The sequence below is a fragment of the Kitasatospora sp. NPDC088548 genome (assembly GCF_044753005.1).
Classification (GTDB): domain Bacteria; phylum Actinomycetota; class Actinomycetes; order Streptomycetales; family Streptomycetaceae; genus Kitasatospora.
This window is the reverse complement of sequence record NZ_JBIVMI010000022.1, coordinates 1-56555: the sequence shown is the minus strand read 5'-3', so window position 1 is coordinate 56555 and position 56555 is coordinate 1. Positions and strand designations below refer to the sequence as shown.

Genomic DNA, 56555 nt, shown 5'->3' with positions numbered 1-56555 from the left:
TCGGCACCGCGAGTGATCAGCTTCAGCCAGGGCTGGTGCTCCTCCGGGATGAACGGCAGCCCGGGCGGGGCGCTGCTGGTCGCCCCGGCCGCGAAGTACTGCTTGACCAGACGGTCCTCCAGCGACTGGTAGGACATCACGGCGATCCGCCCGCCCAGCGCCAGCACGTCCAGCGCCCCCGGGATCGCGCGGTCCAGCACCTCCAGCTCGCCGTTGACCTCGATCCGCAGCGCCTGGAAGGTGCGCTTGGCCGGGTTCCCGCCGGTGCGCCGGGTGGCGGCCGGGATGGCGTTGCGTACCAGATCGACCAGACGCGCGCTGGTGGTGAACGGTTCCTTCTCGCGCTCCCGCACGATCACCGAGGCGATCTTGCCCGCGAACCGCTCCTCACCGTAGACCTTGAGGATCCGGGCCAGCTGCCCGTGACTGTAAGTGTTCAGCACCTCGGCCGCGCTCAGGCCGCGGGTCTGGTCCATCCGCATGTCCAGCGGGGCGTCCTGGGCGTACGCGAAGCCGCGCTCCGCCTCGTCCAGCTGCATCGAGGAGACGCCGAGGTCGAACAGGATGCCCTGCACCTCGGCGATGCCGAGCCGCTCCAGCACCTCGGGGATCTCGTCGTAGACGGCGTGCACCAGGGTGGCCCGGTCGCCGAACGGGGCGAGGCGCTCGCCGGAGAGCTTCAGCGCGGCCGGGTCACGGTCCACCGCGACCAGCCGGACGTCCGGGAACTGGGTCAGCAGGGCCTCGCTGTGCCCGCCGAGGCCGAGGGTGGCGTCCACCACCACGGCGCCCGGCCGCGAGATCGCCGGGGCCAGCGCGTCCATGCACCGCTGCAGCATCACAGGGACGTGCTTGGGGGCCGGATCGTTGGTGCTCATGCGCGGTGGCGCCCTTCCTCGGTGCGAAGCAGCCCGATGTCCGGGAGCTCCGACCATTTTGGCCCACCGCGCACCGGAGCCGACGCATGGGGCCGTGACGCGGCCCGTGGTCCCCGCCCGCTCAAGGGGAAGGTCGTGACCGCCCGGCGCCGGGGAAGGTGCGCCAGGTGGCACGGAGCGGGTGGAGGCCACGGGCCGCGTCGACCGCGGCACCGGCCGGAAAGGCCCGGTTGACGGGGTCCGGCGGGTGTGCTCCACTGCGCGGCAACTCTATCGCGCGCACCCGGTCAGTCAATGGCCCGCTCCGGCGCACCACCCGGGCGGCGGTACGGATCGCCGCAGGTCGCGAGCGCCGGGGCGGACCGCCGTCGGCGCAGCCCCGGAGGCGCGCGGGACTGCCCCGCACACCGGCCCGCCGGGCCTCCGGGAATCCGGACGAATGGGGTCAGAACGCCCTGACCAGCACCTCCGGGACCTGCCGCGTTGTGGATATGCGCTCGGTCACAGCCGCCCGCTCTGTAGCCCCCCACCCCACCACGAGCGCGGAAATCGCACTAACGTCTCCAGCATGACAGTGACCCCCGACCGGCCCACGCCGACCGCCGCTGCCGGCTCCGCCAAGCCGACCATCATCGACCGCTTCGTGGCGGCGAACCGCGAGTACGCGGTGACCTTCCGCGACGGGGGCATGGACGCCCGTCCGGTCCAGAAGATCGCCGTGGTGGCGTGCATGGACGCCCGGCTCGACCTGTTCGCGGCGCTCGGCCTCGAACTCGGCGACGCCCACGTCATCCGCAACGCCGGCGGCGTCGTCACCGACGACACCATCCGCTCGCTCACCATCAGTCAGCGCGCCCTGGGCACCCGCTCGATCGCGCTGATCCACCACACCGGCTGCGGCCTGCTGGGCCTCACCGAGGACTTCCGCCGCGAGCTGGCGCAGGAGGTCGGCCAGCGCCCGCAGTGGGCGGTGGAGGCCTTCACCGACCTCGACAGCGACGTCCGGCAGTCCATGCAGCGGGTCCGCACCTCGCCGTTCCTGCTCCACACGGACGACGTGCGCGGCTTCGTCTTCGACGTCCACACCGGGCTGCTCCGCGAGATCGGCTGACCCCTCCCGTCCCACCGGCCACGTCCAGGCCCGGCCAGCGTCGCCCGGGCCCCGCCGGGCGTCCGCCCGTACCGTCTCGGAGCGCTTCCGCTCCGCCCCTGACCGCTTCCCCGGTGCTTCCGGGCCGGATGGTGACTTCTGGCCACCGCCCGGGGGAGAATGCGCCTGCCGGTCTGACCCCGAACCACCTGGGGCGGCCAGGCCGCAGGCCGTACCCCGGCACCGGCTCCCTGTTCGGAACCGCTCCCGGAGGGGCCGCGTCAAGCATGGGGTGGGGGCCGGTCTCGGGGTGAGGCGGGCACAGCGTGCCAGGGAGCGAACGGGTGACGAGCTACAACGATCAGGCCGGTCTCGAAGGTCGTGCGGGAGGCGGCCGGCGGACCGGGGAAGCCCACCCGGCCGGTCTGCCCGAGCTCGGCGCGGTCGTCGACCGGGTGCGCGCCAACATCGAGAGCGTGATCGAGGGCAAGCCGGAGGCCGTCCGGATCGCGCTGACCGTCCTGCTCGCCGAGGGCCACCTGCTGCTGGAGGACGTCCCCGGCGTCGGCAAGACCATGCTCGCCAAGGCGCTGGCCCGGTCCGTCGACTGCACCGTGCGGCGCATCCAGTTCACTCCGGACCTGCTGCCCTCCGACGTCACCGGCACCAACATCTACGACCAGCACCAGCGCGACTTCGAGTTCCGCCCGGGCGCGATCTTCGCCCAGATCGTGGTCGGCGACGAGATCAACCGGGCCTCGCCGAAGACCCAGTCCGCGCTGCTGGAGTCGATGGAGGAGCGACAGGTCACCATCGACGGCACCAGCTACGAACTGCCCTCGCCGTTCATGGTGGTGGCCACGCAGAACCCGGTCGAGATGGAGGGCACCTACCCCCTCCCGGAGGCCCAGCGGGACCGCTTCATGGCCCGGATCTCGATCGGCTACCCGAGCACCGAGGCCGAGCTCGCGATGCTCGACGTGCACGCCGGTGCCAGCCCGCTGGAGGACCTCCAGCCGGTGGCGCACGCCGCCGACATCCTCAAGCTGATCGAGCTGGTGCGCACCGTGCACATCGCCGAGCCGGTCCGCCGCTACGCCGTCGACCTGGTCGCCGCCACCCGCAGCAGCCACGAGCTGCGGCTCGGCGCCTCGCCGCGCGCCACCCTGCACCTGGTGCGGGCCGCCCGCGCCGCCGCCGCCCTGGACGGACGCGACTACGTCACCCCGGACGACATCCAGCGGCTCGCCGTCCCGGTGCTCGCCCACCGTCTGATGCCGACCGCGGAGACCCAGCTCAGCCGCCGTACCGCCGAGCAGATCGTGGTCGACCTGGTCGCCCGGCTGCCGCTGCCGCGCCCGCAGGGCAGCCCGGCCGTCCGGAGGGGCTGAGGTGGGGCCGTCCGACGCACCGTCAGGCCTGCGCGCCGGCCTGCGCGGCCTCACCACCCGGGGCCGCTCCTTCCTCGCCGCCGGGCTGACCGCGGTGGTCTGCGCCTACCTCCTCGACCAGGACGCGCTGCTGCGCGTGGGCGTGCTGCTCGCCGCGCTGCCGCTGGCGGCCGCGCTGCTGCTGGCCAGCACCCGCTACCGGGTGGCCAGCGGCCGCCGGCTCAGCCCGCGCCGCGCCACCGCGGGCCAGGAGGCCCGGGTCCATCTGCGGGTCGACAACGTCTCCCGGGTGCCCACCGGCCTGCTGCTGCTGGAGGACAAGGTCCCGTACGTACTCGGGCCGCGCCCGCGCTTCGTCCTGGACCGGGTCGAGCCGCGCGGCAACCGCGAGGTCTCCTACCGGGTCCGCTCCGACCTGCGCGGCCGCTACCCGCTCGGCCCGCTCCAGCTGCGCCTCTCCGACCCGTTCGGGATGTGCGAGCTGAACCGTTCCTTCACCGCCTCCGACACCCTGACCGTCGTCCCGCAGGCGCAGCCCCTGCCGCACGTGCGGCTGAGCGGCGAGTGGGCCGGCCAGGGCGAGAGCCACACCCGCACCCTCGCGCTGGCCGGGGACGACGACGTGATCCTGCGCGAGTACCGGCCCGGTGACGACCTGCGCCGGGTGCACTGGAAGTCCACCGCCCGGTACGGCGAACTGATGGTGCGGCGCGAGGAGCAGCCGCAGAAGGCCCGGGCCAGCGTCCTGCTGGACACCCGGGAGGTCGGCCACCGGGGCAACGGCCCCGCGTCCTCCTTCGAGTGGGCGGTCGGCTGCGCCGCCTCGGTCGCCGTCCACCTGCTGGAACGCGGCTACCAGACCCGGCTGCTCACCGACACCGGCCACTGCGTGCCCGGCCCGGCCGCCGGCGGCGGCAACACCGCGGCCGACGCCTCCGGTCTGATCCTGGACGCGCTCGCGGTGGTCGACCTCTCCGACGGCGGCGGGCTCTCCCGCGCCGAGGAACCGCTGCGGGCCTCCGGCGAGGGCCTGCTGGTCGCCGTCCTCGGCGAGCTGGACGAGGCCCAGACCGCCCGGCTGGCCCGGCTGCGCGGCCGGACCGGCGGCGCCGTGGTCTTCCTGCTCGACACCGACACCTGGGCCGGCCTGCGGCTGCTCGCCCCCGAGACCGGCGGTGACGAGTTCCGCGCCCGCGTCCAGCAGCTGCGCGAGGCCGGCTGGACGGTGCTGCCGGTCCGCGCCGGGGACTCCGCCCCCGACCTCTGGCAGGCCGCCGACCGGGCCAAGGCGTCCTCCCCCTACCGAGAAGAGGCCGGCGCGTGACCACCCGGGCCAAACTGACCGTGTACTCGGCGCTGGCCACCGCACTGGCCGCGCTCTGCCTGACCCCGCTGCTCACCACCAAGAGCTGGATCATCAACGCCTTCGTGGTGATCGCGGCGGTCGCGGCGTCCGGCGCAGGCCTGCGCCGGACGCCCTTCTACCGCTGGACGGTGCCGCTCGGGCAGCTCCTCGTCCTGTTCGTCCTGCTGCTGGTCGGCTTCGCCGGCTCCACCGCCGTGTGGGGCGGCGTCGTGCCCGGGCCGCGGTCGGTGCACACCCTCGGCCAGGTCCTCGGCACCGGGCTGGACGACATCCAGGAGTACGCCATCCCGGCGCCGCCCAACCCGGGCCTGCGACTCATCCTGGTCGCCTCCGTCGGGCTGATCGCCGTCGTGGTGGACACCGTCGCGGTGACCTACCGGCGCTCGGCGCTGGCCGGGCTGCCCCTGCTGGCCCTGTACTCGGTCGGCAACGGCCTGGCCGGCAGCGGCGGCAGCTGGATCTGGTTCGCACTGGCGGCCGGCGGCTACCTGGTGCTGCTCTTCGCCGAGGGCCAGGACCGGGTCTCCCGCTGGGGCCGGGTCTTCCGCGGCAGCTCGCGCGGCACCGGGGGCACCGGCGCGCTCAGCCAGGGCGGCCAGCGGGTCGGTGTACTGGCCCTCGCGCTGGCCCTGCTGCTGCCGGTCTTCCTGCCGCGCTGGGACGCCGGCCTGATCCACGGCACGTCCGGCCCGGGCTCGGGCAAGGGCTCCGGCTCCGGGGGCGCGGCCAGCCTGGACCCGCTGGTCACGCTGGAGGCCGCGTTCAACAGCCCCAGCGACGAGGTGCTGCTCAACTACCGCATGGACGGCGACCAGGCCCAGTCCACCTACCTGCGCACCGGCTCGCTGGACACCTTCGACGGCGCCTCGTGGAAGCTCGTGAGCACCGGGCTGGGCGACCTCAAGAACCTCCCCCGCCCCGCAGGGCTCACCGACGCCGACCTCCCCACGATCGACGGCGACTTCGAGGTCACCGACCGGCTGGAGTCGGCCTGGCTGCCGGTGCCCTACCCGGCCAGGAGCATCACCGTCCCCAACCCCGACAGCTGGCAGGTGGACGCCCTCACCGACACCGTGCAGCCCACCAAGGACAAGGCGATCAAGGGCCTGAAGTACCAGGTCAGCGCCCTGGACGTACGGCCGACCGCCACGGAGCTGCGCACCGCGCCCGCCGCCCCGGCCCAGATCGTCGAGCACTACACCGAGCTGCCCAGGGAACTGCCCCCGGTCGTCGCGGAGAAGGCGCTGGCCGTCACCGCGAAGGCGCGCACCCCGTACGACAAGGCACTGGCCCTGCAGTCGTGGTTCACCGGTCCCGAGTTCACCTACGACACCAAGATCCAGCCGGGCACCGGAAGCTCCGCGATCGAGACCTTCCTGCGGGACCGCAGGGGCTTCTGCGTCCACTTCGCCTCCACCATGGCGGCGATGGCCCGCACACTGAAGATCCCCGCCCGGGTCGCGGTCGGCTTCACCCCCGGCGACGCCAAGGGCGGCAACCAGTTCTCGGTGACCGGGCAGAAGTACCACGCCTGGCCCGAGCTGTACTTCGAGGGCTTCGGCTGGACGCGCTTCGAGCCCACCAAGAGCCGCGGCGTGCAGCCCAGCTACGCCGACCCGGTCTCCGCCCCCGCCACCGCTCCGACCCAGCAGCCGACCGCCGCCGCGCAGAGCACGGCCCCGGTGGCCGCGCCCTCCGTCGGCAGCGACTGCGACCCCAGGCTTCGTCGGCTGGGCGAGTGCGAGGACCGGAAGAAGACCGCCGCCGGCGCCCACGAGGAGTCCTGGCTGCTGTCCTGGCAGGTGCTGGGCACCCTCGCCGGGGTCCTGGTACTGATCGCGCTGCTGCTCACCCCGATGTTCTGGCGGACGATGCTGCGCCGGCGCCGGATCGGTCCGGGCGGGCGCCGCCGGCCGGGCGGCAGCGGGCCCGCGGAGCTGACCGACGAACAGGTGCTGGCCGCCTGGGACGAGTTGGTCGACTCGGCCTGGGACCTCGGCATCCCGCCGGACGAGTCGCGCACCCCGAGGTCCGCCGCCCGCCGGATCTCCGAGACCGCCGAGCTGGACGAGGCCTCGGCGGCGGCCGCCGGGCGGGTGGCGCTGGCCGCCGAGCGGGTGCTCTACGCCCGCGACGCCCGGATCGCCGCGCCGCTGGCGGCGGACGTCCGGACCGCCCGGGACGGCCTGTGGGCCGGAGCCGGCCGGACCGGCCGGACCAGGGCGGTGCTGTTGCCGCCGTCCTCGGCCCAGTTGTCGTGGCGGATCTCCGACGCCGTGCTGGCCGCCCGGCTCGCCGTCCGTGGCCGGGTCTCCCGGGTGACCGGGGCGGTCACCGGGCCGGTACGCCGGGCCTGGGGCGGGCTGCGGCGCCGGAAGGGCGGCGGGGAGTCCGGGGAGTCCTGAGGGACGCCCCCCGGGACGGAACGCAGAGGGCGGGCAGTCGGTCCGACTGCCCGCCCTCTGCGGCTGTTCCAGGTGTGGCCGTTCAACCGTGGACCCCGACGGCTCCGGCCCTTCGGCTCAGAGCCCGCTCTGCTCGTCCCGGCGGCGCTGCCAGCGCTGCTCGACCCGGTCCATCATCCCGGCCTTGCGGCGCGGCGCGGCGGCCGGCCGGGGGCCGGAGCCCTGGCTCGCCGGACCACGGCGCCAGCCCGTCACGGCGAAGACCGCGCACCCCAGCATCACCAGGAACCCGACGATGCTGACCCAGATCTGGTCGGGGACGACCATTCCGCCCATCAGCAGGCCGATGCCCACCACGAATCCCCCGACGGCCAGGTAGACCCGCCGACGGGTGTAGGTGCGCAGCCCGGTTCCCTCAAGCGCCGACGCGAATTTGGGATCTTCGGCATACAGCGCTCGCTCCATCTGGTCGAGCAGTCGCTGCTCGTGCTCCGAGAGCGGCACGGAGTCCTCCTACTCGTCGGTCGCGGGTGCGACCGGTCCGCCGCCCCGGTCGGGGAGGCAAGTCCAATCAGCCATCAGGGCACGCGGTCGGACGCCTGTGCGGGGGGACCCGACCCGTGTCGTCCATATGCCCCATGCGTCCGGCTGTCATGCTTTCCGGCTTTACCCAGATCATACGGTCCACGGACCTGTTACGGGGTGGTCGGCTTCGCGTGGGCCGGGCCACCCCGACCGGTCCCGGCCGCACTGTGCCCAACGCCGCACACCCCGGACAAGTGCCCGATCCGATGGAATCGGCCGAGACCTGGGGACCTTCGGAGACGACCGGCAGGAGACCGGTGGGCGAACCGCCGCCGGACACCCGGCGGACGGTGTGCGAAACCTCTGCGGAGCGGGTGTGTGGGGCGGGTGTGCGAAACGTCTCCGCCGGGGGTCAGGCCAGCGTCGCCAGGACGTGCAGCTGGGTCGCCACGGCGTGGAAGGCGGGCTGCCCGGCGGCGGCCTCCTCCAGCTTCAGCAGCGCCTCCAGCGCGCCCGGCTCGGTGTCCACCAGCACACCGGGCACCAGGTCGGCGAAGACCCGGACACCGTGCACCGACTCCACCCGCAGACCGGCGCCGTCGGCCAGCCGGCCCAGCTCCTCGCCGGTGAAGCGGCGCGGCATCGGGTCGTTCTCGCCCCAGCGGCCGTCCGCGGCGCCCAGCACCGTCCGGGCCTCGGTGAAGTGGCCGGCGAGCGCGCGGGCCAGCACCGCGCCGTTGCGGTTGGCGGCCAGCAGGCTGACCAGGCCACCCCGGCGCAGGGTGCCGGCCAGGCTGCCGAGCGCCTCGGCCGGGTCGTCCACGACCTCCAGCACGCCGTGGCAGAGCACCGCGTCGACCGTCCCCGGCGCGACCAGCTCGGGGAGCGTCTGGGTGTCGCCCTGGACGGCGCGGACCAGGTCGGTGACACCGGCCTCGGCGGCCCGCCGCTCCAGCGCGAACAGGGCGTCGGGGCTCGGGTCGACCACGGTGACCCGGTGGCCGAGCCGGGCGACCGGCACGGCGAAGTTGCCGGTGCCGCCGCCGGTGTCGACCACGTCGAGCACGGGCTGGTCCAGCTCGGCCGCCCGCTTCTCCAGGGCGGTGCGGACCACCTCCCACACCACGGCGGTACGCAGGGCGCTGCGGGGACGCGTCGGGTACAAGGCGGGGCTCCTCGGCACATGCAGATCGATCAGGATGCCTCCACCTTAGTCCGGGCCGACGGGCCGGGCCGCGCCGCCGGCCGTCGGCCGCGGACCGGGCCGCGCCGCCGGTCACCGGCGGCGGGCCGGGCGGTCACCGTCGCCGTCGTCGGCACCGCCGTCAGCACCGCCGTTGTCGCTGCCGCCGCCGTCGTCGTCCAGCGGCAGCCTCGGGGCGGGCGGCGCGGGGCGCAGGCCGAGCAGGCGCTCGACCAGGCGCAGGAAGAGGGCCGAGTTGCGGATCAGGTCGTCGGCGTCGCGGGCGGAGGCGGCGCCCCTGATCCCGGCCTCGGCGGCGGCCCGGCGGCGGGCGCCGGCCGCGAAGTAGACCGCCCACTCGGCGAGCTCCGGCGCCACCTCGGGCAGCACCTCCCAGGCGCTGCGGATGGCCTTGCGCCGCCGGGGGCTCTTCTCCGGCCGCCCGCGCACCGCGAGCACGGCCGCGACGGTGCGCAGCGCGGCGAGATGCGCGGCGGCGTACCGCTCCAGCGGGTCCTCCAGGGCGCGGGCGCGGTCGAGCGTGCGGTGGGCGTCGGCGAGCAGGTCCAGCGCGGCCGGCGGGGCGGCGGCCCGGCGCGGCACGGGGTGGACGTCCCCGCGGCCCGGACGGGCGGCGGGCTGGGGGGAGGCCGGTGGGTGGGAGGCGGGGTGGAGGCGGGCGGTGACGGGCTCAGGGTGGCTGATGGTCATGGTCTCCCCCGGTCCGAGGCAGCGCGCGAGCCGGGTGGCCCGTGCTCCTCCATCGTGAACCGGACCACTGACAACGCGGTCGCGAGCGATGGCGCGGCCACTCGCCGTGCGGGCGCACAGGTGTGCGCGCGGGCGTACGTCCGGGCGTGCGGGTGGGCGTGATTCGGGTGGGCGTGCGTATTTGCGTATGAACGGGCCCGGTTCCGGATAGCCGCCCTCGGGCGTGCGGGCGTGCGGGCGTGCGGGCGTGCGTGTGGGCGGCGGGCATCGGCCGGTCCTCCCGGCCCCGCACCACCGCCCCGCACCGGCCGAAGCGCCGTCCCCCCACGGACGGCGTTCCGGCTCTCCCCCGTCGCCGCCCCCCCGGCCGTGCTCCGCCGCCCCGTGTCGGCGGTGCGCGGCCTCCGGCCGGCTCCCGTACGGACCCGCCGGTGCCGTCCCGCCGGCCTCTCACTGCCGGTGGACGGCACCTGTCCGCCTCCCGGTCCGGCGCGCCCGACGCGCTCTCCGTCCCGGTGCCCCTACTGTCCCGTCCCCGCAGGTCGGAGGCCATCCGCTCAGATACTCAACCGCTTTTCTGAGTATCCGTACTCAGTCCCTTCCGGGCCAGGAACCGGCCGCCCCCGGCCGGCGTCCCGGGTACGGTACGGCGAGACCGGGTGGACCCGGCAGGCGCTCCGAGGAGGGAGACCGATGACGATCGTGCCGCTGATCTTCACCAGCGGGCTGGCCAGTGGGATCAACGCGTACGCGGTGGTGCTGCTGCTCGGGCTGCTGGGCCGGTTCGCCGGGACCGACTCGGTACCGTCGGCGCTGGAGCGCACCGATGTGCTGATCGCCGCCGCCGCGCTGTTCCTGCTGGAGGCGGTGGCCGACAAGATCCCCTACGTGGACAGCGTCTGGGACGCCGTCCACACCGTGATCCGCCCGGTCGCGGGCGCCACCGTCGGCGCGCTCCTCGCGAGCGCCGACCCGGGCTCGCTCGGCGAGGTCGCGGCGGGCGCCATGGGCGGCACCACCGCACTGGTCAGCCATCTGGTGAAGGCCTCGCTGCGGATGGCGGTCAACACCTCGCCCGAACCGGCCAGCAACATCATGGTCAGCCTGGCCGAGGACGTCTCGGTCGCCGGGCTGGTCACCCTGGCGATCTTCCACCCGTGGCTGGCCGCGTCGGTCGCCGCCGTGCTGCTGGCCGTCGGCCTGCTGCTGGTCTGGTTCGCGATCAGCCGGATCCGCCGCTTCCGGGCCCGCCGCCGCGAGCGCAGGGCCGCCCGCGCGGCCGGCCCGCGACCGGCGGAGGCCGCGGCCGGTGAGGCGGGGGAAGGATCGTGGGCGGCGCGGTCATAGGATCGGGTGCCATGGCACGGATCGTCATCATCGGCGCAGGAATGAGCGGGCTCGCGGCGGCTTCCCGGCTGGCGACCCTCGGACATCGGGTGACGGTCTGCGAGGCCGGGGGCACGTACGGGGGCATGGTCGGCCGGTACGAGCGGGCCGGCTTCGCCTTCGACACCGGCCCCGGTCTGCTCACCCTCCCGGCCGTCTACCGCGACCTCGCGCTGAAGACCGGCAAGGAGCCGCTGGAGCAGCTGGTCGAGCTGGTCCCGGTGGACCCGGAGAGCCTGCACCTCTTCCCGGACGGCACCGTCCTCACCCTGCCCAACGCCTCCCGGGCCGGTTACATCCAGGCCCTGGACGCCGCGTTCGGCCCTGGCTCGGGCGCCCGCTGGAGCGAGGTGATGAACCACGGCCGCACCGTCTGGGAGACCACCCGCCGCCCGCTGCTGGAGGAGCCCCTCCCGGCCGACCCTGCCCCGCTGCACGGCGACCCCTACCCCACCCCGCCCCGCCAGGGCCTGGCCCGGCTGCGCCGGCCCCGCCCGTGGACCCTCGCCGACGTCGCCGCCCGCGAACTCGGCGGCCACCCCGGCCCGACCGCCCTGCTGCACGAGCACGCGCTGCGCTTCGGCCTCGACCCGCGCACCGCCCCGGCGAGCGCCACCGTGCTGCCGTACATGGAGCAGTCCTTCGGCGTCTGGTACGTGCGCGGTGGCATCCGCGCGCTGGCCGAGGCGGTGTACCGGCGGTGCGAGCAGCGCGGGGTGACGTTCCGCTTCGACACGCCGGTGACCAAGGTGGCGACCCGGGACGGCCGGGTCTGCGGCGTCCAGACCAAGGGCGACCGGCTCGACGCGGATCTGGTGGTCTCCTCGATGGACGCCAGGGTGCTGCACACCGGCTGGACGGGCCCGGCCGAGTCGTCCGACGACTGGCCCGCCGCCGCCCAGCGGCTGCACGGCGTGCCCGGGCGGGTCAGCGTGCTGCTCGCGCTGCGCGGCGCCCGTCCGGCCGGCACCGCGCACCGCACGGTGGTGCACGCGGCGGACCCGGCCGCCGAACTCGCCGGGATCTTCACCCCCGGAGCCCCGCTCGCGGACCGGCCGACCGTCCAGGTGCTGCGGCCCGACGACCCGTCGCTCCACCCCGAGGGCCACGAGAGCGTGGTGCTCACCGCGACCACGCCCTCACTGGACTTCGACTGGGGCGCGCCCGGCGCGGCCGACCGCTTCGCCGACCGGATGCTCGCCCACGTCGACGCGGCCGGCCTGGGCCTCGGCGAGCGGGTGCTGTGGCGGGTGGTGCGCACGCCCGAGGAGACCGAGCGGGAGACCGCCTCCTTCTTCGGCTCGGTGCCCCCGCCCGCCCTGGCCGGCGCCGACGGCGCGCTGCTCCAGGCGCCGAACGAGGACTTCCCCGGTCTCTACCTGGTGGGCGGCGCCGCCCACCCCGGCGGCGGGCTGGCCAGGGTGGGCATGTCCGCCTGCATCGTGGCCAACCTGGTCGGTCCCGCCTAGGGCCTGCCCGCCCAGGGCCACGCCCGGCGGCCGTCAGCCCTGCTGCCAGGTGTTCTGCTGCTGGTAGCCGTAGTCGTAGGACGGCTGCTGGGGGATGACCGGCTGCTGCTGCGGGTGCTGCTCGGGCTGCCACTGCTGCTGGGCGTTCGGGTCCCAGGCGGGCTGCTGCTGGTAGCCCGCGTACTGCTCCTGCTGCTGATAGCCCGCGTACGGGTCCGGCTGCTGCTGGTAGCCGCCGTAGCCCTGGTCGTAGGTGAACGCCGGCTGCTGCTGGGTCTGCCACTGCTGCTGGTCGTAGCCCGGCGGCTGCGGCTGCTGCTGGACGTCGTAGCCGGACTGGTAGGCCCCGGCGTACGGGTCCGGCTGGACGGCCTGCTGCTGCTCGTGCTGCTGCTCGTAGTAGGCGGGGGCGTAGACGCCGTCCGCGGCGAGCTCCTGCATCTCGAAGGCGGCGGTCTGCTCGACGGCCGGGACGGCCTCGGCCGCCACCGGGGCGGGCCCGGGGGGCTCCTCGACCGCGCCGACCTCGCCGATCCTGGCCGCCGCCGCGGTGGCCGCGGCCACCGCGCCGCCGCCGGTCAGCGCCCCGAGCAGCGGGACCTTGGCCAGCGGTCCGGGCAGGCCGCCGTCGGCCTTGCGCAGCGACCAGCCGGACGTGTAGCCGCGCTTGACCGAGAGGGTGACGAAGGTCTGGCCGACCGCGAACAGCGCGGCGCCCGCACCGATCACCACGACCGAGCCGATCGCCATCCCGGCGGCCACCCCGAGGAAGCCGCCCAGGGCCAGACCGCGCCAGTGGATCGGGGCCCGGTTCTGCAGCAGCAGCTCGGCCACCAGCCAGAGCGCCACCACCGCCAACGCGGCGTACAGCAGCAGGTATCCGACACCCATCCGCCCGCTACCTCCAGTCGCGTGCCCGCGCGCGCCGCGCGTGTGCGGCGACTGTACCGGTTCAACGGCCCGGGTACCGCATCGCGTTCCCGGCCGCCCCCGGCACTTCTCCGGCCGGGGCGGCCGGGCCGCTCAGCGCTGGTGCAGACCGAGGTTCTGGTAGATCTCCAGCGTCGCGGTCGAGTGGTTGAGCGTGATGAAGTGCAGGCCGGGGGCGCCCTCGGCGAGCAGCCGCTCGGACATCGCGGTGGCGTGGTCCATGCCGACCTCGCGCAGCGCCACCGGGTCGTCGATCACGGCCCGCAGCCGCTCCTCCAGGTCGGCCGGGAAGGCCGAGCCGCTCAGCTGGGGGAAGCGGTCCAGCTGCTTGGCGTTGGTGACCGGCATGATCTCCGGGATGATCGGCGCCTCGCAGCCGGCCGCCGTGACCCTGTCGCGCAGCCGCAGGTAGTCGTCGACCTCGAAGAACATCTGGGTGATCGCGTAGTCGGCGCCCGCGCGGATCTTCCCGACGAAGTGCCGGATGTCCTCGTCCCAGTCGGTCGAGCGCGGGTGCATGTTCGGGGAGGCGGCGACGCCGACGCAGAAGTCGCCGATCCCCTTGATCAGCTCCACCAGCTCGTACGCGTAGGTGACCCCCTGCGGGTGGCTCACCCACTCGCCCGTCGGGTCGCCGGGCGGGTCGCCGCGCACCGCGAGGACGTTGCGTACGCCCTGGTCGGCGTAGTGGCCGATGATGTTGCGCAGCTCGGCGATCGAGTGGTCGACCGCGGTCAGGTGGGCGACCGGCGTCAGCGTGGTCTCGGTGGCGATCCGGCCGACCATGTTGACCGTGCGCTCGCGCGAGGAGCCGCCGGCCCCGTAGGTCATGCAGACGAAGTTCGGGTCGAGCGGTTCGAGCCGCCGGATGGCGTCCCAGAGCCGCTGTTCACCGACCTCGGTGCGCGGCGGCATGAACTCGAAGGAGAAGGACCGCTTGCCAGCCGCCAGGAGCTCGCGAACCGTCTGCGCGCGGTCTGTTCTGGTGGAAGCGACGCCGAGTGCCATGCTGGCAGGTTAACCGTCGGGCAAAGGACCCGGACAACCGAGGTCCACGGATTGAGACAATCGGTGGACGGCATTCCGGATCCCGGCCGGCCGTCGTCCGTACAGGCGTTCCCAGCCGCCCGGCTAGGCTTGCCGCACCCCAGCGAACCTCCGGAGCCTCATCGTGACCTCGCCCACCAGCCGCCCGGCCAGCCCCATTGACGTGGAGGACGTGCGCGAGCGGGTGAACGCCGCGCTCGCCGGGTTCATGGACGGCCAGTCGGCGCTGCTGGGGAAGATCTCCCCGCGGCTGGCACCCGCCGCCGACGCCCTGCGCGACTTCCTGCTCGACGGCGGCAAGCGGCTGCGCCCGGCGTTCTGCTACTGGGGCTGGCGCGGCGCCGGCGGCCCGGCCGGGGGCGACGGCATCGCGCACGCGGCGGCCGCCCTGGAGCTGCTCCAGGCCAGCGCGCTGGTCCACGACGACCTGATGGACCGCAGCGACACCCGGCGCGGCCTGCCCTCCGTCCACCGCCGCTTCGAGGCCCTGCACCGCGAGAGCGGCTGGCGCGGCGACCGCGAGCAGTACGGCGCCTCCGCGGCGGTGCTGCTCGGCGACCTGCTGCTGATCTGGTGCGACGAGCTGTTCCTGCGCTCGGGCCTGGAACCGGCCGCGGTGCTGTCCGCCAAGCCGGTGTTCGACCTGATGCGGACCGAGGTCATGGTCGGCCAGTACCTGGACGTCCTGGAGCCGGTCGCCGGCGACTCCGCCGACGCGGGCGCGCTGGAGCGGGCCCAGACCGTCCTGCACTACAAGTCGGCCAAATACACCATCGAGCGCCCGCTCCAGATCGGCGCGCTGCTCGCCGGCGCCGGGCCCGGGCTGGTCGAGGCGTACGGGGCGTTCGGCCTGCCGCTGGGCGAGGCGTTCCAGCTCCGGGACGACCTGCTGGGCGTCTTCGGCGACCCGGCCGTCACCGGCAAGCCGGCCGGGGACGACCTGCGCGAGGGCAAGCGCACCCTGCTGGTGGCGCACGCCATGCGCGGGCTGTCCGCGGCCGACGCCCGCCACCTGGACGAGCGGCTCGGGGCACCGGACCTGGCGACCGAGGAGGTCACCCGGCTGCGCGCGCTGGTGGAGCGCAGCGGCGCGCCCGGGCTGGTGGAGCGGCGGATCGAGGAGCTGATGCGCCAGGCGCTCGGCGCGCTGGAGGCGGCGCCGCTGGCGGACGAGCAGGCCCGCGAGGTGCTGCTGGCGCTGGCCGAGGCCGCCACCGTCCGCAAGTACTGACCGGTACCGGGGGTACGGCGGGCGGGTACGGGCGGACGGCGGCGGGCCCGGCGGGGTCAGGCCCGCAGCCGCCGGGACAGCTCGGCGGCGGCCGCCCGCGGGTCGTCCGCGCCGGTGATGGCGCGCACCACCACGATCCGGCGGGCGCCGGCCGCCAGCACCTGGTCCAGGTTGCCGAGGTCGATGCCGCCGATGGCGAACCACGGCCGGTCGGTGTCCCGCGCGGCCGCGTACGAGACCAGGCCGAGGCCCGGCGCGTGGCGGCCGGGCTTGGTCGGGGTCGGCCAGACCGGCCCGGTGCAGAAGTAGTCCACGCCGGGCTCGGCGATCGCCGCGTCCACCTCGGACTCGGCGTGGCAGGACCGTCCGATGATCACGTCCTCGCCGAGGATCGCCCGGGCGGCCGGCACCGGCAGGTCGTCCTGCCCGAGGTGCAGCACGTCGGGGCGGGCGGCGTGCGCGACGTCGGCGCGGTCGTTGACGGCCAGCAGCCTGCCGTGGCGGCGGCAGGCGTCGGCGAAGACCTCCAGGGCCGCCAGCTCCTGCCTGGCCTCCAGGCCCTTGTCCCGCAGCTGGACGATGTCCACCCCGCCGGCCAGCGCCTCGTCCAGGAACTCGGCGAGGTCGCCCTGCTCGCGGCGGGCGTCGGTGCACAGGTAGAGCCGGGCGTCGGCGAGCCGCCGGCGCGGGGTGTCCGCCGCCATCAGATCAGCATCGCCTGGGCGCGGCGCTTCACCTCGGTGCCGCGGTTCTCACACAGCGCCTGGATGGGGCTGCCGGGCAGCGACGGGTCCTCGGTGAAGAGCCACTCCAGGATCTCCATGTCGTTGTACCCGCAGTCGCGCAGGACGGTCAGGGTGCCCGACAGGTGCTTGACCAGGCCCTGGCCGTCGATGAACGCGGCAGGCACCTGCAGCGACTTGTTCGGGCCGCGCCGGACCGCGATCAGCCCGCCGCTGCGGACCAGGTCGCGGACCTCGGTGACCCGCACGCCCCACTGCTCCGAGATGTCGGGCAGGTACATCCACTCGGAAACGAGGGTTTCAATCTTGCTTTCGATCTCACTCACGCCACCAGACTGCCACCTCCACGGCCCGCCGCGCACCACTCACCACCCGCCGCACACCCGTCACAGGTCCGTCGAGCACCGGGGCGGCCGCCTGCGGGCCCCGCCGCGCTACCCGGCGAGCGCCGACTTCAGCGGCACCGCGGGGTCCGCCGCCAGGGCCGGGTCCAGCGCCGTACCGCGCTCGATCAGCCGGCGGCCCTGGGCGAGGTCGCGCGGACGGTCCACCGCGAGCAGGGCGCGCGGCACACCGTCGCGCAGCCAGAGCACCGACCAGGACGGCTCCCCGGGTGAACCGCGCCACAGCGGCTCGTCACCGGCCCCGTGCCGCCCGGCGTACTGGACCATGCGGCCGAACTGCTCCGACCAGAAGTACGGCACCGGATCGTAGGGCGCCTGCGCGCCGAGAACGGCGGCGGCCGCCGCCGCGCCGGACTGCAGCGCGTGGTCCCAGTGCTGGACGGCCAGCCGGACGCCGGAGCGCGCCGACGGATAGCTGACGCAGTCCCCCGCGGCGAAGACGCCGGGCAGGCTGGTGCGCAGCCGCTCGTCCACCAGGACGGCACCGGCCGCGTCCAGTTCGACGCCGGAGCCGGCCAGCCAGCCGGTGGCCGGCCGGGCGCCGATCCCGACCAGCACCTCGTCGGCCGGCAGGTGCGAGCCGTCCGCCAGCAGCACCGCGCCGGGCTCCACCGCCGCGACCCCGACGCCGCAGCGCAGGTCCACCCCGGCCTCGGCGTACCAGGCGGCCATCGCCCGGCCGATCCCGGCGGGCAGCGCGCCGGGGACGGGCGCCGGGCCCATCTCGACGACCGTGACCTCGCACCCCGCCGCCCGGGCGGCGGTGGACACCTCGGCGCCGATCCAGCCCGCGCCGACCAGCACCAGGCGCAGGCCCGGCCGGAGCAGGGCACGCAGCGCCAGCGCGTCGTCCAGGGTGTGCAGCAGGTGCGCGCGCTCGGCGCCGGGCAGGGCCCGCGGGGCGGCACCGGTGGCGATCACCAGCGTGCCGTACGGCAGATCGCCGGCGTCGGTGTGCAGCACCCCGGGGGTGAGGCCGGTGGCGCGGCGGCCGGTGAGCAGTTCGACGCCCAGGTCCGCGAAGTCGAGGTCGAGGGTGGTGGCATCGGCCTTGCCGAGCAGCACCTCCTTGGAGAGCGGCGGCCGGTCGTACGGCGCGTGGGGCTCCTCGCCGACCAGCACGATCCGCCCCCGCCAGCCGCCCTGCCGCAGCCCCGCGGCGCACTGCGCCCCGGCCAGCCCGGCCCCGACCACGACCACCTGATCCGTCCCGCTCAGCTCTGCCACGCCGTCACTGTACTCAGCGGCGGCCGTCCGTCCGGGCCCCACCCGGGCTCGGGTCCACCCCTCGTACGCGCCTTCGGCCGGGGCGGGACGCGGAGTTAAGGTGGTGGCACCAATTCACGGGAGCCCGGCGGACCGGGCTGAGAGGCGGGCTGACACGGCCTGCGACCGTCCGAACCTGATCCGGGTCATACCGGCGAAGGGAGAGCAGCGACTTTGACACGCTTGGCCAAGGGCGCGCATGCCGACGTCCTGGTGATCGGCGGGGGCATCATCGGCCTCGCCGTCGCCTGGCGCGCGGCCCGGCGCGGGCTGGGGAACATCGTGGTGATCGACCCGGCGCACGGCGGCGGCGCCGCCCGGGTCGCGGCCGGCATGCTCGCCCCCGTCACCGAACTCCAGTACGGCGAGGAGCCGTTGCTCCGCCTCGGGATGGCATCCAACGAGCGCTATGCCGCCTTCGCCGCCGAACTCACCGAGGCGAGCGGCGGCCAGGACACCGGCTACCGCCAGTGCGGCACCGTCGCCGTCGCCCTGGACTCCGACGACCGCGCGGAACTGCGTGAACTGCACGCCTTCCACCAGCGGCTCGGCCTGGACTCGCACTGGCTCACCGGCCGCGAGGCCCGCAGGCTCGAACCCATGCTCGCCCCCGGCGTCCGGGGCGGTCTGCACGTCACCGACGACCACCAGGTGGACGGCCGCCGACTGGCCAGGGCGCTGGTCCTCGCCTGCGAGCGGGCCGGCGTCCTGCTGCACCGCGCCGAGGCCACCGAACTGCTGGTCGAGAACGACCGCGCGGTCGGCGCCCGGCTGGACACACTGGAGACCGTCACCGCCGACCGGATCGTGCTCGCCGCCGGTCCGCACAGCCACCGGCTGCCCGGCCTGCCCGAGGGCGTGCTCCCCGCGATCCGCCCGGTGAAGGGGCAGATCCTGCGGCTGCGGGTGCCCGAGCCGTACCGGCCGTTCCTCTCCCGCAACGTGCGCGCGGTGGTGCGCGGCCGGCACCTCTATCTGGTGCCCCGGGAGAACGGCGAGCTGGTGATCGGTGCCACCAGCGAGGAGCAGGGGTACGACACCACCGTCACCGCCGGCGGGGTGTACGAGCTGCTGCGCGACGCGCACGAGCTCGTCCCCGGCATCACCGAGCTGCCCCTGGTGGAGACCTCCGCCGGACTGCGCCCCGGCTCCCCGGACAACGCCCCGCTGATCGGTCCGACCGCCCTGCCCGGCCTCGTCGCCGCCACCGGCCACTACCGCAACGGCGTGCTGCTCACCCCGGTGACGGCCGATCTGGTCGCCGAGTACCTGGCCACCGGCGAGACGCCCGCCCTGGCGGCGCCGTTCACCCCCACCCGCTTCTCCCCCGCCCGCTCCACCACGAAGGCCCCCGCATGAGCGAGATCGCACTGACCGTCAACGGCGAGCCCCGGCAGGTGCCCGCCACCACCACCCTCGCCGAGGTGGTGGCCGCGCTGAGCGCCGCCAACTCCGGCGTCGCCGCCGCGCTCAACGAGACCGTGGTGCCGCGTGGTTCGTGGCCGCGGACCCGGCTCGCCGCGGGTGACCGGGTCGAGATCCTCACCGCCGTCCAGGGAGGCTGACCATGGCGGACGACCTGCTGGACATCGCCGGGACCACGTTCGGCTCCCGGCTGATCATGGGCACCGGTGGCGCGCCCAGCCTGGAGATCCTGGAGCAGGCGCTGCGGGTCTCCGGCACCGAGCTCACCACGGTGGCGATGCGCCGGGTCGACGCCACCACCCAGGGCTCCGTCCTGGACGTGCTGGTCCGCAACGGCATCCGGGTGCTGCCCAACACGGCCGGCTGCTTCACGGCCGGCGAGGCGGTGCTGACCGCCCGGCTGGCCCGCGAGGCGCTCGGCACCGACTGGGTGAAGCTGGAGGTCATCGCGGACGAGCGGACCCTGCTGCCCGATCCGATCGAGCTGCTGGACGCCGCCGAGACCCTGGTCGACGACGGCTTCACCGTGCTGCCCTACACCAACGACGACCCGGTGCTGGCACGGAAGCTGGAGGACGTCGGCTGCGCGGCGATCATGCCGCTGGGCTCCCCGATCGGCTCCGGCCTGGGCATCCGCAACCCGCACAACTTCCAGCTGATCGTGGAGAGCGCCCGGGTCCCGGTGATCCTGGACGCGGGCGCCGGCACCGCCTCGGACGTGGCGCTGGCGATGGAGCTGGGCTGCGCCGCGGTGATGCTGGCCTCGGCGGTGACCCGCGCCCAGGACCCGGTGCTGATGGCCGACGCGATGCGGCACGCCGCCGAGGCCGGCCGGCTGGCGTACCGGGCGGGCCGGATCCCGCGCCGCTTCCACGCCGAGGCCTCCTCGGCCATGGCCGGCCGGGCCGACCTGGACACCCGCGAGCACCCGGCGTTCTGACCCGGGCGCGCCGGGGCGTGTCACAAGCCGGGCACAGAGGCCCCGGGCGCGGTGTCGCCCGGGGTCCCGCCCCGGCCCGCGCCACTAGAATCACCGGGTGGACATGGCATTGCACGACCCGCTGATCGGTACCCTGCTCGACGGCCGGTACCGGGTCGAGCAGCGCATCGCGGCCGGCGGGATGTCCACCGTGTACCGGGGTACCGACACCAGGCTCGACCGGGTCGTGGCCCTCAAGGTGATGCACCCCTCGCTCGCCGGGGACGACGGCTTCACCGGCCGGTTCATCCGCGAGGCCAAGGCGGTGGCCCGGCTGGCGCACCCCAATGTGGTCAACGTCTTCGACCAGGGCGCGGACGGCGGCACCGTCTTCCTCGCGATGGAGTACGTGCCCGGCCGCACCCTGCGCGACCTGCTGCGCGACTGCGGCGCGCTCTCCATCCGGGCCGCCCTGGACATCCTGGAGCCGGTGCTGGCCGCGCTCGGCGCCGCCCACCGGGCCGGTCTGGTCCACCGGGACGTCAAGCCGGAGAACGTGCTGATCACCGACGACGGCCTGGTCAAGGTCGCCGACTTCGGCCTGGTCCGGGTGCTGAACACCGCCGACGGCGCGGCCACCTCCACCACCGCGACCGCCGGCACCGTCCTGGGCACCGTCTCCTACCTGGCCCCCGAGCAGATCCGCCCCGGCGCCGGGACCGACCAGCGGGTGGACGTCTACGCGGCCGGCATCCTGCTGTACGAGATGCTCACCGGCCACCGACCGCACACCGGCGAGAACCCCGTCCAGGTCATGTACCGCCACCTGCACGAGGACGTCCCCGCGCCGTCCCTGGCCGTCCCCGGGGTCGGCCCCGAGCTCGACGCCATAGTGGCCGGCGCCTGCGCGCGCGACCCGAAGGCCCGCCCGTACGACGCGGTCGAGCTGCTGGCCGCCCTCCAGCGGGTACGCCGCACGCTCACCCCGGCCCGGCTGGACGCCGAGCCGCCCGCCTCCACCCGGCCCAGCCCGCAGTACCCGACCAGCGAGCCGACCTCGGTGATCCGCCCCGCGGCCGGTCCCGCCGCCCCGGAGACCGAGCGCACCAGCGTGCTGGACGTCCCGCCGGAGCTGATGGACCAGTTGCTCACCGAGCCCCGCCCGTACGACGAGCCGGCGCCGGTGCGCATCCGGCGCCCGGGCCCGCTGCGCCGGCTGCCGCGCACCCCGCTGATCTGGGCCTCCGTGCTGGCGGTCCTGGCGCTGCTGGTCGGCGGCACCACGTACGCGCTCTCCGGGGCGCTGTACGGGACGGTGCCGAGCGTGCTCGGCAAGGACCGCGCGGAGGCGCAGCGCATCCTGGACGGCGTCGGCATGCACGGGCGCTTCACCGAGGTGTACAGCGAGACCGTCCCGGCCGGGCAGATCATCTCCTCCGATCCGGGGGTGGGGGCGCGGGCCCGCAAGAGCGACGCCGTCGCCGTCTCCGTCTCCCGGGGTCCCAAGCGGATCGCCGTGCCGGACGTCACCGGGAAGTCCGCCGAGCAGGCCGCGGCCGCCCTCTCCGGCGTCCAGCTGGCCCGGGGCGGCGTGACCGAGACGTACGACGACACCGTGCCGGAGGGCTCGGTGATCAGCAGTTCGCCGGCGGCCGGGCAGCGGCTGCCGGAGAACACCCCGGTCTCGCTGGTGGTGAGCAAGGGCATGGTGCCCGTTCCGGACGTGACCGGGATGTCCAAGGACGACGCCGCCAAGGCGCTCCAGGCCGCCGGGTTCGCCATGCAGAGCAGCGGCGTCAACCTGTTCGGCACCGGCAAGGTCTCCAGCCAGTCCCCCGCCGCCGGCGAGCGCCGCCCGCAGCACACGGTGGTGACGGTCAGCTTCCCGTTCCTCTAGAGGATGTCCGTCAGCGCAGCGGGCCGTCGCCCGGTTCCTCCTGGTAGGAGTAGCGCTGCTGCCGCCAGGGGTCGGCGAGGTTGTGGTAGCCGCGTTCCTCCCAGAAACCGCGGCGGTCGGCCCGCATGTACTCCACCGCCCTGACCCATTTGGGCCCCTTCCAGGCGTACAGCTGCGGGACGACCAGACGGACCGGGAAGCCGTGCTCGGCGGTGAGCGACTCGCCGTTGCGGTGGGTGGCGAAGACCGTCCGGGGGTCGGCGAAGTCGGCGAGCCGGAGGTTGGCGCTGTAGCCGTACTCGGCCCAGACCATGACATGGGTGACGCCGGGTGCCGGGGGCACCTCGTCGAGGACGACCGAGGCCGACACGCCCGTCCAGTCGCTGTCGAGCACCGAGAACTTGGTGACGCAGTGGAAGTCGGCCCGCACGGTGGTGCGCGGCAGCGCGTTGAAGCCGGCGAAGTCCCACCTGTGCTTCTCCGCCGAGGCGGTCGCCCCGAACACCTGGAAGTCCCAGGTCAGCGGCTTGAAACGGGGCACGGGTCCGTAGTGCAGGGCGGGCCAGCCGCGCTGCGGGCGCTGCCCGGGGGGGAGTCTCGGGTCAGACGGAGGGAGCTTTTCGTATTCGGACTGACCCATGAGTCCATGGTGACAGACGGCGGACAACCATCTGCGCGCGCCCCTTTCCGAGGTCGCGCGCCCGCCCACACAGGCCAATAGGTGCCTAAATGGGATATTCCGACACATGTCCTAGTGAGTGTGAACTTACTGGAATTTCCTCCCATAGCGGTGCCAGGATGCGTGCAGCCGGACGGTACGGCCGTGGTTCCCGGACGCAGAGCAGGAAGGCAGCCGCCATGAAGGGCGACGCAGAGGTCATCGAATTCCTCAACGAGCAGCTCACCGCCGAGCTGACCGCGATCAACCAGTACTTCCTGCACGCCAAGATGCAGGAGAACTTCGGCTGGACGAAGCTCGCCAAGTACACCCGCCACGAGTCCTTCGACGAGATGAAGCACGCCGAGGTGCTCACCGACCGCATCCTCTTCCTGGACGGGCTCCCGAACTACCAGCGGCTCTTCCACGTCCGGATCGGCCAGACCGTCAAGGAGATGTTCGAGGCGGACCGCCAGGTCGAGGTCGAGGCGATCGACCGGCTCAAGCGCGGGATCGTGGTGATGCGGGCCAAGAACGACGTGACCTCGGCGAACATCTTCGAGTCGATCCTGGCGGACGAGGAGCACCACATCGACTACCTCGACACCCAGCTGGAACTGGTGGAGAAGCTCGGCGAGGCGCTCTACATCGCCCAGCTGATCGAGCAGCCGGACTCCTGAGCCACGGCGGAGCGGGAAGGCGGCGGCTCAGGCCGCGCGCAGCGGAGCCGGCCGGTCCGGCACCGCGGCCGGGGCCCGATCGACGGTCTCCGGGTCCGCCAGCCCCAGCTTCGCCGCCAGCCGGGCGGTCGGACAGGGCCGGGCGCCGTACTCGCCGAGCAGCGCCTGGATCCGGCGGACGCAGGAGCCGCAGTCGGTGCCGGCCTTGCAGCCCTTGGCGATCCGGCGCGGGGTGTCGGCACCGGCGTCGATCGCCTTCTTCACCTGGTCCTCGGTGACCGCATGGCACATGCACACGTACATCGAGGACTCTCCCGGGGTGGTGCGGAACGATCTTGACTAAGGGTTGCCTTAGTTCACTAAGCCTCACCTTACCTGGCGATCCGGGTACGAAAAAGCCCCTCCGGGCTCGGAAGAACCGAATCCGGAGGGGCCTTCGTCACATCAGGCCGTTACGGCGGGGCCGGTCACTGGCCGCCGCGGTACATCTCCGCCACCAGGAACGCCAGGTCCAGCGACTGGCTGCGGTTGAGGCGCGGGTCGCAGGCCGTCTCGTAGCGCTGGTGCAGGTCGTCGACCAGCACCTCGTCGCCACCGCCGACGCACTCGGTGACGTCGTCGCCGGTCAGCTCCACGTGGATACCGCCCGGGTGGGTGCCGAGCGCGCGGTGCACCTCGAAGAAGCCCTTGACCTCGTCGAGCACGTCGTCGAAGCTGCGGGTCTTGTGACCGCTGGACGCCTCGAAGGTGTTGCCGTGCATCGGGTCGCAGATCCAGACCGGCTGGGCGCCGGACGCGGTGACCTTCTCCACCAGGGTGGGCAGGTGCTCGCGGATCTTGCCCGCGCCCATCCGGGTGATGAAGGTGAGCCGGCCGGGCTCGCGCTCCGGGTCGAGCTTCTCGATCAGGGTGAGCGCCTCGTCGACCGAGGTGGTCGGGCCGAGCTTCACCCCGATCGGGTTGCGGACCTTCGACGCGAACTCGATGTGCGCGTGGTCCAGCTGGCGGGTGCGCTCGCCGATCCAGACCATGTGGCCGGAGACGTCGTACAGCTCGCCGGTGCGCGAGTCCACGCGGGTCAGCGCGGTCTCGTAGTCGAGGATCAGCGCCTCGTGCGAGGAGTAGAACTCGACCGTCCTGAACTCCTCCGGCGCCACGCCACAGGCGTTCATGAACGCCAGCGCGTTGTCGATCTCGCGGGCGAGCTGCTCGTAGCGCTGGCCGGCCGGCGAGTTGCGCACGAAGTCCTGGTTCCAGGCGTGCACCTGGCGCAGGTCGGCGTAGCCACCGGTGGTGAAGGCGCGCACCAGGTTCAGCGTCGCGGCGGAGGCGTTGTACATCCGCTTCAGGCGCTCCGGGTCCGGGATCCGGGACTCGGGGGTGAAGTCGAAGCCGTTCACCGAGTCGCCCCGGTAGACCGGCAGGGTCACCCCGTCGCGGGTCTCGGTCGACTTGGACCGCGGCTTGGAGTACTGACCGGCGATCCGGCCGACCTTCACCACGGGCACCGAGGCGGCGTACGTCAGCACGGCCGCCATCTGGAGCAGGGTCTTCAGCTTGTTGCGGATGTGCTCGGCCGAGACGCCGTCGAAGGCCTCGGCGCAGTCGCCGCCCTGCAGGAGGAACGCCTCACCACGCGCGACGGCAGCGAGCCGGGCGCGCAGCTGGTCGCACTCGCCCGCGAAGACGAGCGGCGGATAGGAGGCAAGCTCCGCAAGGGTCTTGCGCAGAGCCTCTTGGTCCGGCCATTCAGGCTGCTGCGCCGCGGGCAGGGACTGCCAGGAGTGGGGATTCGTCACGGTCACACCGCAAGGCTACGGGGTGCGGCAGCCAATTCGTGACCGCTGCCCGGTGGGTGAGACACATCTCGGACAATCACGTGATCCGCCTCACCCCATCGGGCCATCCGCTACTCTCAAAGCATGAACGCGCCGCACAGCCACTCCTGGTGGTGGGCCAACCCCAAGGGTGGCCCACCGATCACGCGTTCCTAGACGAACACGACGGCCGCCCCTCGGGGCGGCCGTCGACGTCTGGACAGACGGCCTTCCCGGGAGCGGAACCCAGCACCGCACCCCGCAGTTCCCCCGGAAGGAAGCCGCCACCGTGACCACCGCCGCCGACCTGATCGCCCGACTCACCGGCCCCGACGCCCCCGCGTTCGCGCTGCTGCACCGCCGCACCCCCCGGCTCGCCCCGGACACCGTCGAGGTGCTGCTGGGCACCGTCGGCAGCTACGAGCACCTGGCCGACCTGCCGGTCCGCGACGGGGTGCCGTCCGGCGGGCCGGTGCACGACCTGCTCGCGCTCGTCCCGTACCGGCAGATCCGCGAACGCGGCTTCGAGGCGCACGACGACGCGACCCCGTTGCAGGCGCTCTCGGTCACCGAGCAGTACGCCCTTCCGCTGGCCGACGTGGCCCCCGTGCTGCCGCGATTGCCGGTCTCGCTGTCCGGCGGCTCGTTCGACATCGACGACCGGCAGTACGCCGGGATCGTCCGCCGGGTCATCGAGGACGAGATCGGGCGCGGCGAGGGCGCCAACTTCGTGATCCGGCGCGACTTCCGCGCCACCCTGGACGACTTCTCCCCCGCGCTCGCGCTCTCGCTGTTCCGCCGGCTGCTGGAGCAGGAGCGCGGCGCCTACTGGACGTTCCTGGTGCACACCGGGGACCGCGTACTGGTCGGCGCCTCGCCCGAGGTGCACGTCCGGCAGAGCGGCGGGACGGTCGTGATGAACCCGATCTCCGGCACCTACCGCTACCCGGCCGGCGGCGCGGACATCGACTCGCTGCTCTCCTTCCTGCACGACCCCAAGGAGCTGGAGGAGCTCACCATGGTGGTCGACGAGGAACTCAAGATGATGTGCACCGTCGGCGACCTCGGCGGCCAGGTGCTCGGCCCGCGGCTCAAGGAGATGGCCCACCTCGCCCACACCGAGTACGAGCTGCGCGGGCGCACCTCGCTGGACGTCCGCGAGGTGCTCAAGGAGACGATGTTCGCCGCCACCGTCACCGGCAGCCCGGTCCAGAACGCCACCCGGGTGATCAAGCGCTACGAGCCCGGCGGACGCGGCTACTACTCCGGCGCGCTCGCCCTGATCGGCCGCTCGGCCAGCGGCGGACAGCTGATGGACTCCCCGATCTGCATCCGCACCGCCGACATCGACCCGGCCACCGGGCGCCTGGTGGTCCGCGTCGGCGCGACCCTGGTCCGCCACTCCGACCCGGACTCCGAGGTCGCCGAGACCCACGCCAAGGCCGCCGGGGTGCTCACCGCGATCGGCGCCCGCCCCGCCTCCGGCCGGGTGCCGAACCCGACCGGCCCCCGGCTGGCCGACGACCACCGGGTCCAGGCCGCGCTGGACGACCGGCGCGCCGGCCTCGCCCCGTTCTGGCTGCGGATGCAGGCGCCGGCCGAGATCACCGAGGTCGAGCCGACCCTGGTGGTGGACGGCGAGGACACCTTCACCGCGATGCTCGCCCACCTGCTGACCTCGCTCGGCCACCAGGTCTCCGTGGTCCGCTACGACGAGCCGGGCCTGCGCGAGCGGGTCGCCGCCCACCGGGGCCCGTTGGTGCTCGGCCCCGGCCCGGGCGACCCGGCCGTCGCCGACGACCCCAAGATGGCCGTCCTGCGCCCGGTCGTCGCCGACGCGCTGGCCGCCGTCCGCTCCGGCGCCCGGACCGCGCCGCTGCTCGCCGTCTGCCTCAGCCACCAGCTGCTCGCGGACGCGCTCGGCCTGCCGCTGGCCCGCAAGGGCGTGCCGTACCAGGGCGCGCAGGAGACGGTGGACCTCTTCGGCACCCGGCGCACGGTGGGCTTCTACAACACCTTCACCGCGCGCTGCTCCGACGAGGACGCGGCCCGGCTGGCCGCCGAGGGCATCGAGGTCTCCCGCGACGCGCTGACCGGCGACGTGCACGCGCTGCGCGGCGCCGGCTTCGCCGGGCTCCAGTTCCACCCGGAGTCGGTGCTCACCCGCGACGGCGTGGACATCGTCGCCGGGCTGCTGCGCGAGGCGGCGGCGCTGCGCGGCTGAACCGCGTCCGCGAGCGGGCGTGCCGTCCGGCGCGCCCGCTCAGATCCCGTCGTCCAGGCCCTGCTCGATCGCGTACCTGACCAGCTCGACCCGGTTGTGCAGCTGGAGCTTGCCGAGGGTGTTCTGGACGTGGTTCTGCACCGTGCGGTGGGAGAGCACCAGCCGGTCCGCGATCTGCCGGTACGACAGTCCCTTGGCCACCAGCCGCAGCACCTCCGTCTCCCGGGCGGTCAGCTGCGGGGCGGCCGGCGCGGAGGCCCGGGCGGGCTCGGCGGCCAGCCGGCGGAACTCGCCGAGCACCAGGCCGGCCAGGCCCGGGGTGAAGACGGCGTCGCCGACGGCGGTGCGGCGCACCGCGTCCAGCAGTTCCTCCCGGCCGGCCGACTTGACCAGGTAGCCGGTCGCGCCGGACTTCACCGCCTCCAGCACGTCCTGGTGCTCGCCGCTCGCGGAGAGCACCAGGACCCGCACCGACGGGTCCTGGGCGACCACCTGGCGGCAGACCTCGGCGCCGGGCAGGCCCGGCAGGTTGAGGTCCAGCACCACCACCTGCGGGCCGCAGGCGCGGGCCCGGCGGACGGCCTCCTCGCCGTCGCCCGCCGTGGCCACCACGTCCAGCCCGGCCTCGGCGAGGTCCCGCGAGACGGCGTCGCGCCACATCGGGTGGTCGTCCACGACCATGACCCGCACCGGCTGGTCGGCCAGTTGGTCGACCGGACGGTCAGCTGGCCGGACCGGCGGCCGGTCGGTGCCCGGCCGGTCGGTCATCGGCTGGTCGGTCATCGGAACCCCTCCTCGGGAAGCGCAGTTCGACCTCGACGCCGTCGCCGGGCGCCGAGTACAGCTCGGCCGTGCCGCCGAGGTCCAGCAGCCGGCCGCGGATCGACTGGGAGACGCCGAGCCGCCCGGCCCGCTCCGCCTCGCCGAGCCGCCCGGGGGCGAAACCCGGGCCGTCGTCGCGGATGCTGACCGTGACGGCCTCCGGCTCGTCCTCCACCAGGATCCAGGCCCGGGCCCCGTCCCCCGCGTGCTTGCGGACGTTGTCCACCGCCGCGCCGACGGCGGCGGCCAGCTCGGCGGCGGCCGGGGCGGGCAGCAGCACCGGGGTGCCGGGGGCGGAGAGCGTGATCCGCTCGTCCGCGTACGGGCCGAGCAGGGTGCGCAGGTCCTGCGGGGCCAGCGGCTCGCGCTGGGCCGGCAGCGGGCCGCCGCTCATCAGCGCACGCAGCGCGCGCTCCTGCTCCCCGGCCAGCCGGCCGAGTTCGGCGAAGTCCGCGCCGCCGGGCCCGCCGGCCTCGCCGCCACGGCGCTGGACCAGGGCGAGCACCTGCAGCACCCCGTCGTGGATGTCCCGGGAGAGCCGCTCGCGCTCCCGGGTGGCCGCCTCCACCTGGAGCGCCCGGGTGAGCGTCGCCTCGCTGGCGCGGGCCAGCTCGATGACGTAGCCGATGGCGCAGCCGGCCACCATCAGCAGCACGATGTTGTGGATGTTGTCGCCGGTGGGGCCGCCGTGGCCGAGGATGTTGGCCAGGCCGATCACCGAACCGGCCGCCGCCGCCCAGCGCCAGCCGCCCTTGCCGGCGAAACCGAGCACCGTGCCGGCCGCCCAGATGGTGGGGAGGGTGGGCGCGCCGTGGCCGATCCGGACCGGGTCGTCGGTCATCCCGCTCATCACGATGCCGGTGACGGCCAGGGTGAGGTCGGTGCCGAGCACGTACCAGGTGCAGCGCTGCGGGCCGGCGAAGGCGCGGGTGCTGGCCAGCGTCCAGAGGGTGAGCGCGCCGAGGTAGATCCAGCCGGCGACGGGGTGCAGGAACCCCAGGTACGCGTTGAAGTAGCGCAGGACGGCGTAGCAGAGCGCGAGCACCCGGAACAAGGAGATGGCGCGCCAGAGGGGCAGTTCGACCGACATGCCGCCGGCCGTGAGAGTCCCCCCGACCGCCCCGGTTCTGCCGCCGTCCGTCATCTGCGCTGCCCCTCCCCCGGGCGGCCGGATCAGGCCGACCCGGTCTCCTTCTCGTCCCGCTCCGCCTTGGCGGCCTCGGTCTTCGCGGACCCGGCCTGCTCTGCCTCGGCGGCCTTCTCGGCCTGCTCGGCCTGCTCGGCTTCGGCCTTCTCGGCCTTGGCGGCGGCCTGCTCGGCCTTCTGGACGGCCTTGCGCTCGGCGTCGGCGCGCTTCTTGTCGTCGGCGATCTGCCGCTTGGCGGCGGTCGCGTAGATGTCCACGTACTCCTGGCCGGAGAGCCGCATGATCTCGTACATCACCTCGTCCGTCACCGAACGGAGGATGAAACGGTCGTTCTCCATGCCGTGGTAGCGGGAGAAGTCCAGCGGGCGGCCGATCCGGATGCCCGGGCGGATACCGAAGTTGGGGACCACCTGGCCTGGCGGCTGCACCTTCTCGGTGTCGATCATGGCGACCGGGATGACCGGCGCGCCGGTGGCCAGCGCGACGCGGGCCAGGCCGCCGACCTTGCCGCGGTAGAGCTTGCCGTCGGGCGAACGGGTGCCCTCCGGGTAGACCCCGAACAGCTCGCCGCGATCCAGCACCGCGATCGCGCTGCGGATCGCCGCCTCGCCGGCGCCACGCACACCCGAGCGGTCCACCGGCAGCTGGCCGACGCCCTTGAAGAAGGCGGCCGTCAGCTTGCCCTTCACGCCCGGGGTGTTGAAGTACTCCGCCTTGGCGATGAAGGTCACCCGTCGCTTGATCAGCGCGGGGAAGAAGAAGGAGTCCGAAAAGGAGAGGTGGTTGCTCGCGATGATCGCGGCACCCTCGGCGGGGATGTTCTCCTCGCCCTCGATCCACGGCCGGAAGAAGATCCGTAGCAGTGGCGCGACGATCATCTTCATCAGTCGGTAGAACAACCCGGGCCTCCTGTTATGCGGACCGGTCGATCCTAATGCCCCGCGGCCACCGCCCGCGCCCCGCCCCGCCCCGCCGGGCCGTCGGCCGGGTCTCCGGCGGCGTGCCGGACAGGGCTGTACGGCACGGGCGGGCCCGTGGGACGATGCGGTTTCCGCAGCCTCTCCGTTGCCAGCCAGCTCCGCCCAGCTTCCGCTTCCCCGCAGTCCCTGCCCGCGAAGGAGCCCGCCATGCCGCCGCTGCCCGGTGCCGAACCGTACCGCCACCGGGGTGGGCCGGTCGGCGTACTGCTCTGCCACGGCTTCACCGGTTCGCCGCAGTCGCTGCGCCCGTGGGCCGAGGAGCTGGCCGCGGCGGGGTTCACGGTCTCCTTGCCGCTGCTGCCCGGGCACGGCACCCGCTGGCAGGACATGCAGGTCACCCGCTGGGAGGACTGGTACGCCGAGGTCGAGCGGGAGCTGCTGGCGCTGGCCGCCGAGTGCGAGCAGGTCTTCGTCTGCGCGCTGTCGATGGGCGGCTCGCTGGCGCTGCGGCTGGCCGCGCTGCACGGGCCGGTGGTCTCCGGGCTGGTGCTGGTCAACCCGTCGGTGCGCTCCGACAACCCCGCGAGTGTGCTGCTCCCTGCACTGCGGCACGTGGTGCCGAGCCTGCCCGGGATCGCCAACGACATCGCCCGCCCCGGCGCGGTCGAGCTCGGCTACGACCGGACGCCGCTGCACGCGGCCTGGTCGCTGTCCCTGCTCTGGAAGGACGTCCAGCGGCGGCTGCCGGAGGTGACCCAGCCGGTGCTGCTGTTCCACAGCCCGCAGGACCATGTCGTCTCGCCGGCCAACTCGGAACTGGTGCTGACCCGGATATCCTCGACCGATGTGACGGAGCGGCTGTGCCAGCGCAGCTACCACGTCGCGACGCTGGACCACGACGCGGCGGAAATATTCGCGGCCTGCCTGGCCTTCATCCGGCGGCTGGCTCCCGCGCACGCGGCGGGCGTCACCCGGGTCGAATCCGACGATCACCAAGGCTGAAGGGCCGGAAGTGCACGAGAGCAGCACGGCGGGCGGCGAGGACGAGGCACCCCGCGAGGACGGCGTGGCAAAGGACGGCGGCACGGCGGGCGGGGGGACGGCGGACGGCGCGAAGGCGCTTCCCGCGGCGGACGGCGCCGGCCCGGCGACGCCCGAGGAGCCCCGGGCGCGGCGTGCGCCCGAGCGCAGCCAGGCCGAGCAGGACGAGATCTTCGCCGCGCTGGTCGCCCAGTTCGACGATCCCGTCGACCTCAACAACCCGAACTGGCCGGAAATCGAGGACCTTCGGGCGCGCGGCGAGCTCAAGGGCGGTTTCAAGGACGGCACCGAGAACCGCACCGGCCCGGGCGACCTCGCGGACCTGGCGCCGCAGCCCCGCCCCCGCTCGACCCGGCCGGTGATGCCGGCGGCCGGCTCCGGCCCGCGCGACTTCGAGCTGGCCGAGGAGACGGACGAGGGGCACTTCGTCCCGCCGGAGCCGCCACCGCTGCCGCCCGCCGACGTCACCGCCAAGTTCGCCTGGCTCGCGGTGCTCGGCGGCCCGGCGCTGCTGCTGTTCGACGCGGTGGTCTGGCGCGAGGTCTCCGGCTGGCCCGCCTGGGTCGGCGTCACGGCCTTCCTGGGCGGTTTCGCCACCCTGGTGGTCCGGATGAAGGACCGGGACGACGACGAGCCCGAGGACCCGCACGGCGGCGCGGTCGTCTGAGTTCCACCCGTCTGAGTTCCGCCCGTCGGGGCGGGAGCGGGCCTCCCGCCCCCGACGGCGGCTCAGCCGGCCGGGAGCTCCAGCACGGCGAGGACCGGCAGATGGTCGGTGGCGGCCCGCAGGTCAGCCTCGCCGACGCCGGGCAGGCCGTGCGGGACGCCGCAGGCGAGGACCTGGATGCCGGGGGTGGTGAAGACCGCGTCGATCCGCTGGTAGGGGTTCTCCGGTACCGAGGTGAAGGTGCCGCCCCAGGGCGCGGCGAGGTGGCCGTCCCGCAGCCGGGCGGCCAGCAGCCGCCAGCCCCGACCGTCCGGGTGTTCGTTGAAGTCTCCCGCCACGACGCCGAGTTCGGCGATCCCGGCCTGGTCGAGCAGCAGCTCGAACTGGGCCAGGCGCTCATCGGCGTCCAGGCTCAGATGACAGCTCGTGACGGTGAACGGCGCCGACCCGGCCACCCGGACCAGGGCGGAGGCGAAGCCGCGCGCATGCAGGCCGCGGGTCTTGGGCAACAGCCGGTCATGGACGGCGAGGACGTCCGTGCCGGGCCGGCCGAGCAGCAGCGGGCCCGCCGCGATCCGGCCGCCGCCCGCCAGGATCACCAGGCCGGTGCGCCGGGCGAGCCAGGCGGCCTGGCCCTTCGGCCGCCAGTAGCGCGGCGACTCCTGGACGCAGACCAGATCGGGCTCGCAGGCCCGGATCACCCGCACCAGGGCCTGCCGGTCGTCGCGCAGCGAACGGATGTTGTAGCTGAGCAGCCGCACCCGGCGGGAGCCGTCCGGCCCAGGGCCGGAGGGCGGCAGTCCGGTCGAGCCGGTGGTCATGGTCCTCCCCTTTCGTCCGGTGACGACCGTACGGCAGCGGGGGAACACGCCGGTGGCGGCACGGCCGGGAGCCCTTCGGCCCCGGTCCGCGCCGCCACCGGCGGAGAAGGTCGGGTCAGCGGGTGCGGGCCAGGTCGGCCGCCCCGGCGATGCCCGCGGCGGAGCCCATCGAGGCGAGCACGACCTCGGCGCGCGGGCGGTGCACCCCGCCCGTCAGATAGTGCTCGAAGGCCTTGGCGACCGGGTCCAGCAGCAGCCGGCCGGAGTCGGAGACGCCGCCGCCGAGGACGAAGACGCCCGGGTCGAAGAGCGCGGCGAGGTCGGCCATGCCCCGGCCCAGCCAGTCGGCCAGCTCCGCGTAGCACTCCAGGGCGAGCGGGTCGCCCTCCTCGGCGGCCTGGGTGATGTGGATGCCGCGGATGGTCTCGGCGACGCCGTCGTTGAGCTCCAGCATCCGCTTGCCGCGGATCTGGTCGGCGGCGGACTTCTCCCGGCCGTAGCGGCGCAGCGCCCGGCCGGAGCCGTACTGCTCCCAGCAGCCCTTGCCGCCGCAGCCGCAGGTCAGGCCGTCGGGGACCATGTTGAGGTGGCCGATCTCGCCGGCCACCCCGAACCGGCCGCGGTGCAGCCGCCCGTCCAGGACGATGCCGCCGCCGATGCCGGTGCCGACGGTGATCAGCACCATGTCCTCGTACGCGGCGCCCGCGCCGAAGCGGAACTCGGCCCAGGCTGCGCAGTTGGCGTCGTTCTCGACGACGGTACCGAGGCCGGTGAGCTCCTCGATCCGGGAGCGCAGCGGCTCGTCCTCCCAGTCGATGTTGGGGGCGAAGATCACCGTGGAGCGGTCGCGGTCGACGAAGCCGGGCGCGCCGACACCGGCCGCCGCCACGTCGGGGTACTCCTCCTTGAGCTCGCGCACGGCCTGCGCGATGGCGTCGACCGCCCACTGCGGGTCGGCCGGGGTGGGCACCCTGGTCCGGGCCAGGATCTCGCCGGTCTCGTTCACCACGCCTGCCGCGATCTTGGTCCCGCCGACATCGACGCCAATGGTCAGAGCCATGTGTCCCTCAGCTATTCACTCGTTCCCGCTGGACGGAACGGTACCGCCCAACCCTGCCCCCCGTACACACCGTCGCATACATTAACCGAAGACAATCATTCGCCAACCCGGCCGAATTCTTCAAAAGTCGTACAGTCGCCTCCGTTCCGTCAGGCACCTGAAGCACAGTGTCACCACAGGACACTCGCGACTTCACTCCTTGTCGGACGGCCCGTCAGGCGTGTCGAGGTCGATCCGCTCGCTGCCGGCGCTCCGGCCGGCGGTCCAGCGGTGCTCGTGGCCGGCGACGGCGGCCCGGTAGGCGGCCAGCAGCTCACCCCCGGCGGCGGCCAGATGGCCGTAGACCTCGGGCTGCTTCTCACGCAGCTGGTCCGCGAGGCCGGCCAGCGAGATCAGGGTCTCGGCGCCCGCCTCCTGGGCCTTCTGCCCGACCGCGGTGGCGAGCCGGCGCACCTCGTCCACCAGCGGGCCCAGCTCCGGCCCGAACGGGTGCCCCTCCTGGCCGCCCTGCTCGGCGGTCGGCTCGGTCCGGTCGGTGGTGGTCATCGCGGGCGCCTCCTCAGCTGTGGCCGCACCCGCGGCCACCTGCCCCGACGCTACCGGACCGGCCGGGCGGCCCCGTGCGGGCGCGGAGCCGGGCGCGGAACCCGCGCGGGCACGGCTCAGGACCGGCTCGGACGGGCTCTCGGACCGGCCGGGCGGACCTCAGCCCCGGGGCCAGAGCGCCGGGTCGGGGGCGAAGCGCACCGCGAGCACCCCGTCGTACAGACCGGCGCCCGCGACGGTGCAGCGGCGCAGCGCCGAGGGCAGGGTGAGGACCCTGCGGTGGGCGCCGAGACCGACCACGAGTTCGTCGCCGCGCCGGACCAGGTCCAGGTCGGCCCGCTCGGCGCCGGGCAGAACGAGGTGCCAGACCAGCAGGCCGTCCTCGGCGAGCCGGTCCTCGACCGTCCACGGCTCGGGGGCGAGCCGCGCGGGGCCGGGGCCGGCCCCGTAGAGCCGGTCGGCGACGGCCTCCAGGGTGACCTCGGCAAGGCCCGTGACCAGCACCGGGACGTCGCTCGCGGCGACGAGGGCGGCCAGCTCCTCCCGCCGGCGCCGGGCCAGCCCGGCCAGCCAGGGGTCGGGCGAGTCGGCCGCGCCGTCCGGCAGCGCGCCGTGCACCACCACGGCGTCCGGCCGGTGCCCGTGCAGGGCGAGCCCCGCGCGCACCCGGCGCAGCTCCTCGTACGGGTGGCCGTCGGCGGCGGTGACCAGGCGGACGCTGGTGCCCGGCGCGGTGATCGCCGCGCGGGCCTCGGCCAGCGCGGCGACCGCCTTGGCCCGGGCCTCGTACAGCCAGTCGGCCGGCATCGGCACCCCGGCGAGGCCGGCCAGCAGCGGGCGCAGCGCCCGGGCGGCCTGGCGCTGCTCGGGAGCGAGCCGGGCGAGGTAGCGCTCCAGCTGCTCGGGCAGGGCGAGGGTGGCGACGAGTTCGGCGGGCGGCGGGGCGAGCACCACCAGGACGTCCGCGTCGACGGCGGACAGGGCGCGCAGCAGGGCGAGCCGGGCGGTGCCGGGGAGGGCGGTGAGCTCCTCGGGGTCGAGCGGTTCGGCACCGAGCAGGTCCAGGGCGGGCTTCAGCCGGCCGCCGATCTCGCCGAGGGCGTGCCGGAAGGCGGCCTGCTCGTCGATCCGGGCGACGGTGAGCCCGGGCGCGTACGGGGTCCCTTCCGGTTCCAGCCGGGTGCCGAGGACGGTGTCCAGGGTGCGGTGCGGGTCGTCGGCGGCCAGCAGAAGGGTGCGCCGGCCCTGTCCGGCGGCGTGCAGGGCGGTGGCGGCGGCCACCGTGGGGGCCGCCGCGTCGCCGCTGACCAGGATGGTGCGCTGTGCCGTCATACCGAACAGCCCCCCGTTTCCTCGGCGTCAGCCCTCGACGCGCTTCTTCAGGCCGGCCAGGGCCCGGTCGATGATGACCTTCTCGGCCTTGCGCTTGATCATCCCGAGCATCGGGATCTTGACGTCCACGGCGAGCTGGTAGGTGACCTCGGTGCGGCCGCCGTCGAGCGGGGCGAGCGTGTAGGAGCCGTCCAGCGAGCGGAGCATCTGGCTGCGGACCAGCGTCCAGGAGACCTCGCGGTCACCGTCCCAGGTGTAGGCGAGGACGTGCTCGTCGCGGATGGCGCCGGCGTCGAGGAGCAGGCGCACCTCGGCGGCGCGGCCGTCCTCCGCGGTGCCCAGCACCTCGATCTCCTTGACCTCGCCGGTCCAGGCCGGGTAGGCGGCGAAGTCCGCGATCACGGCCATGACCGTGGCCGGGGTCGCGTCGATGGTGATGCTCGACCTGGTGTGCTCCGCCATGGAATGGCCCTCCGCGTCGTCCCTAACCTGCTGGTCCGGCCGAGGGTGCTCGGTCGGGTGCGCCCGGAGCAGGCTATCGCGACCGGCGATCCGCTCGGCTCCCCGGGCGACCGGCGGCGGTGCGGGCTACCGGCCGGTCACGTCGGTGCTGCCGTAGGGTGCCATTCGAACGACCCGGTCACGGCCTGGTCGGACCCGGTAAAGGTGTGACACTTCGAACACCGGAGCCGACCCCCCTGGTCGAAGCTGCCTACCGAGCAGTAACGTCCTGCCGTCCCGCAGCGTCGCGAACGAGGAGCAGTCTTGCTCGACTTCAGCCTTCCGGCCCTCTACCAGGTACCGAGCGGCGGTAACCTCTCCGACCTCGTGCACCAGAACGCCGAGCGGCACCCGGACGTCGTGGTGCTCAGCCGCAAGGTGGACAGCCGCTGGCAGGAGTTGACCGCCGCCCAGTTCCTGGTCGAGGTGCACGCCGCGGCCAAGGGCCTGATCGCCTCGGGCATCCGGCCCGGCGACCGAGTGGGCATCATGTCCCGTACCCGGTACGAGTGGACGCTGCTGGACTTCGCGATCTGGTCGGCCGGCGCGATCACCGTGCCGGTGTACGAGACCTCCTCCGCCGAGCAGGTCGAGTGGATCCTCGGTGACTCCGGCGCGGTCGCCGTGCTCGCCGAGACCGACCGGCACGTCGCGGTGGTCGGCGAGGTCCGGGACCGGCTGCCGGAGCTGCGGCACGTCTGGCAGATCGAGGCCGGCGCGCTGGCCACGCTGGCCGAGGCGGGACGGAAGGTCGCCGACACCACCGTCGCCGAGCGCCGCTCGGTCGCCACCGCCGACTCGATCGCCACCATCGTCTACACCTCGGGCACCACCGGCCGCCCCAAGGGCTGCCAGCTGACCCACGGCAACTTCCTGGCCGAGTGCGGCAACGTGGTGGAGCGTCTGGCGCCGCTCTTCCGCACCGGTGAGAGCTCCGTACTGCTGTTCCTGCCGCTGGCCCACGTGCTCGGCCGGATCGCCGAGATCGCCCCCGCGATGGCCCCGATCAAGCTCGGCCACGTCTCGGACATCAAGGACGTCACCGCGGAGCTGGCGGCCTTCCGGCCGACCCTGATCCTGGGGGTGCCCCGGGTCTTCGAGAAGGTCTACAACACCGCCCGCGCCAAGGCCCAGGCCGACGGCAAGGGCAAGATCTTCGACAAGGCCGCCGACACCGCCGTCGCCTACAGCCGGGCGCTGGACGGCGCCGGCGCGGGCCCGGTGCTGCGGATCAAGCACAAGATCTTCGACAAGCTGGTCTACAGCAAGCTGCGCGCCGCGCTCGGCGGCCGGGCCACCCACGCGATCTCCGGGGGCGCGCCGCTCGGCGAGCGGCTCGGCCACTTCTACCGGGGCATCGGCTTCACCGTGCTGGAGGGCTACGGCCTGACCGAGACCTGCGCGGCCACCGCCTTCAACCCGTGGGACAAGCCGAAGATCGGCACGGTCGGCCAGCCGCTGCCCGGCTCGGCCGTCCGGATCGCCGAGGACGGCGAGGTCCTCTTCAAGGGCCCGCAGGTGTTCACCGGCTACTGGAACAACCCGGAGGCCACCGCCGAGGCGCTGAAGGACGGCTGGATCTCCACCGGTGACCTCGGCTCGCTCGACTCCGACGGCTATCTGACGATCACCGGCCGCAAGAAGGAGATCATCGTCACCGCGGGCGGCAAGAACGTCGCCCCGGCGGTGATCGAGGACCGGATCCGGGCGCACGCCCTGATCGGCGAGGTCATGGTGGTCGGCGACCGCAAGCCGTTCGTCGCCTGTCTGGTCACCGTGGACGAGGACTTCTTCCCCAAGTGGAAGGAGCTGAACGGCAAGCCGGCCACCGCCACGCTGGCCGAACTGAGCGAGGACCCGGACCTGCTGGCCGCCGTCCAGGCCGCCGTGGACGACGGCAACGCGGCCGTCTCGCACGCCGAGGCGGTCAAGAAGTTCCGGCTGCTGGACACCGTGTTCTCCGAGGAGAGCGGGCACCTCACGCCCTCGCTCAAGCTGAAGCGCACCCTCGTGCTGAAGGACTTCGCGGCCGACATCGAGGCGCTCTACCAGCGTTGACCTCCCGCTGTCTCCGGGCCCCCGCCCCGGCGGGGGCCCGCGCGCGCCGTCAGCCCGCCAGCAGCGCGGTCAGCCGCCCGGCCAGCAGGTCCCAGCGCCAGGAGCGGTCCACCCAGCGCCGTCCGGCCTCGCCGAGGCGGCGGCGCAGCTCCTCGTCGTTCAGCAGCCGGACGATCCGCTCGGCCGCGGCCTGCGCCGATCCGCCGGGCACCACGTAGCCGGTCTCACCCTCCAGCACGGCGTCCGGCGCGCCGCCGGAGTCCCCCGCCACCACCGGCAGGCCGGTCGCCGAGGCCTCCAGGTAGACGATGCCCAGGCCCTCCACGTCCAGCCCGCCCCGCCTGGTCCGGCAGGGCATCGCGAAGACGTCCCCGGCGCCGTAGTGCGCGGGCAGCTCCGACCACGGCACCGCGCCGGTGAAGCGCACCGCGGCCCGCACCCCCCGGGCGTCGGCGAGCTTCTCCAGGTCCGCCTGGTACGGGCCGCCGCCGACGATCAGCAGCACGGTGTCCGGCACGTCGGCGAGGATCTGCGGCATCGCCTCGATCAGGGTGTCCTGGCCCTTGCGCGGCACCAGCCGGGAGACGCAGACCACCACCGGACGGTTCGCCAGGCCCAGCCGCCGGCGCAGCTCGGCGCCGCCGGAGTCGGGGTGGAAGGTCCGCTCGTCGACGCCCGGCGGCAGCTGGACCATCCGCGCGGCCGCCTCGGGCCCGACCGCGTCGGCGATCCGGGAGCGGGTGTACTCGCCGAGGTAGGTGAGGGTGTCGGTGCCCGCGCCGATCCGGCGCAGCAGCTGCCGGGCCACCGGCAGCTGGGCCCAGGCGGCCTCGTGCCCGTGGGTCATGCCGAGCAGCCGGCCGGCCCCGGCGCGGCGCAGCGCCGGCGCCATCAGCCCGAGCGGCGCGGCGGCGCCGAACCAGACCGAGTCGCACTTCTCGGCCTTCAGGATCTCGGCCGCCCGCCGGATGACCCGGGGTGTGGGAACCATCACCTTCGTCCGGTCGCGGATCACCGGGAACGGCTGCTCGGCGTCGAAGCGGGCCACCTCGGTGCCGTCGCGCCAGGTCGAGGCGTACACCACGATGCTCCCGGCGGGCTGACGCACAGCCATGTTGTGCACAAAGGCCTGGATGCCGCCGGGGCGCGGCGGGAAGTCATTGGTGACGATCAAGGTTCTGTGCATCAGGCCACGGCTCGCTCGGTCGGGGGGTGCTCGGTGTACCGCTGGGTGATCCGTACGATAGGTCAACACCATGGCCCACCGGGAACGGATCCGCGCACGGCAACCGTTTCACCCCAGGGCCTGTCCTAGTACCTAGGCAGCCGGTGGGGCCCGGCCGAACGCGCCGTGCCCACCACCGACGGCCCGGGCGTCCGTCGCGAGACGCCTCCGGTAGGACGTCCGAGACGAACGAGGGAGCGCAGTGGAGTTGGCCCCGGCCACCGAGTCCGGTACACCCAGCGGCGCCGAAGGCCCCGGCACGGCGCTGGCCGTCCGCCAGGAGCCCCCGCAGGCACCCGCGCGCCCCTCCGGGCGCGCCGGGGCGCTCTGCGCGCTCGGCGCGAGCTGGCTGGCCACCCGGGCGCTGCTGGTGCTGCTGATGACCGGCGTCCTGAAGATGGCCGGCGGGGACATCACCACCGACGTCTGGCTGATCTACCACGGCTGGTACGGCGTGCTGCAGACCGGCACCTTCCCGCTGGACGACGTGACCTGGCAGTACCCGCCCGGCGCCGCCCTGGTCATCCTGCTGCCCGGGCTGCTGCCCTGGTCCTACCTGGTCTCGTTCTGGGTGATCTGCGGGGTCGCCGACGCGGTCGCGATGGCGCTGCTGGTGCGGACCGGTCTGCGCAAGGGACGGGCGCTGACCGGCGCCTGGGTCTGGGTGGCCGGCGTGCCGCTGCTCGGCCCGATGATCTACAACCGGTACGACGTGGTGGTGACCGCGATCGCGGTGGCCGGCCTGCTGGCGCTGATCCGCCGCCCGGCGATCGGCGGACTGCTGCTGGGCCTGGGCGGGATCATCAAGATCTGGCCGCTGCTCGCCCTGATCGGCACACCGTCCGGCCGGCGCACCCGGCGGGCCTGGACGACCGCGGCGGCCACCGCCGTCGCGGTGGGCTTCCTGCTCGCGGCCGGGATGAACGGCGCGTTCGAGTTCCTGACGTTCCAGAAGGACCGCGGCGTCGAGGTCGAGTCGGTCGGCGCGCTGCCGCTGCACTTCGCCCGGATCGCGGGGGCCTGGGACGGCCGGGTGATGATGAACTACGGCTCGGTCGAGATGCTCGGGCCGTGGGTGGACGTGGTCGGCAAGGTCATGATGGCCGGTACCGTGCTGGGCTTCGCCTGGCTGCTGCTCTGGCGTTTCACCGCCAAGCGCCGCAACGCGGCCACCATGTACGACGCCGCGCTGACCGCGCTGCTGATCTTCACCGTGACCAGCCGGGTGATCAGCCCGCAGTACCTGGTCTGGCTGGTCGGCGTGGCGGCGGTCTGCCTGACCGTGCGCGGCAGCAGCCAGCGGCCGGTGGTGCTGCTGGTCCTGGCCGCCACTCCGCTGACCCTGCTGGAGTTCCCGCTGATGTTCACCGAGGTGGTCGGCAGCGACCCGCTGGCGGTCACCGTCCTGACCCTGCGCAACCTGCTGCTGCTGGTCGCCACGGTGCTCTCCTGCGTCCGGCTCTGGCGCTCCACCCGCGGTCCGGCGCAGCTGCCGCCCACCGTCGTGCTGGCCTCCTCGGTGCCCCTTCCGACGACCGCCTCCTACCCGGTACGGCCCGGCATCGCGTACGAGCAGGACCTGCTGGACGGCATCGACCGGCCCGGCGCACGGGCCGAACGGCGCTAGCGGGGCTCGGGACGCCCCGAGTGCTAGGGCTCCAGCAGCCGGACCGTCTCGGCCGTCCAGAGCCCGGTGAACTCGGCCAGGCCGAGGCCCAGTTGATCCCGGAGCACCCGGTCCAGCCGCTGGTCCCGGTCGGCGCCCGGGCCCGCCGCGCCGACCGCCCGGTAGAACGCGACCAGCCGCTCGGGCCCGTACCGGCGGGCGATCAGGTCACAGGCCAGCCAGGACTGTTCGTAGGCCTGGGCGATGCCGGTGGCGCCGGCGGTGAAGTCCCTGTCGGCGGGCAGCGCGGCCGGCACCTTCCCGGCGGCGACGTCACGGGCCAGCTCGGGGGCGATCTGCCGCGGGAGGCGCCCGGAGCCCTGGTAGCCGGTCCAGTCGGCGACGCCCTCGGAGAGCCAGAGCGGCGTCCAGGCCCGGGTTTCCGCCCGGGTCGCGACATGCGTCGCCTCATGGGTGGTGACCACCTGGCGGCCGAAGTCGCTGAGCCGCTGGTACGCCCCGGGGTTGACCAGCACCCGGTCCGCCGGGGTGTGCCAGGGCGCCCCGGGCGCCGCGGTGGTGACGGCCGCCATCCCCGTCCAGTCGGCCGGCTCGCCCTCCAGCAGCCGGACGAACTGGGCCTCGGTGGCGGGCAGTTCCAGTAGCAGGCGGCCCGCCCACCCGGTGCCCCAGACCGCGCTGACCGCCGGTACGGCCCGGTCCGCCACGGCCGCGAGCTCCGCCGGATCGGGGCCGTCGGCCAGACCGAGCACCAGGCAGTGGTCGCCCCGTACGGCCCGGAGGGTGCCGAGGTCCCACAGCGGCGGCGGGCCGCCGGCGCTCTCCTCCCGCTCGACCTGCCAGCCGGCCGCGGTCCGCAGCAGGGTGAGCCGGCGCGGGTACACCACCGGCTGGTCGTCGTAGCCGGCCACCCGGACGGCCAGTTCGGCCCCGGCGGTGAGCCGGCCCGGCCCGGCACCGGCGCCGAGCACCAGGTTCCGGTAGCCCGGGTCGACCAACGACAGGCCCGTCGACCCCGCCAGCGCCTGGGCCCGCTCGGTCAGCAGGGCCGCCACCGCGGCCCCGTCATCCGCCACCCGGCCCGCGACCGGCGCCGCCGGGGCGGCCCTGGGCAGCGAGAGCTGGGCCAGTCCGCCCACCGCGAGCAGCAGCGCACCGCGCCGGGACAGCACGCCACAGCGGGCTCCGGCGTCGGTGGCAGAGGTCCGGCCGGTCCGCCTCAGAGCCGGACCACCCCCGCGACGGGCATCGCGCTGACGCTCTCGAAGCGGACCTTGGCACCCGGGTAGGGGGCGTGCACGATCACCCCGCCGCCGGCGTACATGCCGACGTGGTGCATGTCCCGGTAGAAGATCACCAGGTCTCCCGGTCGCGCGTCTGAGAGGCTGACCCGCCGGCCGGCGAACGCCTGGGCCTGCGAGGTCCGCGGCAGGGTCACTCCGGCCTGCTGCCAGCTCCAGTACATCAGACCGGAGCAGTCGAACGCTCGCGGTCCGGCGGATCCGTACACATAGGGCGAGCCGATCATCTTCACGGCGGCGGCCAGCGCGGCGGCACCGCGCTCCGAGGCGGGCGGGACGGTCCCGAGGTCGAGCCGGTCGGTACCGCGGGTGGCACGCTGCTCGGCCTCCCGGGCGTCCTGGGCCGCCATCCTGGCCCGCTCGGTGGCGCTCAGACCGTTGAGCAGCTTCTGCGCCCCGGCCAGCCGCTGCTGGATCTGTTGCTTGCTGTCGGCGAGGGCACGGCGGATCTGCTCCAGTTCGGAGAGCTTGGCGGAGGTCTCGGCCCGGCGCTGGTCGAGCCGGCGCTGGCGCGACACCACCTCGTGCAGCGTGTCGTTCTGCCGCTCGGCGGCCTGGTCGAGGGAGCGCGCCCGGGACAGATAGCCCTCGGGGTCGGTGGAGAGCATCAGCTGGACGGTCTGCGCCAGGCCGCCGGCCCGGTACTCGGCGCCGGCGACGGTGGCGAGGTCGCCGCGCAGCCGGTTGAGCTCGTCCTGGCCGACGGCGATCTGCTGCTGGAGCGTGCCGGCCTCGCTCTGCAGCCGCTGCTGCGCGTCCAGCGCCGCGTTGTACTTCTCCGACGCCTGTTCGGCCTCGTCGTACAGCTGGTCGATCCGCACCTTGACGTCCTTGCGGTTCTGCGGCCCGTCCGGTGAGCCCGGGGCGGCATGGGCGCTGCCGCCCACGGCCACGCCCAGGACGGTGGTGGCCGCCGCGGTCAGCACCAGCGCGCGGGCGAGGGTGTGCGCACCCGACTGTGGGGAACGGCGGTGCACGGCCATCCGACTGCGGCTCCAATTCTGCGTCCCGGCCTGTGGCCGCTCCGGTGCGGGCGGCTCTGGAAGCGGGTGTCCGGTGGCAGACGTTAGCGAGTCCGGGCGAGCGAGTCCAAACCCCTACCAACCCGAATATTTGACCCTGAATCGGACAGGCGTCCGGCCGGCCGGAAAAGCCGCAGGCCCGGCCTCCCGCGAGGGAGACCGGGCCTGCGAAAGCCTGACTCGGGGTCAGAGCCGCACGATGGTGGAGACCGGCATGTTGGAGGCCGACTCGTAGCGGACCGAGGCGCCGGGCTTGGGCGCGTGGATGACCTGGCCGCCACCGACGTAGATGCCCACGTGGTGGTTGTCGCCGTAGAAGATCACCAGGTCGCCGGGCTGGGCGTTGGCGATGTTCGAGCCGATCCGGGTGCCGGCGTTGGCCTGGGCCTGCGAGGTGCGCGGCAGCGACACGTTCGCCTGGGCGTACGCCCAGCTGGTGAGGCCGGAGCAGTCGAAGGAGTTCGGGCCGGTGGCGCCGTAGACGTACGGCGCGCCGAGCTTGCTCTCGGCGGCCGCGATCGCGGCGGCGGCCCGCGAGCCGTTGGCGGCCGGGGCGCTGGGCGCGGACGACGTGGACGGCGTGGACGACGCCGACGGCTTGGTGACGGGCGAGGAGGACGGGGTGCCCAGGTCGCCGCGGCCGTTGTCGCGGGATGCCCGGTCGGCCTCGGCCTTCGCGGTCGCCTTGGCGGCGTCCGCCTTGGCCTTGGCCTCGGCGGCGGCCTTCTCCTCGGCCGCGCGCAGCGCCTCGCGCTCCTGCTCGGTCAGCGTGTTGAGCAGTTCCTGGGCCTTGGCCAGCTTGCCCTGGATCTCCTCCTTGGACGCCTTCAGCTGCTGGGTGGTGGCCTCCAGCTCGCCGAGCTTGTTCTGGGCCTCGGTGCGGTCCTGGTCGAGCCTGCGCTGCTGCTCCTGGAGCTCCTTCAGCTGGCCCGACTGCGAGCTGCCGGCCTGCGTCAGGGTGCCGGCCTGGGTGAGGAAGTTGTCCGGGCTGGAGGAGAGCATCAGCTGAACGGTCGGCGATATGCCGCCGTTGCGGTACTGCTCGCCGGCGATCTCGGCGAGGCCGCCCTGCAGATCGGTCACCTGCGACTGCTGGCGGGCCACCTTGTCCTGGAGCTCGCCGACCTGCTTCTGCAGCTCCTGCTGCTTGGCCTGGGCGCCGTTGTACTGCTCGGTGGCGACCTCGGCCTGCTCGTTGAGCTTGTCGACCTGCTCCTTGACCTGATCCTTGGTCGGCGTCGGGTCGGCGTGCGCGCCCGACTGCGCGGAGAGGGCCACGGCCGCTGCGGCGGCCGCGGTCAGGATGGAGACGCGGGCACGGCCGGCGGGCTTGGGACGACGATGGGACGCCACGAAGGCGGACTCCTTCTTCCTACGTCCGCCTACCGGGTGAGCTGACGGGTTCGGGCCGGAAGCGTGCCCTACGGCGCCTCACCGACCGTTCCACCGGTCGACCTGGCGCCGATTCACCCCGGAGGAACTTGGTTCCCCGGCTCCGCTCCACAGCGTCCCCGACTGCTGGACTCCCCGTCGGGCAGTCACCTGCCCCGCTGCTTCACGAACTCGACGGTAACCCCCGCCGTCACCCGGGATGGGTGATCGACTGCACGGTGGTTCGAGGCATGACCCTAGTAACAGAACCGTGATCCGTTCAAATCCTTGTCAGAAAAAAGACGGAAGAATACCCAAGTTCATTTGTGAATATGACCGAATGTGATCACAACCGCACGCGGGGCTGATCATTACTCACAATGCGGGTCGAGAGCGCCCGACCGGGGCGTGTCCCACATCACAGCAGCGGGCCGGCCCGGCCGGGCGTGTCGACCTATCAGGGAATGTCCGGATCGGGGGCTTCTGCCCCCAATCGACGAACCGTCAGACCCGGCGGATGGCGTTGATCTTCATCGCGTCGGCCTTCATCACCTTCACCACGTCACCGGTGTGCGGCGCGTGCACCACCATGCCGTTGCCGATGTACATCGCGACATGGCTGCGGTCGTCGCGGTAGATGATCAGGTCACCGGGCTGCGCCTGGTCCAGCGAGGGGACCCGGGTGCCGACGCCGGCCTGCGCCTGCGAGGTGCGCGGCAACGAGACATTGGCCTGCTTGTACGCCCAGACCATCAGACCGGAGCAGTCGAAGGTGCTCGGCCCGATGGCACCCCAGACGTACGGCGAGCCCTGCTTGCTCATCGCCTTGGCGACGGCCACCCCGGCGTACCCGCCGGCCTGCGGCAGGCTGCTCAGGTCGGTGCGCTCGCTGCCGCGCGAGGCCCGGTCGTCCTGCTGCTGCTGCGCCTTCAGGGCGGCCCGGTCGGCCGCGCTGAGCGAGTTCAGCAGCGTCTGGGCCTCCTTGAGCTTCTGGTTGACGTCCGCCTTGGCCTGGTTCAGATCCTTGGTGGTGCTGTCCAGGGAGGCGAGGACGGCGGCCGCCTCGGCCTTCTGCTGGTCCAGGCGGCGCTGCTGGTCCTGCAGGCCCTTGAGCGCCTCGGACTGGCTGGAGCTGGCCTGCTGGACGCTGGAGGCCTTGTCCAGGTAACCCGACGGGTCGGAGGAGAGCATCAGCTGCACGGACGGGTCGATGCCGCCGGTGCGGTACTGCTCGCCCGCCACCTCGGCCAGCCCGGCCTGAAGCTGCGTCATCTGGTCCTGGCCGCGGGCCACCTGGTCCTGGAGCTGGTCCGCCTGCTTGCGCAGCTGGTCGGCCCGCTCCTTGGCGCCGTTGTACTTCTCGGCCGCCTGCTCCTGCTCCTCGTTCAGCTGGTCGATCTGCGCCTTCACGTCCTCCTTCTTGGGGGAGGGCGCGGCGTGGGCGCCGACCTGGGCGGAGAGGGCGACCGCGGTCGCAGCGGCAGCGGTGAGCACGGAGACCCGCGCGCGGCTCGGCTGCTTGGGACGGCGGTGGGAGGCCAAAGTGATCGGTTCCTTCTTCCAACGGACTCACCCGTTTGAGTGAGGATCCGGAAAATAGGTTTGACGCCAGACCCTAGTGAAGATCCACGCTTTCCGCCACTCCCCCGATGGCGTGAACCTCCACCGGCGGCCTGACTTCACGGGATCCACACACTGCCGCAAACCGGGCGCTGACCAGCGGTCACTCCGGTCCCTCCGGCATCAGGGCCGGGCCAGCCGGTTCAGCAGCAGGACGGAGGCGACGGGGCGCGCGCCCGCCTTGCGCACGCCCTCCGCGACCTCCCGGTCGGTGGAGACCACCACCACCGGACGGCCCTGCGGCTCGGCCCGCACCAGACGGCGGATCAGCTCGTCCGCCGTCTCCCCGGTCCGGCTGAAGCGCACCCGCACCCCGCGCGGCGGCGCCATGATCACCGGCACGTCCAGGTCCTGCCCGTCGAACACACAGGTGACCTCCGCCTGGGTGCGCTGGGCCAGCATCGCCAGCCCGCCCAGCAACCGGATCCGCTGCTGCTCCAGCGGCAGCGCCGGATAACCGGTCTTGGTCACGTTGTAGCCGTCCACCACCAGATGCACCTGCGGGATCGCCAGCAGCTGGTCCAGCAGCGCCGGATCGTCCTCCGCCAGCCCGCGCCGGGCCACGTCGTGCGGCGAGGCCGAGCCCGGCACCACCGCCTCCACCAGGTCCGCCGGGCGGATCTGGGAGACCGGCAGCGCCAGCTCCCGCTGCAGGCCCTGCGCCGACTGCAGCACGGTGTCCAGCAGCAGCCGCAGCCGCATGTCCTCGACGCTGCGCCCCTCGCGGGCCGAACGGCGGCCCTGCTCGGCGGCGGTCTCCAGTTCGGAGATCCGGTGCCGCAGCCGCCGGGCCTCACTCTCACCCGCGCCGCGCTCGGCGGCCGCCTGCGTCCTCAGCGCCTCCAGCTCGGCGGTGACCCGGCGGGTCTCCGCCTGCGCCCGGCGGGTGTCGCTCTCCAGCGACCGCACCTTCTTGCGCAGCGACTCGGCCTCCTTGCGGACGTCCTCCGACTCGGCCCGCTGCCGGTCCAGGTCCGCCCGGGCGGAGGCCCGTACCTCCGCCAGCTCCGCCTGCAGCTTCTCCGCCAGCCGGGCCGCCTCGGCGGCGGCGCCCTCGGCGCCGGCCCGCTCGGCCTGCTCCCCCGCCTCGGCGACCAGCCGGCTCCAGCCCGCCGACCGCACCAGATAGGCGGCGGCCGCCACGTCCATCGGGTCGGCGGCGCCGGGCACGTGGCCCGCCTCCAGCGCCTTCACCAGGTCCGGCTGGCCCAGCCGCAGCCGCTCCGCTATCCGGAGCCGGAAGGCCGGCTCCGACTCCAGTGCGGCGGCCAGCGCGGTGGCCGCGTACTTGGCCCGCCGGGCCGGCGTGAACTTGGCGTACTGCCGCAGGCTCTGCGGCAGTTCGGCGGGCGGCAGCCCCCCGAGCGCGTCGGCGGCGAGGCCCACCACCCGGCGGCGCACACCCTCGGGCAGCGGCCGGTCGAGCGTCTCGACGGCCCGGTCTGCCGCCGGCTCGTCACCGCCCGACTCCTCGGCGGGGGCCCCGGTACCGGACGGGGCGGCCTCGGCCGCGTCCGGCGCCTGCCCGTCCACAGCGGGCTGCCGCCCCTGCGGCCCGGCGGGCTCCTTCGCTGCGTCCACCACGTCCTCGGCTCCGATCCTCGTCCAGCGGGGTACGGCCCGCGGCCGTCGCCCTCGTCGTCACGCTCCGTGCGTTCTGTCTGTATTGTCCCCGTGCGGTGAACGGCCGCGCACCGTCCACCCCACGGACCGGGCGTCAGCCCTGCTCAGCGGCGGCCTCTCCGGCCTCGGCACCGGGACGGGCCACCAGTTCGACCTGGTCCACCGCGTTGCACCAGCGGCAGCGCACCGACTCGATGGTCTCGCTGAGCACCTCGGTCTCCTCCACCTTGGACTCGCCGGCCAGGTCGAAGTGCAGGTACTCGGTCACCCGGGCGGAGCGGGTCACGTCGAAGCGGGTCAGGTTGCCGCACAGGGTGCAGCGCCAGCGCGTCTCAGCGGTCAGGGCGGGGACGGTCATCGGGGGTCCTCTCGGGTGGTCCCTGGGTGGGCTCAGGCGCTCCCCCCGGAGCCCCGGCGTCGGCGGCGGGAGGCGGGAATGCCCGCCCCAAGCCTATTGCCTGAGGCAACCGTCCCGACCACCGGTCGCGGCGATCGGGACGGTAGCCCACCTGCCGTACAGCGCGGTGTCGCCCGCGCCGGGCGGAGGGATGCTTGGCCGCATGGCGATCACGGTCCTCGACCACACCGGCGCACGCGGCGGGCCCCCGGCCGCGCCCGCCCCGGCCGTCACCTACGCCCTGATCGCGCTCAACACGGTGGTCTTCCTGCTCGGCCCGGCCGCCGGGCTCAACCCGCTCTACGGCCGCGGCCAGGCCAGGGTCTGCGCGGAGCAGCGGTACGAGCAGCGCTGGGGCGCGGTACCGGCCGAGCTGCTGGCCGGCCGCCCGCTGACCGCCGGACAGCTGGCCGAGGCCCCCGACCCGGCGCCCGGCTGCCCGGCCGCCCCGACCCCGGGCAAGCACCCGGCCCTGTCCGTGCTCAGCGCGCTCTTCCTGCACGCCGGCTGGCTTCACCTGCTGGGCAACCTGCTCTTCCTCTACGTCTTCGGCCCCACCGTGGAGAAGCGGATGGGCCGGGCCCGCTTCGCCGTCTTCTATCTGGCGGCCGGCAGCCTGGCCACCTACGGCTTCGCACTGGCCCAGGCGCACTCGCCCGGCTCGACCACGGTGCTGATCGGCGCCTCGGGGGCGATCTCGGCGGCGCTGGGCTGCTATCTGCGGCTCCACCCGCGGGCCCGGGTGACCACGCTCGTCCCGCTGCTGCTCTTCCTGCCGCTGCGGTTCCCGGCCTGGCTGGTGCTCGGGCTCTGGTTCGCCCTGCAGTGGTGGTCGGTCCACTCGGCCGGCCCCGGCGTCGCCTACCTGGTCCATGTCATCGGGTTCTCGGCCGGCTTCCTGTACGCCTGCACACCGGCCGGCCGCCCCCCGCGACGGCCCGTCTGACGCCCGATACCCTGGCGGCACCCCACAAAGGAGCCCGAACAGTGATCACCGCCATCGTCCTGATCAAGACCAGCGTCGACCGCATCCCGGAGATCGCCGAGGCGATCGCGGCCATCGAAGGCGTCAGCGAGGTCTACTCGGTCACCGGCGGCTACGACCTGGTGGCGATGGTGCGGGTGCGGCGGCACGACGACCTGGCCGAGGTCATCCCCGGCCGGCTGAACAAGGTCCCGGGGGTGGCCCACACCGAGACCCAGATCGCCTTCCGCACCTACTCCCAGCACGACCTGGAAGCCGCCTTCGCCCTCGGCCTGGACGAATAGCGGGACGATCAGCCCGCGCGGCGCGTGTCCGCGACGCAGCGGCCGCCCTCGTTGCGGTAGTTCCAGGCCGCCCCGTCCGTGACCAGCTCGCGGACGGCGGTCAGAAAGCGGTCGATGTGCTCGTCCGGGGTGCCGGCGCCGAAGCTGACCCGGATCGCGTTGAGGCTTCGCTCGCCCGGCAGCGACGGCTCGGGCGCACCGCACTCGGACGGCGCGACGTCCTCGTCGCCGAGCAGGGTGCGGACCAGCGGGTGCGCGCAGAACAGGCCGTCCCGCACGCCGATGCCGTACTCGGCGGAGAGCGCGGCCGAGAAGTGCGAGCTGTTCCAGCCCTGGACCACGAAGGAGAGCACGCCCACCCGGGCCGAGTCGGCGCCGAACAGGTTCAGCACCTTCACCTGCGGGACGTCCGCCAGGCCCGCCTTCAGCCGGGCGATCAGCTGCTGCTCCCGGGCCTCCAACGCGTCGAAACCGGCCTCGGTCAGCGCCCGGCAGGCCGAGGCGATGGAGTAGACACCGATCACGTTCGGCGAACCGGCCTCGTGGCGGGCCGGGCCGGTGTGCCACTGGACGGCCACCGAGCCGTCGGCCTCCCGGGCCACGGTCCGGGTGGCACCGCCGCCGGCCAGGTACGGCTCTGCCGCGTCCAGCCAGTCGGCTCGGCCGGCCAGCACCCCGGCGCCGAACGGCGCGTACAGCTTGTGGCCGGAGAAGGCGATCCAGTCCACGCCCAGCTCGCGCACCGAGACCCGGTGGTGCGGGGCGAGCTGGGCGGCGTCCAGCACCACCCGGGCGCCGTGCCGGTGGGCGGTCGCGGTGAGCTCGGCGACCGGCCACAGCTCACCGGTGACGTTGGAGGCGCCGGTGACACAGAGCAGCTTGGGGCCCTCGGGCGCCTCGGCCAGCGCGGCGTCCAGGGCGGCGACCGCCTCGGCGTGCGAGCGCGGGGCGCGCAGGTAGCTGACCGCCAGGCCGGCGTGGCGCCAGGGCAGCAGCGAGGCGTGGTGCTCGGTCTCGAAGGCGAACACCCGGGTGCCGGCCGGGACGGCCCCGGCGAGCAGGTTGAGCGAGTCGGTGGTGGCCCGGGTGAAGACCACCTGGTCACCCTCGCGCAGGTCGAGGAACTCGCCGACGGTGCGGCGGCTCTGCTCGAACAGGTCGGTGGAGAGCTGGGAGAGGTAGCCGGCGCCGCGGTGCACGCTGCCGTAGTAGGGGGCGTAGGCGGCGACGTCGTCCCAGACCCGCTGGAGCGCCGGGGAGCTGGCCGCGTAGTCGAGCGCCGCGTAGGTGACCTTCTCGCCACTGACCAGCGGGACCTGAACGTCCTGACCGAGGACGGCGAGCGGGGCGCAGATTTCGGTGGAGAGGGACATGGGAATGCACTCCTTCTGGGTCCAGGACCCCGGGAGTGCGTGTCGTCCGGGTGTCCGCGCTTGCCACCCGGACGGTTTGCCGCGTGACCCGGTCCTCACCCAGGGCACCCCGCCACGGACGGAGGGTTGCCGGACAGCCAGCTGGGGCTTTGCGCTGTCACTCATGACCTGGCGAAGACTCTAGGTCGCGCCCGCCGGGCGGTCAAACACGGTTTCACCATCCGGACACCCCGCGAAGACGCCGAAGGGCCGGTGGCGACCCGCCGCCACCGGCCCCAACTGCCTTCTCACGCCCGGGCGGTGGCCTCCGACCAGCGCTTCAGGACGTCCTGCGCCGCGCCCGAGTCGATGGCCTCGGCGGCCCGCTCGATCCCGGCCGCCAGCTGCTCGGCGAGCGGGGCACCGGTCAGCTCCAGCGCCACCAGCGCGGCCGCCGTGTTGAGCAGGACGGCGTCCCGCACCGGCCCGTGCTCCCCCGCCAGCAGCCGACGGGCGACCTCCGCGTTGTACGCCGCGTCCGCCCCGCGCAGCGCCTCGATGCCGACCAGTTCGATGCCGACCTGGCGCGGGTCGAAGGACTCCTCGGTGACGACACCGTCGCGCACGATCCAGACCTGCGAGGTGGTGGAGATGGTCAGCTCGTCCAGACCGTCGTCGCCCCGGAAGACCAGGGCGTTCGAGCCGCGCTGCGCCAGCACCCCGGCGATCAGCCCGGCCAGCCGGGTGTCGAAGCAGCCGATCGCGTGCGAGGTCACCCTGGCCGGGTTGGTCAGCGGGCCGAGGATGTTGAACGCCGTCGGCACCCCGAGGTCGCGCCGCGCCGGGGCGGCGTGCCGCATCGCCGGGTGGAACTTGGCGGCGAAACAGAAGGTGAGCCCGACCTCCTCCGCCACCTCGGCGACCCGGCGCGCGGAGAGGTCGAGGCCGATGCCGAGCTTCTCCAGCACGTCGGAGGAGCCGCTGGCCGAGGAGGAGGCCCGGTTGCCGTGCTTCACCACCTTGGCGCCGGCCGCGGCCGCGACGATCGCCGACATGGTGGAGATGTTGACGGTCTTGGCGCGGTCGCCGCCGGTGCCGACGATGTCGACGGCCGGGCCGGGGATGTCCAGCGGCTCGGCGTGCGCGTACATCGAGTCCACCAGGCCGGAGATCTCGTCGACCGTCTCGCCCTTGGCCCGCAGCGCCACCATGAAGCCGGCCACCTGGACCGGGGAGGCCTCGCCGCTCATGATCCGGTCCATCGCCCAGGCGGTGGCCGACCGGCTCAGGTGCTCGCCCCTCAGCAGCGCCGACAGGATGTCCGGCCAGGTGCGGACCACCTGCGCGGGGTCGTTGCCGCCGTTCGCAGGGTGCACGTTCACCATGGCTGACTCCAGCTCTTGTCGGTTCCCCGGGGTCGGGGACATCCGTAGGAATGGAATCAGCCTATCGAGCGGCGAGGTCCCCCGGTCCGCCCCGGCACCCGCCTTCTCTAGGAGTGAGACGGCACCGCTCAGCGGGCGACCGGCGCCCGCTTCTCCAGCCGGGCGCGGAGCAGGGTGGCGGCGGACTCGGCCAGCGCCACCGGGTCCACCGGGCGGGAGATCGCCGCGTCCGCCCGGCTCCAGGCGGCGAGCCAGGAGTCCTGCGGCCGTCCGATCAGCACCAGCACCGGCGGGCAGCCGTAGATCTCGTCCTTCAGCTGCCGCCCGAGGCCGAGCCCGCCGGCCGGCACCGCCTCGCCGTCCAGGATGCAGAGGTCCACCCCGCCCTTCTCCAGCGCCTTGAGCACGGCAGGGGTCGTCGCGCACTCCAGGTAGGACAGCTCCGGCAGATCCTCGGCGGGCCGGCGGCCGAGCGCCGTCAGCACCTGCTCGCGGGTGTTGCGGTCGTGGCTGTAGACGAGAACGGTGAGCGTCTCGTCGGTCTTGTACGCCATGGGCCCTGCTCCCTCAAGTGTGATCCGGACCACGTTCGCCTGATCCGGATGCTACTCCCGATCACCTGCCGCCGGTCCCTGCCGCGCGATCCCTTCTCAAGCCGCCGCGCCCACGACTCACCCAGTCGGAGGACGGCCCGTCACCCCAGACCTCGCAGTCACCCGTACGGTCGACACGGCGGTCCCTCCTTTACTCCCCACCCACCCCCGAACCATGCAGCGACACGCAGGGCAACAGGGTCGAAGGGGCCTTCGAAGAACCGTCAGAAAAGGGACACGCCGCTGCTCAGCCGCCATCCGGACGCCCCGTCGGCCCCCGGGGGGGCATACCGCACGCACCGGACACTCCGAGGGACACCCCCCGGCGTGAAGACGGAATAAGGGACCGACATAATGTCCGTCGTGGCGACAGCAACAGCAGTAGAAACCGGGCACGCGCACGGATCGGTCAACCGGCCGAACATGGTCAGCGTCGGAACGATCGTCTGGCTCAGTTCCGAGTTGATGTTCTTCGCGGCCCTCTTCGCGATGTACTTCACGCTCCGCTCCGTCAAGGGAGCCGAGTTCTGGAGCGAGAAGGCGCACGCCCTCAACGTGCCCTTCTCCTCGGTCAACACCACGATCCTGGTGCTCTCCTCGCTGACCTGCCAGCTCGGCGTGTTCGCCGCCGAGCGCGGGGACGTGAAGAAGCTCCGCTCGTGGTTCGTCATCACCTTCGTGATGGGCGCGATCTTCATCGGCGGCCAGATCTTCGAGTACACCGAGCTGGTCAAGAAGGACGGCCTCTCGCTGTCCTCGGACCCGTACGGCACGGTGTTCTACCTGACCACCGGCTTCCACGGTCTGCACGTGACGGGTGGTCTGATCGCCTTCCTGCTGGTCCTGGGACGGACGTACGCAGCCAAGCGCTTCACGCACGAGCAGGCCACCGCAGCCATCGTGGTGTCGTACTACTGGCACTTCGTCGATGTCGTGTGGATCGGCCTGTTCGCGACCATCTACCTGATCAAGTAACCAGCTGATCAGGTCACTGGCCACCGGCTCCGGTCCCCGCCCTCACCGGCGACGGGCCTCTTTGCCGGTGCCGACGCTCCCACCGACCGACCGCGCGCGCAGCCCTAGAACAGGCAGCCTCGTGCCGGCCAGACCGGCCGCCGGGTGCACCCACCAGTCGACCAGATCCTGACACCGGGGTTATTCCGTGAAAAAGCTCTCCGCACGACGGCGCCACCCATTGGCGGCGCTGGTCGTCCTACTTCTCGCCCTGGCGGCAACCGGGGGGCTGTACGCCGCGTTCGCGCCCGCCGACAAGGCGCAGGCCGACGTCGCCGCGCAGTCGCTCGCGATCGATGAGGGCAAGAAGCTCTTCGCCGTGGGCTGCTCCTCCTGCCACGGCCTGAACGGTCAGGGCAGCAGCGACGGTCCCAGCCTGGTCGGCGTCGGCTCCGCCGCGGTCGACTTCCAGGTCGGCACCGGCCGCATGCCGGCCCAGCAGCCCGGCGCCCAGGTGCCGCGCAAGAAGAACATCTACTCGCAGTCGGAGATCGACCAGCTGGCCGCCTTCGTGGCCTCGCTCGGCCCCGGCCCGGTGCGGCCGGACCCGGAGCAGTACACCTCGACCAACCCGGACGACGTGTCCAAGGGTGGCGAGCTGTTCCGCACCAACTGCGCCCAGTGCCACAACTTCGCCGGTCAGGGCGGTGCCCTGACCCAGGGCAAGTACGCCCCGTCGCTGGAGGGCGTGGACGCCAAGCACATCTACGAGGCCATGCAGACCGGCCCGCAGAACATGCCGTCGTTCCCGGACACCACCATGCCCGAGGAGCAGAAGAAGCAGATCGTGGCCTTCGTTCGCCACGCCACCAACGATGAGCCCAACCCCGGCGGTCTCACGCTCGGCAGCCTCGGTCCGGTGACCGAGGGCCTGTTCGGCTGGATCTTCGGTCTCGGCGCGCTCATCGCGGTCGCGATCTGGGTCGCCGCCCACACCACCAAGGCCAAGAAGTCATGAGCCACGACATGTCAGAAGAGAAGCTGCCGGAGCCGCACGGCTCCGCCGGGCACCACGAGGTGGCCGCCCACGGCGACCCGTTCGCCGACCCGGGCCTGCCGGCCCACGAACCCCGCCGGACCGACATCGACGAGCGGGCCGCCAAGCGCGCCGAGCGCCAGGTCTCGCTGATGTTCGTGGTCTCGATGCTCGCCACCGTGGGCTTCATCGCCTCCTACGTGGCCATCGACCCGGACAAGATCGTCTACGTCTTCCCGCTGGGTCACATCAGCGCGCTGAACTTCGCGCTGGGCCTGACCCTGGGCGTGGCGCTGTTCTGCATCGGCGCGGGCGCGGTCCACTGGGCCCGCACCCTGATGTCCGACCACGAGGTGCCGGCCGAGCGTCACCCGATCGAGGCTGACGACGAGGTCCGCGCGGACGTCATCGACCAGTTCAAGACCGGTGCCGCCGAGTCCGGCTTCGGCCGCCGCAAGATGATCCGCAACACCCTCATCGGTTCGATGGCGCTGGTCCCGCTCTCCGGCGTGGTCCTGCTCCGCGACCTGGGCCCGCTGCCCGAGGACAAGCTGGCGCACACCGGCTGGCGCGAGGCCACCGAGGCCAAGCCGCTGCAGCTCATCAACATGAACACCAACACGCCGATGAAGGCCGAGGACATCATCGTCGGCTCGCTGACCTTCGCCATGCCGGAGGGTCTGCACGTCCACGACGAGGACTTCCAGCAGCAGATCGCCAAGGACGCCCTGATGCTGGTGCGCATCGCGCCGGAGGACATCAAGGACGACCGCTCCCGGGAGCAGGGCTTCGAGGGCATCCTCGCCTACTCGAAGATCTGCACCCACGTCGGCTGCCCGATCAGCCTCTACGAGCAGCAGACCCACCACGCGCTCTGCCCCTGCCACCAGTCGACCTTCGACCTGGCGGACGGCGCACGCGTCATCTTCGGCCCGGCCGGCCACCCGCTGCCGCAGCTGAAGATCACCACTGACGAGAAGGGCTTCCTGGTCGCCACCGGCGACTTCGACGAGCCCGTCGGCCCGAGCTACTGGGAGCGTGCTCGATGAGTAGCGCGAGCAGCACCACGTCCGGTGCCGCCAAGCCCGCCAGTACGCGCGCCAAGCCCGCCAACAAGTGGGAGCAGGCCGCTGACTGGACGGACGGCCGGCTGGGGATCTACTCCCTGGCCAGGGCCAACCTCCGCAAGATCTTCCCGGACCACTGGTCCTTCATGCTGG

The 56555-nt window shown here is 73.6% G+C and carries 52 protein-coding genes, 1 pseudogene and 3 riboswitches (1 of these 56 running past the window's edge); of the genes and pseudogenes, 23 read left to right on the top strand and 30 right to left on the bottom strand.

Features of this window, described 5'->3' with window-relative positions:
- On the bottom strand, positions 1–878 hold the 5' portion of the coding sequence (rsmH, locus tag ACIP82_RS25815) for a 16S rRNA (cytosine(1402)-N(4))-methyltransferase RsmH (protein ID WP_363607305.1). The gene continues 97 nt to the left of window position 1, outside the view; only the first 878 of its 975 coding nucleotides appear in the window; its start codon is at positions 876–878; its stop codon lies off the left edge, out of view.
- Positions 879–1446: 568 nt separating this feature from the next.
- On the opposite strand from rsmH, the gene ACIP82_RS25810 reads away from it, so the two are divergent.
- From ACIP82_RS25810 to ACIP82_RS25795, 4 genes are all read left to right on the top strand, one after another.
- Positions 1447–1989, top strand: coding sequence for a carbonic anhydrase (locus tag ACIP82_RS25810; protein ID WP_363607304.1), 543 nt, complete (start codon positions 1447–1449; stop codon positions 1987–1989).
- Positions 1990–2312: 323 nt separating this feature from the next.
- Positions 2313–3359, top strand: coding sequence for an AAA family ATPase (locus ACIP82_RS25805; protein ID WP_400656616.1), 1047 nt, complete (start codon positions 2313–2315; stop codon positions 3357–3359).
- 1 nt (position 3360) lies between these two features.
- The gene (locus ACIP82_RS25800) at positions 3361–4683 is read left to right on the top strand and encodes a DUF58 domain-containing protein (protein ID WP_363607303.1); all 1323 of its coding nucleotides are present in this window, start codon (positions 3361–3363) and stop codon (positions 4681–4683) included.
- Complete coding sequence (locus tag ACIP82_RS25795) at positions 4680–7130, top strand: transglutaminaseTgpA domain-containing protein (RefSeq protein WP_400656613.1); 2451 nt, start codon at positions 4680–4682, stop codon at positions 7128–7130. Before ACIP82_RS25800 ends, ACIP82_RS25795 begins: the two co-directional genes overlap by 4 nt.
- A 117-nt stretch (positions 7131–7247) precedes the next feature.
- On the opposite strand, the gene ACIP82_RS25790 is transcribed toward ACIP82_RS25795, so the two are convergent.
- The 3 genes from ACIP82_RS25790 to ACIP82_RS25780 all read right to left on the bottom strand — a co-directional run bounded on the left by ACIP82_RS25790 (position 7248) and on the right by ACIP82_RS25780 (position 9549).
- Positions 7248–7634, bottom strand: a complete 387-nt coding sequence (locus tag ACIP82_RS25790; RefSeq protein ID WP_363607301.1) for a DUF3040 domain-containing protein — start codon at positions 7632–7634, stop codon at positions 7248–7250.
- 433 nt (positions 7635–8067) lie between these two features.
- The gene (locus ACIP82_RS25785) at positions 8068–8820 is read right to left on the bottom strand and encodes a methyltransferase domain-containing protein (RefSeq protein WP_363607300.1); all 753 of its coding nucleotides are present in this window, start codon (positions 8818–8820) and stop codon (positions 8068–8070) included.
- A gap of 111 nt (positions 8821–8931) precedes the next feature.
- Positions 8932–9549 (bottom strand): SAV_6107 family HEPN domain-containing protein, encoded by a 618-nt coding sequence (locus ACIP82_RS25780; RefSeq protein WP_400656608.1) that lies wholly within the window; start codon positions 9547–9549, stop codon positions 8932–8934.
- Between the two features lie 693 nt (positions 9550–10242).
- Between ACIP82_RS25780 and ACIP82_RS25775 the strand changes: the two genes are divergently transcribed.
- Together ACIP82_RS25775 and ACIP82_RS25770 are read left to right on the top strand one after the other, a co-directional pair.
- A complete protein-coding gene (locus ACIP82_RS25775) occupies positions 10243–10896 on the top strand; it encodes a DUF4126 domain-containing protein (RefSeq protein WP_400656606.1) in 654 nt (217 codons plus the stop codon).
- Between the two features lie 11 nt (positions 10897–10907).
- Complete coding sequence (locus ACIP82_RS25770; RefSeq protein WP_363607297.1) at positions 10908–12404, top strand: NAD(P)/FAD-dependent oxidoreductase; 1497 nt, start codon at positions 10908–10910, stop codon at positions 12402–12404.
- Positions 12405–12437: 33 nt separating this feature from the next.
- Here the strand turns inward: ACIP82_RS25770 and ACIP82_RS25765 are convergent, their stop codons facing one another.
- Positions 12438–13295, bottom strand: a complete 858-nt coding sequence (locus ACIP82_RS25765; protein ID WP_400656604.1) for a hypothetical protein — start codon at positions 13293–13295, stop codon at positions 12438–12440.
- Positions 13296–13427: 132 nt separating this feature from the next.
- Positions 13428–14342, bottom strand: coding sequence for a methylenetetrahydrofolate reductase [NAD(P)H] (gene metF / locus ACIP82_RS25760; protein ID WP_363607295.1), 915 nt, complete (start codon positions 14340–14342; stop codon positions 13428–13430).
- A gap of 163 nt (positions 14343–14505) precedes the next feature.
- Between metF and ACIP82_RS25755 the strand changes: the two genes are divergently transcribed.
- Positions 14506–15612, top strand: coding sequence for a polyprenyl synthetase family protein (locus ACIP82_RS25755; protein WP_400656601.1), 1107 nt, complete (start codon positions 14506–14508; stop codon positions 15610–15612).
- 56 nt (positions 15613–15668) lie between these two features.
- Here ACIP82_RS25755 and thiE read toward each other — a convergent pair whose 3' ends face one another.
- The 3 genes from thiE to ACIP82_RS25740 form a co-directional block, all read right to left on the bottom strand.
- Positions 15669–16316 (bottom strand): thiamine phosphate synthase, encoded by a 648-nt coding sequence (gene thiE, locus ACIP82_RS25750; RefSeq protein ID WP_363607293.1) that lies wholly within the window; start codon positions 16314–16316, stop codon positions 15669–15671.
- Positions 16316–16681: an Rv2175c family DNA-binding protein gene (locus tag ACIP82_RS25745; protein WP_363607292.1), complete on the bottom strand. Its 366-nt coding sequence runs from the start codon at positions 16679–16681 to the stop codon at positions 16316–16318. Before ACIP82_RS25745 ends, thiE begins: the two co-directional genes overlap by 1 nt.
- Before the next feature lie 108 nt (positions 16682–16789).
- A complete protein-coding gene (locus tag ACIP82_RS25740) occupies positions 16790–17986 on the bottom strand; it encodes an FAD-dependent oxidoreductase (RefSeq protein WP_363607291.1) in 1197 nt (398 codons plus the stop codon).
- A gap of 106 nt (positions 17987–18092) precedes the next feature.
- A riboswitch (TPP riboswitch) is annotated at positions 18093–18205 on the top strand.
- On the opposite strand from ACIP82_RS25740, the gene thiO reads away from it, so the two are divergent.
- From thiO to pknB, 4 genes are all read left to right on the top strand, one after another.
- Positions 18200–19384, top strand: a complete 1185-nt coding sequence (gene thiO, locus ACIP82_RS25735; RefSeq protein WP_400656598.1) for a glycine oxidase ThiO — start codon at positions 18200–18202, stop codon at positions 19382–19384. Its footprint overlaps the riboswitch before it by 6 nt.
- A complete protein-coding gene (gene thiS / locus ACIP82_RS25730; RefSeq protein WP_400656595.1) occupies positions 19381–19590 on the top strand; it encodes a sulfur carrier protein ThiS in 210 nt (69 codons plus the stop codon). Before thiO ends, thiS begins: the two co-directional genes overlap by 4 nt.
- Positions 19591–19592: 2 nt before the next feature.
- Positions 19593–20390: a thiazole synthase gene (locus ACIP82_RS25725; RefSeq protein ID WP_363607288.1), complete on the top strand. Its 798-nt coding sequence runs from the start codon at positions 19593–19595 to the stop codon at positions 20388–20390.
- 103 nt (positions 20391–20493) lie between these two features.
- On the top strand, positions 20494–22266 hold the full coding sequence (gene pknB, locus ACIP82_RS25720) for a Stk1 family PASTA domain-containing Ser/Thr kinase (RefSeq protein WP_400656592.1): 1773 nt from the start codon (positions 20494–20496) through the stop codon (positions 22264–22266).
- Between the two features lie 10 nt (positions 22267–22276).
- On the opposite strand, the gene ACIP82_RS25715 is transcribed toward pknB, so the two are convergent.
- Positions 22277–22906, bottom strand: a complete 630-nt coding sequence (locus ACIP82_RS25715) for a molybdopterin-dependent oxidoreductase (RefSeq protein ID WP_400656590.1) — start codon at positions 22904–22906, stop codon at positions 22277–22279.
- A gap of 218 nt (positions 22907–23124) precedes the next feature.
- Between ACIP82_RS25715 and bfr the strand changes: the two genes are divergently transcribed.
- A complete protein-coding gene (gene bfr / locus ACIP82_RS25710; protein ID WP_363607285.1) occupies positions 23125–23604 on the top strand; it encodes a bacterioferritin in 480 nt (159 codons plus the stop codon).
- Between the two features lie 27 nt (positions 23605–23631).
- Here bfr and ACIP82_RS25705 read toward each other — a convergent pair whose 3' ends face one another.
- Together ACIP82_RS25705 and ACIP82_RS25700 are read right to left on the bottom strand one after the other, a co-directional pair.
- The gene (locus ACIP82_RS25705) at positions 23632–23907 is read right to left on the bottom strand and encodes a (2Fe-2S)-binding protein (RefSeq protein ID WP_363607284.1); all 276 of its coding nucleotides are present in this window, start codon (positions 23905–23907) and stop codon (positions 23632–23634) included.
- 164 nt (positions 23908–24071) lie between these two features.
- Complete coding sequence (locus ACIP82_RS25700; RefSeq protein ID WP_363607283.1) at positions 24072–25409, bottom strand: class II 3-deoxy-7-phosphoheptulonate synthase; 1338 nt, start codon at positions 25407–25409, stop codon at positions 24072–24074.
- Positions 25410–25710: 301 nt separating this feature from the next.
- Here ACIP82_RS25700 and ACIP82_RS25695 point away from each other — a divergent pair, with 301 nt between their 5' ends.
- Positions 25711–27645, top strand: coding sequence for an anthranilate synthase family protein (locus ACIP82_RS25695; RefSeq protein ID WP_400656587.1), 1935 nt, complete (start codon positions 25711–25713; stop codon positions 27643–27645).
- 39 nt (positions 27646–27684) lie between these two features.
- Here ACIP82_RS25695 and ACIP82_RS25690 read toward each other — a convergent pair whose 3' ends face one another.
- The 3 genes from ACIP82_RS25690 to ACIP82_RS25680 all read right to left on the bottom strand — a co-directional run bounded on the left by ACIP82_RS25690 (position 27685) and on the right by ACIP82_RS25680 (position 30513).
- Positions 27685–28326 (bottom strand): response regulator transcription factor, encoded by a 642-nt coding sequence (locus tag ACIP82_RS25690; RefSeq protein ID WP_363607382.1) that lies wholly within the window; start codon positions 28324–28326, stop codon positions 27685–27687.
- A gap of 40 nt (positions 28327–28366) precedes the next feature.
- Complete coding sequence (gene macS / locus ACIP82_RS25685; protein WP_400656585.1) at positions 28367–29557, bottom strand: MacS family sensor histidine kinase; 1191 nt, start codon at positions 29555–29557, stop codon at positions 28367–28369.
- An 83-nt stretch (positions 29558–29640) separates the two neighbouring features.
- Positions 29641–30513: a lysophospholipid acyltransferase family protein gene (locus ACIP82_RS25680; RefSeq protein ID WP_400656583.1), complete on the bottom strand. Its 873-nt coding sequence runs from the start codon at positions 30511–30513 to the stop codon at positions 29641–29643.
- A gap of 228 nt (positions 30514–30741) precedes the next feature.
- Between ACIP82_RS25680 and ACIP82_RS25675 the strand changes: the two genes are divergently transcribed.
- Together ACIP82_RS25675 and ACIP82_RS25670 are read left to right on the top strand one after the other, a co-directional pair.
- A complete protein-coding gene (locus ACIP82_RS25675) occupies positions 30742–31536 on the top strand; it encodes an alpha/beta hydrolase (RefSeq protein WP_400656581.1) in 795 nt (264 codons plus the stop codon).
- 10 nt (positions 31537–31546) lie between these two features.
- Positions 31547–32242 carry a hypothetical protein gene (locus ACIP82_RS25670; RefSeq protein WP_363607278.1) on the top strand — a complete coding sequence of 232 codons (696 nt, stop codon included), beginning with the start codon at positions 31547–31549 and terminating at the stop codon, positions 32240–32242.
- 62 nt (positions 32243–32304) lie between these two features.
- Here the strand turns inward: ACIP82_RS25670 and ACIP82_RS25665 are convergent, their stop codons facing one another.
- From ACIP82_RS25665 to ACIP82_RS25645, 5 genes are all read right to left on the bottom strand, one after another.
- Positions 32305–33063, bottom strand: a complete 759-nt coding sequence (locus ACIP82_RS25665) for an endonuclease/exonuclease/phosphatase family protein (RefSeq protein ID WP_400656579.1) — start codon at positions 33061–33063, stop codon at positions 32305–32307.
- A gap of 115 nt (positions 33064–33178) precedes the next feature.
- The gene (locus ACIP82_RS25660; protein WP_400656576.1) at positions 33179–34123 is read right to left on the bottom strand and encodes an ROK family glucokinase; all 945 of its coding nucleotides are present in this window, start codon (positions 34121–34123) and stop codon (positions 33179–33181) included.
- 192 nt (positions 34124–34315) lie between these two features.
- Complete coding sequence (locus ACIP82_RS25655; RefSeq protein ID WP_363607275.1) at positions 34316–34669, bottom strand: DUF5304 family protein; 354 nt, start codon at positions 34667–34669, stop codon at positions 34316–34318.
- Between the two features lie 159 nt (positions 34670–34828).
- Positions 34829–36001, bottom strand: a complete 1173-nt coding sequence (locus ACIP82_RS25650; RefSeq protein ID WP_363607274.1) for an ArsA-related P-loop ATPase — start codon at positions 35999–36001, stop codon at positions 34829–34831.
- A gap of 27 nt (positions 36002–36028) precedes the next feature.
- Positions 36029–36463 (bottom strand): SRPBCC family protein, encoded by a 435-nt coding sequence (locus tag ACIP82_RS25645; RefSeq protein ID WP_363607273.1) that lies wholly within the window; start codon positions 36461–36463, stop codon positions 36029–36031.
- Positions 36464–36766: 303 nt separating this feature from the next.
- Here ACIP82_RS25645 and ACIP82_RS25640 point away from each other — a divergent pair, with 303 nt between their 5' ends.
- Positions 36767–38560 carry an AMP-dependent synthetase/ligase gene (locus tag ACIP82_RS25640; RefSeq protein ID WP_400656573.1) on the top strand — a complete coding sequence of 598 codons (1794 nt, stop codon included), beginning with the start codon at positions 36767–36769 and terminating at the stop codon, positions 38558–38560.
- A gap of 49 nt (positions 38561–38609) precedes the next feature.
- Here ACIP82_RS25640 and ACIP82_RS25635 read toward each other — a convergent pair whose 3' ends face one another.
- Positions 38610–39746: a glycosyltransferase family 4 protein gene (locus ACIP82_RS25635; protein ID WP_400656571.1), complete on the bottom strand. Its 1137-nt coding sequence runs from the start codon at positions 39744–39746 to the stop codon at positions 38610–38612.
- Positions 39747–39987: 241 nt separating this feature from the next.
- On the opposite strand from ACIP82_RS25635, the gene ACIP82_RS25630 reads away from it, so the two are divergent.
- Positions 39988–41412 carry a glycosyltransferase 87 family protein gene (locus ACIP82_RS25630; RefSeq protein ID WP_363607270.1) on the top strand — a complete coding sequence of 475 codons (1425 nt, stop codon included), beginning with the start codon at positions 39988–39990 and terminating at the stop codon, positions 41410–41412.
- A gap of 23 nt (positions 41413–41435) precedes the next feature.
- Here ACIP82_RS25630 and ACIP82_RS25625 read toward each other — a convergent pair whose 3' ends face one another.
- The 6 genes from ACIP82_RS25625 to ACIP82_RS25600 all read right to left on the bottom strand — a co-directional run bounded on the left by ACIP82_RS25625 (position 41436) and on the right by ACIP82_RS25600 (position 48707).
- A complete protein-coding gene (locus ACIP82_RS25625; RefSeq protein WP_363607269.1) occupies positions 41436–42584 on the bottom strand; it encodes a hypothetical protein in 1149 nt (382 codons plus the stop codon).
- A 47-nt stretch (positions 42585–42631) separates the two neighbouring features.
- Positions 42632–43696, bottom strand: a complete 1065-nt coding sequence (locus ACIP82_RS25620) for an NlpC/P60 family protein (RefSeq protein ID WP_400656568.1) — start codon at positions 43694–43696, stop codon at positions 42632–42634.
- 225 nt (positions 43697–43921) lie between these two features.
- Positions 43922–45088, bottom strand: coding sequence for an NlpC/P60 family protein (locus ACIP82_RS25615; RefSeq protein WP_363607267.1), 1167 nt, complete (start codon positions 45086–45088; stop codon positions 43922–43924).
- A 10-nt stretch (positions 45089–45098) separates the two neighbouring features.
- Positions 45099–45253, bottom strand: a riboswitch (cyclic di-AMP (ydaO/yuaA leader).
- 357 nt (positions 45254–45610) lie between these two features.
- Positions 45611–46648, bottom strand: coding sequence for an NlpC/P60 family protein (locus tag ACIP82_RS25610; RefSeq protein ID WP_363607265.1), 1038 nt, complete (start codon positions 46646–46648; stop codon positions 45611–45613).
- Between the two features lie 201 nt (positions 46649–46849).
- Positions 46850–48259: an NYN domain-containing protein gene (locus ACIP82_RS25605; protein ID WP_400656728.1), complete on the bottom strand. Its 1410-nt coding sequence runs from the start codon at positions 48257–48259 to the stop codon at positions 46850–46852.
- Between the two features lie 184 nt (positions 48260–48443).
- Positions 48444–48707, bottom strand: coding sequence for a hypothetical protein (locus tag ACIP82_RS25600; protein WP_363607262.1), 264 nt, complete (start codon positions 48705–48707; stop codon positions 48444–48446).
- Between the two features lie 202 nt (positions 48708–48909).
- Here ACIP82_RS25600 and ACIP82_RS25595 point away from each other — a divergent pair, with 202 nt between their 5' ends.
- Positions 48910–49692: a rhomboid family intramembrane serine protease gene (locus ACIP82_RS25595; RefSeq protein ID WP_363607260.1), complete on the top strand. Its 783-nt coding sequence runs from the start codon at positions 48910–48912 to the stop codon at positions 49690–49692.
- A gap of 41 nt (positions 49693–49733) precedes the next feature.
- Positions 49734–50015 carry an Lrp/AsnC ligand binding domain-containing protein gene (locus tag ACIP82_RS25590; protein WP_030240061.1) on the top strand — a complete coding sequence of 94 codons (282 nt, stop codon included), beginning with the start codon at positions 49734–49736 and terminating at the stop codon, positions 50013–50015.
- A gap of 8 nt (positions 50016–50023) precedes the next feature.
- Here ACIP82_RS25590 and ACIP82_RS25585 read toward each other — a convergent pair whose 3' ends face one another.
- The 3 genes from ACIP82_RS25585 to ACIP82_RS25575 form a co-directional block, all read right to left on the bottom strand.
- Positions 50024–51388, bottom strand: coding sequence for an aminotransferase class V-fold PLP-dependent enzyme (locus ACIP82_RS25585; RefSeq protein WP_363607258.1), 1365 nt, complete (start codon positions 51386–51388; stop codon positions 50024–50026).
- Between the two features lie 51 nt (positions 51389–51439).
- Positions 51440–51557, bottom strand: a riboswitch (SAM riboswitch).
- A 118-nt stretch (positions 51558–51675) separates the two neighbouring features.
- Positions 51676–52752, bottom strand: coding sequence for an anthranilate phosphoribosyltransferase (gene trpD / locus ACIP82_RS25580; RefSeq protein WP_363607257.1), 1077 nt, complete (start codon positions 52750–52752; stop codon positions 51676–51678).
- 128 nt (positions 52753–52880) lie between these two features.
- Complete coding sequence (locus ACIP82_RS25575; protein WP_400656562.1) at positions 52881–53306, bottom strand: hypothetical protein; 426 nt, start codon at positions 53304–53306, stop codon at positions 52881–52883.
- Positions 53307–53699: 393 nt separating this feature from the next.
- On the opposite strand from ACIP82_RS25575, the gene ACIP82_RS25570 reads away from it, so the two are divergent.
- The 4 genes and pseudogenes from ACIP82_RS25570 to ACIP82_RS25555 form a co-directional block, all read left to right on the top strand.
- The gene (locus ACIP82_RS25570) at positions 53700–54320 is read left to right on the top strand and encodes a heme-copper oxidase subunit III (protein ID WP_360184421.1); all 621 of its coding nucleotides are present in this window, start codon (positions 53700–53702) and stop codon (positions 54318–54320) included.
- Positions 54321–54507: 187 nt separating this feature from the next.
- Entirely contained in the window at positions 54508–55317 is an 810-nt protein-coding gene (locus tag ACIP82_RS25565) for a c-type cytochrome (RefSeq protein ID WP_363607253.1), read from the top strand.
- 8 nt (positions 55318–55325) lie between these two features.
- A complete protein-coding gene (locus tag ACIP82_RS25560) occupies positions 55326–56384 on the top strand; it encodes a Rieske 2Fe-2S domain-containing protein (protein WP_363607252.1) in 1059 nt (352 codons plus the stop codon).
- Positions 56381–56555 (top strand): annotated as a pseudogene (locus ACIP82_RS25555) (ubiquinol-cytochrome c reductase cytochrome b subunit); the annotation flags it as partial. The gene ACIP82_RS25560 and the pseudogene ACIP82_RS25555, both read left to right, overlap by 4 nt.

Coding starts and splice junctions, on each gene's coding strand:
- ACIP82_RS25810 (WP_363607304.1), top strand. CDS start 1,447: ATGACAGTGACCCCCGACCGGCCCACGCCGACCGCCGCTGCCGGCTCC.
- ACIP82_RS25595 (WP_363607260.1), top strand. CDS start 48,910: ATGGCGATCACGGTCCTCGACCACACCGGCGCACGCGGCGGGCCCCCG.
- ACIP82_RS25660 (WP_400656576.1), bottom strand. CDS start 34,123: ATGGCTCTGACCATTGGCGTCGATGTCGGCGGGACCAAGATCGCGGCA.
- bfr (WP_363607285.1), top strand. CDS start 23,125: ATGAAGGGCGACGCAGAGGTCATCGAATTCCTCAACGAGCAGCTCACC.
- ACIP82_RS25665 (WP_400656579.1), bottom strand. CDS start 33,063: ATGACCACCGGCTCGACCGGACTGCCGCCCTCCGGCCCTGGGCCGGAC.
- ACIP82_RS25635 (WP_400656571.1), bottom strand. CDS start 39,746: ATGCACAGAACCTTGATCGTCACCAATGACTTCCCGCCGCGCCCCGGC.
- ACIP82_RS25765 (WP_400656604.1), bottom strand. CDS start 13,295: ATGGGTGTCGGATACCTGCTGCTGTACGCCGCGTTGGCGGTGGTGGCG.
- ACIP82_RS25705 (WP_363607284.1), bottom strand. CDS start 23,907: ATGTACGTGTGCATGTGCCATGCGGTCACCGAGGACCAGGTGAAGAAG.
- ACIP82_RS25560 (WP_363607252.1), top strand. CDS start 55,326: ATGTCAGAAGAGAAGCTGCCGGAGCCGCACGGCTCCGCCGGGCACCAC.
- ACIP82_RS25780 (WP_400656608.1), bottom strand. CDS start 9,549: ATGACCATCAGCCACCCTGAGCCCGTCACCGCCCGCCTCCACCCCGCC.
- trpD (WP_363607257.1), bottom strand. CDS start 52,752: ATGGTGAACGTGCACCCTGCGAACGGCGGCAACGACCCCGCGCAGGTG.
- ACIP82_RS25725 (WP_363607288.1), top strand. CDS start 19,593: ATGGCGGACGACCTGCTGGACATCGCCGGGACCACGTTCGGCTCCCGG.
- ACIP82_RS25645 (WP_363607273.1), bottom strand. CDS start 36,463: ATGGCGGAGCACACCAGGTCGAGCATCACCATCGACGCGACCCCGGCC.
- thiS (WP_400656595.1), top strand. CDS start 19,381: ATGAGCGAGATCGCACTGACCGTCAACGGCGAGCCCCGGCAGGTGCCC.
- ACIP82_RS25570 (WP_360184421.1), top strand. CDS start 53,700: ATGTCCGTCGTGGCGACAGCAACAGCAGTAGAAACCGGGCACGCGCAC.
- ACIP82_RS25620 (WP_400656568.1), bottom strand. CDS start 43,696: ATGGCCGTGCACCGCCGTTCCCCACAGTCGGGTGCGCACACCCTCGCC.
- ACIP82_RS25575 (WP_400656562.1), bottom strand. CDS start 53,306: ATGGCGTACAAGACCGACGAGACGCTCACCGTTCTCGTCTACAGCCAC.
- macS (WP_400656585.1), bottom strand. CDS start 29,557: ATGTCGGTCGAACTGCCCCTCTGGCGCGCCATCTCCTTGTTCCGGGTG.
- pknB (WP_400656592.1), top strand. CDS start 20,494: ATGGCATTGCACGACCCGCTGATCGGTACCCTGCTCGACGGCCGGTAC.
- ACIP82_RS25650 (WP_363607274.1), bottom strand. CDS start 36,001: ATGACGGCACAGCGCACCATCCTGGTCAGCGGCGACGCGGCGGCCCCC.
- ACIP82_RS25600 (WP_363607262.1), bottom strand. CDS start 48,707: ATGACCGTCCCCGCCCTGACCGCTGAGACGCGCTGGCGCTGCACCCTG.
- ACIP82_RS25585 (WP_363607258.1), bottom strand. CDS start 51,388: ATGTCCCTCTCCACCGAAATCTGCGCCCCGCTCGCCGTCCTCGGTCAG.
- ACIP82_RS25675 (WP_400656581.1), top strand. CDS start 30,742: ATGCCGCCGCTGCCCGGTGCCGAACCGTACCGCCACCGGGGTGGGCCG.
- ACIP82_RS25655 (WP_363607275.1), bottom strand. CDS start 34,669: ATGACCACCACCGACCGGACCGAGCCGACCGCCGAGCAGGGCGGCCAG.
- thiE (WP_363607293.1), bottom strand. CDS start 16,316: ATGGCGGCGGACACCCCGCGCCGGCGGCTCGCCGACGCCCGGCTCTAC.
- ACIP82_RS25690 (WP_363607382.1), bottom strand. CDS start 28,326: ATGGTCGTGGACGACCACCCGATGTGGCGCGACGCCGTCTCGCGGGAC.
- ACIP82_RS25770 (WP_363607297.1), top strand. CDS start 10,908: ATGGCACGGATCGTCATCATCGGCGCAGGAATGAGCGGGCTCGCGGCG.
- metF (WP_363607295.1), bottom strand. CDS start 14,342: ATGGCACTCGGCGTCGCTTCCACCAGAACAGACCGCGCGCAGACGGTT.
- ACIP82_RS25775 (WP_400656606.1), top strand. CDS start 10,243: ATGACGATCGTGCCGCTGATCTTCACCAGCGGGCTGGCCAGTGGGATC.
- ACIP82_RS25715 (WP_400656590.1), bottom strand. CDS start 22,906: ATGGGTCAGTCCGAATACGAAAAGCTCCCTCCGTCTGACCCGAGACTC.